Annotated in this window: 25 protein-coding genes (1 of these 25 running past the window's edge); 14 read left to right on the top strand and 11 right to left on the bottom strand. The window is 40.2% G+C overall.

Annotated features, from left to right (window positions below):
- The first annotated feature begins 94 nt into the window (after positions 1 to 94).
- From QX565_RS13495 to QX565_RS13480, 4 genes are all read left to right on the top strand, one after another.
- Positions 95 to 1615, top strand: coding sequence for a RagB/SusD family nutrient uptake outer membrane protein (locus QX565_RS13495; protein WP_289293023.1), 1521 nt, complete (start codon positions 95 to 97; stop codon positions 1613 to 1615).
- 36 nt (positions 1616 to 1651) lie between these two features.
- Positions 1652 to 2575: a zinc-binding metallopeptidase gene (locus QX565_RS13490; protein ID WP_289293022.1), complete on the top strand. Its 924-nt coding sequence runs from the start codon at positions 1652 to 1654 to the stop codon at positions 2573 to 2575.
- 14 nt (positions 2576 to 2589) lie between these two features.
- Entirely contained in the window at positions 2590 to 3879 is a 1290-nt protein-coding gene (locus QX565_RS13485) for a DUF4302 domain-containing protein (protein ID WP_289293021.1), read from the top strand.
- 209 nt (positions 3880 to 4088) lie between these two features.
- Complete coding sequence (locus QX565_RS13480) at positions 4089 to 4931, top strand: helix-turn-helix transcriptional regulator (protein WP_221649711.1); 843 nt, start codon at positions 4089 to 4091, stop codon at positions 4929 to 4931.
- A gap of 954 nt (positions 4932 to 5885) precedes the next feature.
- Here the strand turns inward: QX565_RS13480 and QX565_RS13475 are convergent.
- From QX565_RS13475 to QX565_RS13460, 4 genes are all read right to left on the bottom strand, one after another.
- The gene (locus QX565_RS13475) at positions 5886 to 6641 is read right to left on the bottom strand and encodes a succinate dehydrogenase/fumarate reductase iron-sulfur subunit (RefSeq protein WP_025866861.1); all 756 of its coding nucleotides are present in this window, start codon (positions 6639 to 6641) and stop codon (positions 5886 to 5888) included.
- A 30-nt stretch (positions 6642 to 6671) separates the two neighbouring features.
- Positions 6672 to 8615, bottom strand: coding sequence for a fumarate reductase/succinate dehydrogenase flavoprotein subunit (locus QX565_RS13470; protein ID WP_007482946.1), 1944 nt, complete (start codon positions 8613 to 8615; stop codon positions 6672 to 6674).
- A 38-nt stretch (positions 8616 to 8653) separates the two neighbouring features.
- Entirely contained in the window at positions 8654 to 9346 is a 693-nt protein-coding gene (locus tag QX565_RS13465; protein WP_002558382.1) for a succinate dehydrogenase/fumarate reductase cytochrome b subunit, read from the bottom strand.
- 193 nt (positions 9347 to 9539) lie between these two features.
- Complete coding sequence (locus QX565_RS13460; RefSeq protein ID WP_221649712.1) at positions 9540 to 10406, bottom strand: helix-turn-helix transcriptional regulator; 867 nt, start codon at positions 10404 to 10406, stop codon at positions 9540 to 9542.
- 108 nt (positions 10407 to 10514) lie between these two features.
- On the opposite strand from QX565_RS13460, the gene QX565_RS13455 reads away from it, so the two are divergent.
- Positions 10515 to 11141, top strand: a complete 627-nt coding sequence (locus QX565_RS13455) for a phosphatase PAP2 family protein (RefSeq protein ID WP_289293020.1) — start codon at positions 10515 to 10517, stop codon at positions 11139 to 11141.
- Between the two features lie 149 nt (positions 11142 to 11290).
- Here QX565_RS13455 and QX565_RS13450 read toward each other — a convergent pair whose 3' ends face one another.
- The 4 genes from QX565_RS13450 to QX565_RS13435 form a co-directional block, all read right to left on the bottom strand.
- A complete protein-coding gene (locus QX565_RS13450) occupies positions 11291 to 12913 on the bottom strand; it encodes a S41 family peptidase (protein WP_289293025.1) in 1623 nt (540 codons plus the stop codon).
- A gap of 27 nt (positions 12914 to 12940) precedes the next feature.
- Positions 12941 to 13396, bottom strand: a complete 456-nt coding sequence (gene coaD / locus QX565_RS13445) for a pantetheine-phosphate adenylyltransferase (protein WP_289293019.1) — start codon at positions 13394 to 13396, stop codon at positions 12941 to 12943.
- 8 nt (positions 13397 to 13404) lie between these two features.
- The gene (locus QX565_RS13440; protein WP_002558376.1) at positions 13405 to 15276 is read right to left on the bottom strand and encodes a DNA topoisomerase IV subunit B; all 1872 of its coding nucleotides are present in this window, start codon (positions 15274 to 15276) and stop codon (positions 13405 to 13407) included.
- A 64-nt stretch (positions 15277 to 15340) separates the two neighbouring features.
- Positions 15341 to 16477 (bottom strand): hypothetical protein, encoded by a 1137-nt coding sequence (locus QX565_RS13435; protein WP_002558375.1) that lies wholly within the window; start codon positions 16475 to 16477, stop codon positions 15341 to 15343.
- A gap of 448 nt (positions 16478 to 16925) precedes the next feature.
- Between QX565_RS13435 and QX565_RS13430 the strand changes: the two genes are divergently transcribed.
- From QX565_RS13430 to QX565_RS13390, 9 genes are all read left to right on the top strand, one after another.
- On the top strand, positions 16926 to 19994 hold the full coding sequence (locus QX565_RS13430) for a SusC/RagA family TonB-linked outer membrane protein (protein ID WP_223381604.1): 3069 nt from the start codon (positions 16926 to 16928) through the stop codon (positions 19992 to 19994).
- 20 nt (positions 19995 to 20014) lie between these two features.
- Positions 20015 to 21826 carry a RagB/SusD family nutrient uptake outer membrane protein gene (locus QX565_RS13425; RefSeq protein WP_229105787.1) on the top strand — a complete coding sequence of 604 codons (1812 nt, stop codon included), beginning with the start codon at positions 20015 to 20017 and terminating at the stop codon, positions 21824 to 21826.
- A gap of 21 nt (positions 21827 to 21847) precedes the next feature.
- On the top strand, positions 21848 to 22999 hold the full coding sequence (locus QX565_RS13420; RefSeq protein WP_289293017.1) for a SusE domain-containing protein: 1152 nt from the start codon (positions 21848 to 21850) through the stop codon (positions 22997 to 22999).
- A 72-nt stretch (positions 23000 to 23071) separates the two neighbouring features.
- Entirely contained in the window at positions 23072 to 24814 is a 1743-nt protein-coding gene (locus tag QX565_RS13415; protein ID WP_122201427.1) for a carbohydrate-binding protein, read from the top strand.
- 208 nt (positions 24815 to 25022) lie between these two features.
- Positions 25023 to 27320: a glycoside hydrolase family 76 protein gene (locus QX565_RS13410; protein WP_122201514.1), complete on the top strand. Its 2298-nt coding sequence runs from the start codon at positions 25023 to 25025 to the stop codon at positions 27318 to 27320.
- Positions 27321 to 28131: 811 nt separating this feature from the next.
- On the top strand, positions 28132 to 32193 hold the full coding sequence (locus tag QX565_RS13405) for a hybrid sensor histidine kinase/response regulator transcription factor (RefSeq protein ID WP_044094795.1): 4062 nt from the start codon (positions 28132 to 28134) through the stop codon (positions 32191 to 32193).
- Between the two features lie 180 nt (positions 32194 to 32373).
- Positions 32374 to 35277, top strand: a complete 2904-nt coding sequence (locus QX565_RS13400) for an alpha-galactosidase (protein ID WP_288506116.1) — start codon at positions 32374 to 32376, stop codon at positions 35275 to 35277.
- A 2-nt stretch (positions 35278 to 35279) separates the two neighbouring features.
- Positions 35280 to 37106, top strand: coding sequence for a T9SS type A sorting domain-containing protein (locus tag QX565_RS13395; RefSeq protein WP_289293015.1), 1827 nt, complete (start codon positions 35280 to 35282; stop codon positions 37104 to 37106).
- Positions 37107 to 37793: 687 nt separating this feature from the next.
- Positions 37794 to 38900, top strand: a complete 1107-nt coding sequence (locus tag QX565_RS13390) for a DUF4934 domain-containing protein (protein WP_289293014.1) — start codon at positions 37794 to 37796, stop codon at positions 38898 to 38900.
- A 1044-nt stretch (positions 38901 to 39944) separates the two neighbouring features.
- On the opposite strand, the gene QX565_RS13385 is transcribed toward QX565_RS13390, so the two are convergent.
- The 3 genes in view from QX565_RS13385 to QX565_RS13375 are tightly spaced (at most 17 nt apart) and all read right to left on the bottom strand, a layout consistent with a single transcriptional unit that may run on beyond the window.
- The gene (locus QX565_RS13385) at positions 39945 to 41822 is read right to left on the bottom strand and encodes an FAD-dependent oxidoreductase (RefSeq protein ID WP_289293013.1); all 1878 of its coding nucleotides are present in this window, start codon (positions 41820 to 41822) and stop codon (positions 39945 to 39947) included.
- Positions 41823 to 41839: 17 nt separating this feature from the next.
- Entirely contained in the window at positions 41840 to 43654 is a 1815-nt protein-coding gene (locus tag QX565_RS13380) for a glycoside hydrolase family 2 protein (RefSeq protein ID WP_289293012.1), read from the bottom strand.
- Positions 43655 to 43666: 12 nt separating this feature from the next.
- On the bottom strand, positions 43667 to 43969 hold the 3' portion of the coding sequence (locus tag QX565_RS13375) for a hypothetical protein (protein ID WP_289293011.1). Its footprint extends 1623 nt past the window's final position; the window shows 303 of its 1926 coding nt (coding positions 1624–1926); the start codon falls outside the window, past its right edge; its stop codon occupies positions 43667 to 43669.

Raw genomic sequence — 43969 nt, 5'->3', positions numbered from 1 at the left:
TTGAAAAATGAGAGAAAAGAGATAACTAATTGATTTATAAAGTTAATAACAAATAAAAAAGTATTCAATTATTAGGAATACAACATAGAAGAATATGAAACTAAGACATATCATCAATGTATTTATCGGATTAACCTTTGTATGGATAAGCACTTCATGCGAAAGCTATCTTGATAAATTACCCGACAACAGGGCTAATCTGGATTCGGAAGATAATATTACCGATTTATTGGTATCGGCTTATCCTGCTGTTGCTATCTGTATGTTAGGAGAAGCCTCGTCGGATAATATTAAAGACAATGGAATAAACTACGGTACTTTAAACCAAGTGGTGGAAGAGTATTACAGGTGGCAACCTTCTACACAGAAAATTGCGGATTCTCCGACACATTTATGGGAAGGATGTTACGGAGCGATTGCTGTTGCCAACCAGGCGTTGGAGGCAATTGACCTGTCGGATAATCCCGATGAACTGAATGCGCAGCGTGGAGAAGCTCTTCTTTGCCGGGCATACAGTCATTTCATGCTGGTTAACGTTTTCTGTCAGGCTTATAATGAACAAACAAGTGATAAAGATTTAGGAATACCTTACGTAAAAGAAAGAGAAACAATTGTCAGCAAGAATTATGACCGCGGGACGGTGAAATTAGTTTATGAGGATATTGCACAAGATATTGAAGAAGGTATAGGACTCATTAACGATGAACTTTATTCTATTCCAAAATATCATTTCAACACCAAAGCTGCCAATGCCTTTGCCGCCCGCTTTTATCTTTATTACAGAAAGTATGACAAAGTAATAGAATATGCAAGTAAGGTATTGGGGAATTCTCCGGCAAATATGCTACGGGATTACTCTCCATATCCTTCGCTTTCATCTTACTTTGAAATAGGAAATCAATATATTAAGGCAGAAGAGAACAGCAACCTGCTTTTGCAAACGGCTGTATCGGCTTATGCCCGTATGACAGGGGTTTATAAGACGTATCGACGTTACGGGCATCCTATTGCAAAAATGCTGGAAACCTTACTTAGTGCAGGTATCTGGGGAAATGAGCGTTCGCTTAAATATTTCGACAAACTGTTCGGTACGCAAGAATATGGATTGGTATTTCCCAAACAGATTGAATTCTTTGAATATACTGATAAGGTGGCGGGTATCGGACAAGCGCATATCGTAACTACGGCTTTTACGACGGATGAGTTATTGCTCTGCCGTGCCGAAGCTTACATCTATCAAAAAGAATATACCCAGGCTGTAACTGATATACAGGCTTGGTTTGATACACATGCCTCCGGAGTTACGGTTTCACGTTCGGCTGTCAATCAATATTATGGTAGTCAAGCTACAGAAAGAACAAAGAAGGAACTACATCCGAAGTTTACTATCGAAAATGGCGAACAACTCAACTTTGTGAACTGTATCCTCCATTTGCGGCGGATAGAAACCATTCATGAAGGTCTACGCTGGTTTGACATCAAACGCTATGGTATTGAAGTTACTCACAATATAAGTGGCAGTAGTGATGATATATTGACTGTAGATGATCCGAGAAGAGCGATTCAGATACCAACAGATGTGATTAGTGCGGGACTAACTCCAAATCCCAGATAAAAACAGCTATAATACATGATAAAAAGAAATAAAAATATGATGCGAAGTTTTAAATATATAATTCTATATTCATTCTTGTTTTTCATCAGTATATCTACTTTTACTTCTTGTGGAGAAGATGATTTGGATGAAAGCACATTCGGTAAGATAAAGGTCGAACGGAATGAATTTGATAGCTGGTTGTTGGATAACTATATAAAGCCATACAATATTGACTTGAAGTACCGGTTTGAAGACATTGAAAGCGATATGAGTTACAATCTGGTTCCTGCAGAGCTGGAGAAATCCAAAGAAATGGCTAAACTCATCAAGCATCTTTGGTTGGGGGCTTATGACGAGGTATGCGGAGAAATATTTATGAAACAATATGGTCCGCGTATCATCAATTTGATTGGATCGTCGGCCGTTAATCCGGATTCTAAAACAGAAGTGCTGGGTACTGCCGATAAAGGAATAAAAGTTACTCTCTATAAAATTAATTCTCTCGATAAAACCAATATCGAGCTATTAAATCTATACTATTTTCGAACTATGCACCATGAGTTTGCACACATTCTGCATCAGACAAAAAATTATCCGACCGAGTTTAATGAGATATCTGTCAGTAATTATTCTCCTACGGGCTGGATGAACCGTACAAACGAACAGGCTCACCGTATGGGCTTTGTGAGCAATTATGCCAGTAGCGAAGCCCGGGAGGACTTTGTAGAAGTTATTGCTAATTTCTTAACCCGTACGGATGCAGCTTGGAACGAAATTCTTCGACAAGCCACATTCACAGATGAAGAGGCTAAAGAAGAATTGCCGGGCAAACAAGCAACCGGTACCGGCAATGGAAAAACAATTATTCTCTCTAAACTGAAAATTGCTCGTGAATGGTTGAAAAGTGCCTGGAATATCGATATAGACAAATTGAGAACAGTGATTGCAAAACGTTCTACAGAAATTGATTCACTTTGAAAATCATACCGAATATGAAAAAGATATTGTTTATTTTAATTAGTATACCTTTTCTCTTTTTAGTCGCATGTACAGGAGAGGAAAAGGAGATCTATAGTGGAAATTCAAATGAACGCCTTACGGAGGAGGAAGAAGCATGCCGTAAAGATCTCCGGGGAGCAGAAAATGGATGGATAATGGAATATTTCCCAGATACCTCCCTGTATGGAGGATATCAGTTGATTGTGTCGTTTGACGAGGACGGCATGGCCACGTTTTCAGCAGAGAAAGCAGTAAGTGGAGATAATACCCGGAAAGAATCCGGCATGTATACGTTAAAACACGAAAACGGGATATTATTGGCATTTGACACATATAATAAGATATTCCATAAATTCTCCGATCCGCAATCGGATGGAGTAGGATTCGGAGGTGATTATGAATTTTATATCATGGAGCATAATTCCAACCAGATCATACTTAAGGGTAAGAAAACAAATCAAAGGATAGAGATGCGCAAACTATCGTCGGACATTTCCTGGAGCGAATATTTGTCGGGCATAGATAAAATGGCATCATTGGTGGATACCAAATATCTGGACATGTTACTCAATGGTGAGTCGATAAGTATGTTAGCCAAAAGTTCATCTGCGCGCTGTTTTAATCTGTCTTATACGGTAAATGACAAGGTTGAAACAAAGTTGATGTCATTTATTCTCACAGCGGAAGGAGCGAAATGTGCCAATCCCGTAACTATTGGAGGTGCAACAATAGAAAGTCTCAAATGGGATGATGCAGAAAAAAAACTTGTTTTCAAGGATGATAAAAATACAATTGAGATAGGAACCTTGCCTATCAATCGCATTTTTAATCAGACAACGGATACGTGGTATTTTGCAAATAAGCGTAGTAGTACCCGCTTCCGTCAGTTGTGGAATAGTATGGTTTATATCATGAACAATGATTTCGGAACTACCTTTAATGACTTTTATCTCGGTTTATATACCAATCCATTTGAGCCGGAAACAAGCCTTCAGGCGATTTTGGCTATTTGTAAGGAGAACATAGGAAGCGTATATACTACTCAATATGAAGTAGTAGAAGGGACTGATGATCAAATTCGTATTCTTTGGAAAGGTTATGGTATGAGTGCACAGTATTATTATAAATCATATGAACCGATAATTAGTTTCTTAACGAAAGAGGGTGAAAATGAGTTCATTATTGAGGCTGATAATAATATATATCCTCAGGAAATAAAATTTACGAAGGTGTCTAATCCCAACCATTGGTTTATTATTTCAACAAAACGAGAAGCACATTAGCAATTATTCCGGTCATAAGCATGTGAAAGGATAGCAGAAAGGTGTTCAAAACAGATAAACCAGCCTACACCGATGGCATATAAATGATTAATTGATTCCTCAAGGAGAGTTATTATAGCTTTTCTTGAGGATTTTTTTAGTAGGATGCTTTGTCTATTAAAATATTCTTGTACATTTGCTGGAAACATAAACAAATAATATATACTACTATGCCCGGTACCCCCACTTGCGGAGTAACGATGAACTGTCCGGAATGTCCTAAGGCAGTGAACAATGCCATCATCCACGCTTCTCATCCGAGAGGGTTCCATAAACCTGCTCAGAAGTGTGAGGAAAATCTTATCATTTTTCTACTCAAAGGTGAAATACTTATCAATAGCCAGGAGTATGCCGGTACGATGATGCATGCTGGTGAATTTATTCTTCAGGCCATTGGTTCAAAACTGGAAATACTTGTCATGGCAGATGCTGAATGTGTGTGTTATAGCTTTAACAAACCTGAACTTTTTTGTGAAGAGCGTTACAATTACATCATGCACGATGTAACTCCGCCTCTGATTTTTTCTCCACTAAAAATAGTACCTGAGTTATTGCATTTTCTCGAAGGATCTGCAATTTATTTGTCTAAGGAAAAAATTTGTCGTGAATTGCTGTCATTGAAGCGAAAAGAACTGGCTTTTATTCTTAGTTCTTATTATTCCGATTACGAGTTATCTACGTTGATACATCCACTTTCTAAATATACTACCAGCTTTCAATATTTCGTTCTCGAAAATCATGCTAAAGTGAAAACAGTAGAAGACTTTGCTCAGTTAGGAGGATATACTGTAACCACTTTTCGTCGTATTTTTAACTCTGTATTTCATGAACCCGTCTATGAATGGATGATGAAGCGACGTAAAGAGGGAATCATCTATGATCTTCGCTATACGCAGGCTACTATATCTGAAATTTGTTATCAATATGGCTTCGAATCTTTGCCTCATTTCTCTAATTTTTGCAAGAAGAATTTTGGTGCATCTCCCCGTAACATACGTTCCGGGAAAGCATAGCAGTATTTCCTTCATAATGTGTTGAAAAAAGGGCATCGCTTCACAGCGACGCCCTGCCTAAATAGATGCCTGACAGTTCGCACACACGCTCGTGTGCTTTTCATAAAGATTTATCAGCTGCCGGCATCCTCTCTTACATAAGGGATGATAAAATTCTATTAACTATTAAATCAGAGTTATTTTTCGTGGCAATGGACTAATATATTAATAACCTCCATGCCTGTATTTTGTTTTCTTGTAACTGTTCACTGTTTTTTCTCTTTTCTTGTGTACATAAATTCTTTTTAATACTCTTTATAATAAAAATAGATGCAAATGTTTCGGAGGCGCTTGTTTTGTAAAACGAGAGCGTGTGACCGAAACATTATTCTAGACTGTGGTCCGACCAAGAACCTCCCTTCGAATAATGAGTCAGCCCACGCTCCCTTTATTTGTATATATACGAAATAATCTATTTGTGCATAAAAAGCACAAATATAACATATATATGCAATAAAGGTTGCGGGACTTTCTCTGTGCCGAAGTTTGAGATGAAAATTGGTCGGTTTCAGTCTGGCACAAATATTTGTTCACGCAACTAAAAAGATGCACTGTAAGTTATGCTATTTATACATTGAATACGTGATACATCTTCTTTTCTTTTTGCAAATATAATGTATTAATAATTATTAAGCTTGTGATAATCTATTTATTTTCTTAATTCCTAAGAAAATTGGTTAAGCTTTTGTCTGAAATCGCCTTTAATACGCAGGATGAGACGTTTCTTTGTTTTCTATTTCTTTGTAGAAAAAGCTCTAATTTATGGTTGTATATTGCAGAAAATCTTCTATTATGTGATAAATGAAAGTACATTACTTCTATCCTCTGTTCACCCAGTTCGGATTAAGAGAAAAAAATCCCCCACCTATATTGGGTGAGGGATTCTTCTGCTATTAATCAAATACTAAATTATATTTAGTCTTTCAGTTTTGCAAGGATGAAGTCACGGTTCAGACGAGCGATATTGCTGATAGAAATATTTTTCGGACATTCAGCTTCACAAGCACGAGTGTTTGTACAGTTACCGAATCCGAGTTCGTCCATCTTAGACAACATAGCCTTCGCGCGGCGTGCAGCTTCTACTTTTCCTTGTGGAAGCAGATTTAACTGACTAACCTTTGCTGAAACGAACAACATAGCCGAACCATTTTTACAAGCAGCTACACAAGCACCGCAACCGATACATGCAGCAGCGTCCATAGCTTCGTCAGCGATGTCCTTAGAGATAAGGATAGCGTTGGCATCCTGAGGAGCGCCTGTATTTATGCTTACGTAACCACCAGCCTGCATGATCTTGTCATAAGCAGAACGGTCTACCATTAAGTCGCGGATTACCGGGAAACCGGCAGAACGCCATGGTTCAACAGTGATTGTGTCACCGTCTTTGAAACGACGCATGTACATCTGGCAGGTAGTAGCACCTGTTGCAGGTCCGTGTGGGTGTCCGTTGATGTACAGAGAGCACATTCCACAGATACCTTCGCGGCAGTCATGGTCGAATACGATTGGTTCGCCACCGTCATTAATAATTTGTTCGTTCAGAATATCCAGCATTTCGAGGAACGATGTGTCACCCGGGATATCTTTCATTTGGTATGTTTCAAAAGCACCTTTAGCTTTAGGGCTTTTCTGACGCCATACTTTCAGCGTGAATGATATATTTTTATCCATTTTTTGTTTTCCTTTAATTGATTAACCGAATTATGACTTGTAATTACGAGTCTGAACTTTCACAAACTGATAGTTCAAATCTTCTTTGATCAATTCCGGTTCTGAATCTTCACCGGTGTATTTCCAGCAGGATACGTAAGAGAAGTTCTTGTCGTCACGCAGCGCTTCACCTTCCGGAGTCTGGTATTCTGTACGGAAGTGGCCACCACAAGATTCTTCACGGTTCAAAGCGTCACGGGCCATTAGCATACCTACTTCGATAAAGTCAATCAGACGGAGTGCTTTTTCAAGTTCTACGTTCAGTTCGTTTACATCACCCGGGATACGTACATTTGTCCAAAAGTCTTTCTTCACTTCCTGAATACCATTCAATGCTTTTTGCAGTGACTCTTTGGTACGAGCCATACCTACAAAATCCCACATAATGTGACCCAGCTTTTTATGGATAGAATCAACGGAGTGTTTACCGTTAACGGCTTTGATCTTCTGGATCTTCTCCTTGATAGCTTTCTCTGCTGCTGCAAACTCAGGCAGATCTGTAGAGAAACGTGGAACCTGAATCTGATCGGCCAGGTAATTCTGGATTGTGTAAGGCAGTACGAAGTATCCGTCGGCCAGACCCTGCATCAAAGCGGATGCTCCCAGACGGTTGGCTCCGTGATCAGAGAAGTTAGCTTCGCCGATAGCGAACAGACCCGGGATGGAGGTCATCAATTCATAGTCAACCCAGATACCACCCATTGTGTAGTGAATAGCGGGGAATATCATCATCGGAGTTTTGTATGGATTCTCGTCGGTGATTTCTTCGTACATGTCGAAGAGGTTACCATAACGGGCGCGAACCACATCTTCACCCAAACGGTCGATTGCATATTTGAAATCAAGGAATACAGCCAGACCGGTATTGTTTACACCGAAGCCGGCATCGCAACGTTCTTTGGCAGCACGTGATGCTACGTCACGAGGTACGAGGTTACCAAATGCAGGGTAACGGCGTTCCAGGTAGAAGTCACGGTCTTCGTCAGGAATATCAGTTGGTTTCTTTGTTCCGGCTTGCAGTGCTTTGGCATCTTCGATTTTCTTCGGAACCCAGATACGTCCGTCGTTACGGAGAGACTCAGACATCAGCGTCAGTTTAGACTGCTTGTCACCGTGTACAGGGATACAAGTCGGGTGAATCTGTGCGAAACATGGGTTAGCAAAATAAGCACCTTTCTTGTAACACTGGATAGCTACAGAGCCGTTGGAACCCATAGCGTTGGTAGAAAGGAAGAAAGCGTTTCCATAACCACCAGTACCGATTACTACAGCATGAGCTGCGAAACGTTCGATTTCACCGGTTACGAGGTTGCGGGCAATGATACCACGTGCACGTCCATCGATGATAACGAGGTCAAGCATTTCATAGCGAGTAAACAACTTGACAGTACCTTTCTGTACCTGGCGGCTCAATGCTGAATAAGCACCCAGCAACAGCTGCTGTCCGGTCTGACCGCGGGCATAGAATGTACGTGATACCTGTGCACCACCGAATGAGCGGTTGTCAAGTGTGCCACCGTAATCGCGGGCGAAAGGAACACCCTGGGCTACACACTGGTCGATGATGGCGTTGGATACTTCTGCCAGACGATAAACGTTGGCTTCACGTGCACGGTAGTCACCACCTTTGATTGTATCGTAGAAAAGACGGTATACGGAGTCACCGTCATTTTGATAGTTCTTAGCTGCATTGATACCACCCTGTGCTGCAATAGAGTGAGCACGACGGGGAGAATCCTGGATACAGAAGTTGAATACTCTGAATCCCATTTCACCCAGAGAAGCGGCAGCAGATGCGCCGGCAAGTCCGGTACCTACAACGATAATGTCGAGACGACGTTTATTGGCAGGATTTACAAGTTTTTGGTGAGCTTTATAGTTACTCCATTTTTCGGCTAACTGGCCTTCAGGAATTTTAGAATCTATTTGAGTCATAATGCTATTTACGATTTAATCAGTTACAATTATAAAATTTAGCAAGCGCCGCATGCCAACGATTTAACGAAGAATACGACTACTACCAGGGCGAAGCAGATGACAACGATAGTTGAATAGATATTGGAGATACATTTCCAACGGTTGATCCATACTTTGTTGTTCCAGCCCAGTGACTGCATAGAGCTCCAGAATCCGTGAGTAAGGTGGAACCAGAGAGCGGCAAGCCAAATGAGGTAAAGCACTACGTATACAGGATTAGAGAAGGTGTTGATAATGTGATAAACACCGTCGGCAGCGTAAGTAGTGTCTACTACTGACCCCATGTTGTGCATCAATTCGGGGAGCTGCATCTTAGCCCAGAAGTTAAACAAATGAAGACCCAATCCAAGGATTACGATAAGGCCCAGCACAAGCATGTTTTGTGAAGCCCATTCTACAGTTTTGGGTTTGTCTACTACGGCATAACGTTCGTTACCGCGTGCTGCACGATTCTGCATTGTCAGCCAGAAAGCATAGATAATGTGAATCACGAAGAGGGCAGCCAGTCCTAAAGTCGCCACTAACGCGTACCAGTTTGCTCCCAGGAACTCACAAACCATGTTGTAACCCTCAGCCGAGATGATCGCAACAAGGTTCATCGCCATGTGAAACGTTAGAAACAGGACAAGGGCGATACCTGTAACGCTCATCACCACTTTCCTTCCTACAGATGAATTACTTAACCACATAAATGATTGATTTTAAATTATTTAATTGTTAGAACTATGAATTTTATTTTACGTGCATACGTCTCTTCGTGCAAAAGTACAGGAAATACATTGATTAACCAAAGAATTAAAGAAATAATTCTTTAATGTATCCGTGTGTCAATGTACTGGTTAGCTTGTGTTGTTATGGTGGAATTGACAGATATGTCAACTATTATTTCTTACTTATCTTTTCGCCTTGGGCAGCACGTGATCGCAGGGCACGGGGAGAATCACCAAAAGAGGCTTTACAGAAGTGGGCAAAATGTGATAAAGAATCGAAGCCATAGCGGGCGCTGATATCAGTAATTCGTTCTTTGGTGTGTTGCAGATCGTCAAGAATTCCTTCGCGTTTTTTATCGAGTATCCATTCATATACCGGTACACCATACAGGTTTCTGAAAAGGCGGCGAAATGTTGTGACAGTATATCCACCCAAGTGGGCAAATTCTTCTACATTTTTGACTTTTCCATAATTTTGCATAACGAAATATTGGAAACTTTCAGTATAGGTACTGATAGGATAGAAGAAACTGGCGAGTTGTGGCTGAGGATAATAACAAATGAGGAGGAATACGAGTTCCTGACATTTTAATTCAATAAAAGGGCCGCAGGAAATACCTTCCGCCAGATATTCGCTGAGGCCAACTATGAGATTGTTAAGGCGGGAATTCATCATCAAGGGGGTATAAGTCAATGGAGCTTCGGCACCGTTCAGAATTTCGCGATAGCGATCTTCGCATATTTGTGGAAGTTGGTTGAACCAATATACAATATATTCCACCTCTGTCAATGCCAGTATTTCAATTTTAGAACCAATGGCCTGAAGAATAAATTGTCCGGAATGCAAACTGGTACCAGGATATTCCTGGCTATTTACAAGTAGTTCGCCTTTTATTATGAATATCATACAGTTCTGTGTGCATTTATCAGCAGGGAAGTGTTGTCCTCTGGGAAAACTCCTGTAGATCAGTGTACTTTCAGCTGTTTTGGAGCACTGTGCACAGTTAGTGAATCTTTTACAAGAACTGTTTTTTATCATGGATTAAATAAGGACATGTTAATGGTTAAGGGAACAAAGATATTATTTTTTTTATGAATACTCAATGTTTTTGCTATATCTTTGTCCAATCTAATAAGTAAGAATACGATGAGAAAATTTGTGGTTATCTGTGTTTCGATGTTCTGTATAATAGGCGCTCAGGCACAAAATTGGGATATAAACACGTTGCATAAAATAAACAGTATGGATGGGAAGTTTGTGCGGAATTATAGCAAAGTATTTTCTCGTTCGGCACCTTATATTTCGGTAGGTGTACCTGTGGCCATGGCTATTTATGCGGGTATAGGAAAGGATAAAGAACTATTGAAAGATGCTGTATATATTGGGACAAGTGTTGCTGAAGCAGTAGTATTAACCTATGGTATAAAACATCTGGTGGGACGTGAACGCCCTTATGACCGCTATCCGGGGCGGGTGCATTCGTACAGTACGGAGAGTAGCCCTTCTTTTCCGTCCAGTCACACGTCGGCTGCTTTTTCATTGGCTACATCGTTGAGTATTAAGTATCCTAAATGGTATGTGATTGCTCCATCGGCCCTTTGGGCTTGTTCGGTGGGATTTTCACGAATGAATGAGGGTGTGCATTATCCTTCGGATGTAATAGCAGGTGCGGTGATCGGTACTGGTTGTGCGGTGGTCAATGTATATGTAAATCGTTGGCTGAACACCTGGTTGTTTGGTGAGAAGAAGAAAACTCCCGGATTGGTATATTAAAAAAAAAAGTATTGCTAATTTGTTGATAATCAGTGTTTATAAAGGTGTGCACTTTTGATGTGCAAGAGTGTACGCCTTTGTATAATAAGAATGTACATTTTTGTCCTATAAAAGTGTACATTCTTGCAAACGTCTCTTCACGTTCTTATTTATTTCAGCATTTGCTCGTATTCCTTCGATTTCAATATTTCCAGTGCCCGTTCTACACTTTTGTTTGTTTTATTCATCACTTGGAAATATTCATTCATATCCCATAGATCACGGGCTATCAATGCTTTTAATTGTGTTTTGATCAATGGCAGAGCTTTGTTATATTGTTCTTCATTGAACTCAATCTTCTCCTGATCTGCCATGTCACGCATCATTTTCAATAATTCATCATCTACCTCAAACTTTTCATTGAAGGTTTCAAATTTCTTGTATTGGTTTGCGAGCTCTTTGCGATACTTCTCGATATACTTCATGGTTAATTTAATGATAACTCCTTTGGCTACAAGGTTACGATGGTAATCTGTATAAAGAGTGGTATCAATCGGAACAAAGTAATCGGGCATAATGCCACCACCGCCGTAAACGGTACGTCCCAGTTTCTTGGTCTGGCATTTTAGTGAATCGGGGAAGTGGATGCTGTCTGCATTCATCAATTCACCGCGGTTGAAGCGATCTATCAAATCCTGATTATATCTCTTCTGATTACTTTCATCGCTGTTATTTCTACCTGCGAGTTTAGTATCTGCTGTACTCTCATAGGGCTTTTGAATACAACGACCTGCGGGAGTATAATATCGGGCGATGGTCAGACGAATCATAGAACCGTCCGGCAGATCGATCGGGCGTTGCACCAGTCCTTTACCGAAAGAACGACGGCCTACAACTACTCCTCTGTCCCAGTCCTGAATAGCCCCGGTTACAATTTCACTGGCTGATGCAGAATATTCATCTACTAATACCACCAGACGCCCTTTGCGGAAATTTCCTGTACCTTTAGCAAAGAATTCACTACGTTGTGCAGTACGTCCCTCTGTATATACGATTAATTCTTTCTCTCCCAGGAATTCATTTGCCAGGTCAATGGCTGCATTCAGATAACCACCTCCGTTGCCTTGCAGGTCGAGGATAAGGTCTTTCATTCCTTTCTTTTGCAGTTCCTTCATTGCCGTAAGGAACTCCTCAGCTGTGGTAGCTCCAAAACGGTTGATGCGGATGTAACCTGTTTTGGGTTCAATCATATAAGCAGCATCCAGGCTGAGAATGGGGATCTTATCCCGCTTTACGGTAAAAAGTAATGGGTCTTTCACACCCCGGCGGATGATGGTCAGGTTTACTTCTGAGTCTTTCGGTCCACGGAGACGGGCCATGATATCTTCTGTACTCATTTTTACACCTGCGATGGCTGTGTCGTTCACAGCTACAATGCGGTCACCGGCAAGAATGCCTACTTTCTCAGAAGGGCCATTACTGACAGGTTGTACTACCAGCAATGTGTCTTCAATCATCTGGAATTGAACACCGATACCTTCAAAATTGCCTTGTAGAGGTTCGTTCATCTTCTTCACTTCTTCGGCATCCGAGTAAGTGGAGTGAGGGTCGAGTTGTGCCAGCATCTTAACGATGGCTTCTTCTACGAGTTTATTTTCGTCTACTTTGTCTACATAAAGGTTGGCGATAGCAAATTCGGCCATTTGAAGCTTGCGCATGGCAGGCGTACCGAAGTTCTGTGCCTGTGCTGTAATAGCCCACAGGCAGACCAAAAGGGTATATATCTTCTTCATCATCTTAATTTACTTAATCACGCATCATTAATCAATTTCCATTCCTTCGGGAATGAACATGCTGATGTCCTTATTATAGCTAAGAAGTTCACGTACAATCGTAGAGCTGATACAGGTAAGTTCCGGCTCAGTAAAAAGCAGAATTGTTTCTATGCCTGCTAACTTTCGGTTGATGTCCGCGATGGTCTCTTCGTATTCAAAGTCTTTTACCGTACGTATACCACGAATTATAAACTGAGCGCCTACTTGTTTTGCAAAATCAATGGTCAGGCAATCATAAGACATCACTTTAATTCGCGGCTCGTTCTTATAAAGCTTCTGAATCATCTCTACACGTTTCTCTATCGGGAAATAAGTGTTTTTATTTTCATTGATACCTATTCCTATAGTTACTTCGTCCATAAAAGTCAATGCACGTGTAACTATCGAATAATGTCCGATAGTAAACGGGTCGAACGTGCCCGGAAAAATAGCTCTTCTCATGTGTTGTTTTATGCTATATCTTCTTCTATAACCAGATTGTCTATAATAAAGTTTTGTCGTTCCATTGTATTTTTACCCATGTAGAACTCAAGCAGTTCTTTTACCAAGTCGGTCTTACGCAGTGAAACCTGCTCCAGGCGCATGTCTTTGCCAATGAAGTGTTTGAATTCATCCGGAGAGATTTCTCCTAAACCTTTGAATCGGGTGATTTCCGGATTAGGATTCAACTCTTTGATGGCTCTTTGGCGTTCCTCATCACTGTAGCAATACAACGTTTTTTTCTTGTTGCGTACACGGAACAGAGGTGTTTGCAAGATGTAAACATGTCCTTTCTTTATCAGATCCGGGAAGAACTGAAGGAAAAAAGTGATAAGCAACAAGCGGATGTGCATACCGTCCACATCGGCATCTGTAGCTACAATTACTTTGTTGTAGCGTAATCCCTCTATGCCATCCTCAATGTTGAGGGCAGCTTGCAATAGGTTGAACTCTTCGTTTTCGTATACCACTTTCTTGGTTAACCCGAATGAATTAAGAGGTTTACCACGAAGACTAAATACGGCTTGTGTATTCACGTCACGGCTTTTAGTGATAGAGCCACTTGCCGAATCTCCCTCGGTAATGAAGATACAAGAGTCTTCTTCCAGGCCTTTGCCTTTCGGATCATTTAGGTGGATGCGGCAGTCACGTAATTTACGATTGTGCAAGTTTGCTTTTTTAGCACGTTCGCGAGCCAGTTTGGTTACACCGGCTATGGCTTTACGCTCTTTTTCAGAGTCCTGTATTTTTTGAAGCATGATTTCTGCCACATCTCCGTGTTTATGCAGAAAGTTGTCTACTTCTTGTTTAACGAAGTCACCAACAAACTTATTTACTGTTACGCCACCAGGTGACATATTGGTAGAACCCAGTTTGATTTTAGTCTGACTCTCGAACATCGGTTCTTCAACGTTGACCGCGATAGCAGCTACCAGCCCATTGCGTATATCCGTATAGTCCTGATTCTTATTGTAAAATTCTTTAATGGTTCGTGCTATATGTTCCTTAAAAGCACTTTGGTGCGTACCACCTTGTGTGGTATGCTGGCCGTTGACGAATGAATAATACTCTTCACCGTACTGGCCTGTATGTGTAAAGGCTATTTCAATGTCTTCTCCTTTGAGGTGTATAATCGGGTAAAGTCCGTTGGCAGTCATATTATCGTTCAGAAGATCTACAAGACCATTTCGTGACACGATGCGCTGTCCGTTATAGATAATTGCAAGTCCGGTGTTGAGGTAGGTATAGTTGCGCAACATCGTTTCGATGAATTCGGGGCGGAAACTATAGCCTAAGAATAGGGTAGCATCCGGTTCGAAGAAAATATAAGTTCCATTTTCCTCTTCCGTATCCTGTGTTTCGTCTGTCAGCAGATCACCTTTGGAGAAAGTGGCAATACGCACTTTTCCTTCTCGATAACTGCGTACTTCAAAACGTGAGCTTAGTGCATTGACTGCTTTTACACCGACACCGTTCAGTCCGACACTCTTTTTGAAAGCCTTACTGTCATATTTTCCACCGGTATTCAGCATACTGACTGCTTCAATCAGCTTTCCTTGTGGAATACCTCGTCCATAGTCACGTACGCTAACACGGAGATTCTCTTCGACAATAATTTCTATCTTTTTGCCGGCTTGCATCTTGAACTCGTCGATACTGTTGTCTAACACTTCTTTCAAAAGGACATAGATTCCGTCCTCGGCATGTGCGCCGTCGCCCAACTTCCCGATGTACATACCGGGACGTGTGCGGACATGCTCCATGTCGCTCAGATGACGGATGTTGTCGTCTGTGTATTCTACTGGATTGTTGTCTACAGGTATCAGCTCGTTCTCTTCCATAAATAATAATTTTTTAATATGCTATTATATCAATGTACCATTGACATAGTAGTACATTGACACATTATTCTATCTTTTTTGTAAACGCGCGACGACGTTTATGTTGTTCCGTTTTGAAGTATTCCCACTGAGCTTGTACTTTCCCGTTCATCTCCAACTCAGGGTTGCTTTCTGCAAAGATAAAACCTAATTTTTGATAAACCGGAATTAAATCGGAAAATAACAATGCGTTAACACCTTTATTTTGATACTCCGGTTTCACGGCTACAAGCAACAAATCAAGCATTTTTGCCCGGCGTTTCATAAACAAGGCCTTTAATAAATAATACCAGCCAAAGGGTAACAAACGGCCATGAGATTTTTGCAAAGCCTCTGAAAGTGAGGGCATTGAAATACCTACCGCAATTAACTGATCATCGGCATCTGTGATAAGCGTTACCATACGCAAGTCAACAATCGGGAGATACATCTTCACATATTGGTCTATCTGACGTTGTGACAAAGGTGAGTAACCGTACAACGGACTATAAGCTTCGTTCATTAATTCAAAAATGGCTTGTCCGTACTCGGCAGCGATTTTTTTGGATGAACTGTATTTTTTTATTTTGAGATTATATTTTCTTTGGATAAGTTCAGAGATACGTTTGTGTTTGTCCGGTATGGCATCCGGAATGTAGATTTTATATTCCACCCAATCGGCATCTTTCTCATATCCCAGTTTTTCCATGTGTTGCGGATAGTAGGGATAGTTGTAAATAGTTGCCATCGTACTGAGCTGGTCATATCCTTCTATGAGCATCCCTTCTGCATCGAAGTCAGTAAATCCTAAAGGTCCCTGGATATGCGTCATGCCTTTGGCTTTTCCCCACTCTTCTACCGTTTTCAGTAGAGCAGAAGAAACCTCAGGATCGTCAATAAAGTCAATCCAACCAAAGCGCACGTCTTTCTTATTCCATTTCTCGTTGGCTTTGTGGTTGATGATAGCGGCAACACGTCCTACCAGTTTATTATCTTTGTAGGCCAGAAAATATTCAGCTTCACAAAATTCAAATGCCGCGTTTTTCTTTTTATTGAATGTGTTGAGCATATCGTCGAAAAGATCGGGAACAGAATAAGGATTGCCCTTGTACATTTCATAATTGAAACGAATAAACTTTTTTAGCTCTTTCTTTCCGGATACTCTTTTAATTGTAATAGCCATAATTTGTATTTATTTGAGTTGCAAAGATACGTGATAATCTTTAAATTACAACGTGTGAGCTGCAAACTCTTTCTCTGTCAGTATTACTTTTTTGAGTGCTTTCCACCCGGGGAGGTACGTCAGGTGATGGTTCTATCGAACTGATGTTGTATTTAGCGGTATTGTGTTGATTTGTAGACATGGTGTCCTGGTTTGTGACTTGTCTCCAATAGTGCAAAAAGTGTCTCCAATAATGCGTCTGTTATCAGAGGACATTTTTGGCATAGGATGGAGCTTGGGTGTCTGCAACTTGCTTTATATTTGTGACGGTTAAAACTAAAAAATGTGCTATGAAAGACAATTCCAGTTAGCTTCCGGATGCTATCATATTATTATTTTTTTGAGTTCTTATTTTATATAAATAACTCGTGTGAATAATATTAACACCTTACAATATAACTTTAAATTTATGGATATCAAATTAAAATTGAAGCATCTGCTTCTTATGTTGTTTCTATTGAACATGGGAATATTGAATGCACAACAGAAAATCAAGGTGACAGGTCAGATTGTCGACAATAATCAAGAGGCGATTATTGGTGCAAATGTTCTTATTAAAGGGACTACCATTGGTACTATTACTGACTTTAATGGTAATTTCACACTGGATGCCAATATCGGTTCCGTATTAAATGTAACTTATTTGGGATATGTTCCGCAAGAGGTCACTGTCACTGCACAGCAGCCTATGGTTATTACTCTGAAAGAAAATGCCCAGGAGTTGAATGAAGTTGTTGTGGTAGGTTATGGTACGCAGAAAAAGATCTCTACGATTGGGGCACAGTCGGGTATTAAAGTTGTGTCCGAATTGAAACAGCCCGTAGCCAATCTTTCTACTGTTTTGGCTGGCCGTGTTTCAGGTATTGTAGGATTACAACAGACCGGTGAACCGGGAAATGATGCTGCGAATATTTGGGTACGTGGTATTGCTACTTTAGGAGGTACGTCTCCTTTGATTCTGGTAGACGGTGTAGAGCGTTCCATGGATGACTTGAATCCGGAAGATATCGAATCCTTCTCTATTTTGAAAGATGCTTCTGCTACGGCTGTATATGGTGTACGTGGTGCAAACGGTGTTATCATTATTACAACGAAAAATGGTGAAATCGGTAAACCTCGTATTCGTGCGGAATATACTTATGGTTTCACCCGTTTTACTAAGTTACCGGAGTTGGCCGATGGTATTACTTATATGCAATGCGCCAATGAAGCTGCTACAACCCGTGGTAAAGATCCTCTGTTTTCTGCAGAAAAGATCGGAATGACTGCTTCTGGTTTGGATCCTTATTTATATCCGAATGTAGATTGGTATGATCAGATTTTTAATGATTGGGGGCATAACCAACGTGTTTCTGTCAATGTAAATGGCGGTTCTGAAAATGTTCAGTACTATGTATCTCTGTCTTATTATGACGAAGCAGGTTTGTTTAAGGTAGACAATATGCAGGATTATAAGTCGGAGATAAAATACTCCCGTTATAACTTTAACTCCAGTTTGAATATGAAGGTGACCCCTACTACAAACCTCAAACTTAACATTAAAGGAAATATGGCGGATAAGAACTCACCTTATGTGAAGTCTGACGATATCTTTTCTGCTGTATTCCGGATTCCGGCTATTCAGATGCCTGTAATTTATCCGGGTGATAGAGTTCCGTTTCTTTCTACCGGTGGTGGTTTGATGAATCCACTTGCTGAATTGACTAAGAAAGGATATAGAAGTACGACTCACAGTAAGGTAATGGCTGATTTGAGTCTGGAACAAAAATTGGATTTCATCACAAAAGGATTATCTTTCAAGGGTATGTTTGCTTATGATATTGAGAACAAAACATACCTGAACAGAACGCGTAGTTATAATACATACTGGGCTGATTCTCGTGATGAGAATGGGGAATTAATTATTGTACAGCAAGGTAACTCTGTTGATGAGTATTTAAAGCTGGAACGGGGTACGGATAAAAACCAGCGTAAATATTATATGGAAGCGGCTCTGAATTATAATAGAACCTTTGCTGATGCCCACACTGTTACCGGTATGCTTCTTTTCAATAGAAGTGACCGTTCGGATTTGAACTCGAATTCTTTGACTTACTCACTGCCTTATCGTTCACAGGGTTTGGCCGGGCGTGCTACTTATTCGTTCAAAGATCGCTATATGGCAGAAGTGAACTTTGGTTATAATGGTTCTGAGAACTTTACTCCGGGTAAACGTTATGGTTTCTTTCCTTCATTTGGTGCCGGTTGGGTTGCTTCCAATGAGCCTTGGTTTGAACCGGTTTCAGATGTTATCAGTTTGTTGAAAATACGTGCTTCTTATGGTCAGGTAGGTAGTGACCAGATTAAAATAGGTGATACCACTTATCGTTTTGGTTTTTTGTCCGAAATGAGTTCTTCCAGTAATGTATATCAGTTTGGACTTCCTAATAATACGTATGGTGTGACGGGAGGAAAAGATGTTTCCAAGTATGCCGTAAATGTGGGATGGGAAGTTTCTACAAAAGCCAACCTCGGATTGGACTTGGAGTTGTTCCGGGGGGATCTTACTTTAAACTTTGATGTGTTTAAAGAAAGACGTGAAGATATCTTTATACAGCGTCAGTCTATACCTGCAACAGCCGGAATTAATGTAGTTGTTACCGGTAACCTGGGTATTGTAGAGAATAAAGGTTTTGAGGTGAATGCCGATTTTAATAAGAGATTCGGTGACTTTATCTGGGGAGTAAAAGGAAATCTGAGTTATAACAAGAATAAGATCATTGAAGACGATACTCCTTCCAAACCTTATCCATGGATGGAGAGTCGTGGAACTTCTGTTGGTCAGCGTTTAGGATATATCTGTGATGGCTTCTATACAGACGATGATATCAATAATCCGGATGTAGCGAAAACGGTAGAACCTGTAATGGCTGGTGATCTGAAATATCGTGATTTGAATGGCGATAATGTTATTGATGATTATGACAAAACTTATATTGGCAAAGGTACCGTTCCGAATATCGTATATGGTTTTGGTACTACTGCCGAATGGAAAGGATTCTCTTTAGGTGCGTTCTTCCAGGGTGTAGGTAGCTGTGATATTTTTATGAATGGTACAGACTTTGTTCCTTTTGAGAATGCTACCGCCAGAGGTAATCTTTTCTCTAACATCACTGACCGTTGGACGGAAAATAATCCAAGACAAGATGCCCTTTATCCCCGTTTGGCGATAAGCGGAACAAATCAGAACTATGCAACAAGCGATCACTGGATTAAAAATGGTGCATTCCTTCGTTTGAAAACATTAGACTTCGGCTATACGATTCCTAAAACAATAACCAGTAAGTGGCATATTTCTAATTTACGTTTTTATGTACTCGCTACCAATGTTTTCACTATCTCTGGCTTTGATATGTGGGATCCGGAACTTGGTAACGGTACCGGTACTAAATATCCTAATATCAGTACCTATAGTTTAGGTTTGTCATTCCAATTTTAAATAAAACAAAAGATATGAAGATGAAAAGATATATTATAGCTTGTTTATTAGCAGGTTCAGGGGCATTGATGACTTCTTGTGGCGATTACCTGGATATTGTGCCCGATAATGTGATATCTCTGGAAGAAATATTCAAAACACGTAAAGGAGCAGAAGAGTTTCTAAATACAGCCTATGCCACTCTTCCACGGGAGTGGGACCCAACCGACGGTTGTGCTGCTATTTGTGATGAGATGGATTTTCCCTGGGCTGAATATGAGGAGAACTCTATCAATGAGGGAGGTATGAGTCCTTCAAAAGGATGGAGACAGAAATGGGGTGGTTATTATAAGGCCATTCGTACGGCTGCCACTTTTATCTCTCATATAGATATGTGTCAGGATGTTAACATTACCGACAAACTGAAAGCACAATATAAGGCAGAAGCCCGTTTCTTGCGTGCTTACTATTACTTTTGCATTTTCCGTTGGTATGGCCCGTTTGTAATTATGCCTGAAGTAGAGGTAGACGTAGATGGTTCTATTGATGAAATGAGTATTCCGCGTAGTAGTGTGGATGAGTGTGTACAGTATATTTATAATGAACTGGAGAAAGCATGTAATGAAGGTTTGCCTGATTGGTATGAAGAATCTACAGACTATGGTCGTGCTACTATAACTGCGGCACGGGCTATTCAGTCTCGTCTGTTGCTTTATGCTGCCAGCCCTCTGTATAATGGTAACACTGATTATGCTAATTTCAAAGATCAGGATGGCAACCAGTTGGTAAATCAGACGTATAGTGATAAAAAATGGCAAGATGCAGCTAAAGCGGCGAAAGCCTTTATTGACCGTTATACAGATCGTTTTGCTCTGTATACGGAAAATAAAGAAGACGGTAGTATTGACCCATATGCCTCGTATCAACAGCTTTTCCTGACAGGATGGAATAATGAGATAATCTGGGCACGTAACAACTGTTCTTTCTGGTCTTTTGAGGCAAATGCTCCCCGGTTCTGTAACGGATGGTCTGGCTGGGACCCTACCCAGAATATTGTGGATGACTATTTTACGTCTAAAGGCTTGCCTATCGCAGATGAACCTTATGCAGACAAGGATCCTGACTACACTACTGAAGGAACTTGTGCCACAACAATAGGTTATGCTCCTAAAGGAACTTCCAATATGTATGTGAATCGTGAATCGCGTTTTTATGTATCTATCTGTTTTGACAACAGTAAATGGGTAGCTACAAAGAATGCAGCAACCTGCGAACTTTATTTTGGAGGAAATACAGGACATACAGGTAAAACTCGTAACTATTCTACAACCGGATATATTCTTCGAAAATACAGTAATCCTTCGGTAGACTGGAAAAATAGTCAGAATGTGTCCAATCGGCAACAGGCTCTTTTCCGTTTGGCAGAGATTTATCTGAATTATGCCGAAGCTCTCAATGAATGTGAAGCGAGAGATGTGGATGAGGTTTTGAAGTATGTGAATAAAGTTCGTGAACGTGCGGGCCTTCCGGGGTATGGTGATGGTCCTGAATTTATCATGCTGAAATCAAAAGAGAAAGAAGCCATCAGAGAGTTGATTCGTCGGGAACGTCGCATCGAATTGGCTTTTGAAAATCATCGCTTCTATGATGTACGTCGCTGGAAGATAATGGAAGAAACGGACAAATGTATTTATGGGCTGAATATTTCCGCCACCCGTCCTTTGTTCTATCAGGTGATAAAGACAGAAGATCGTCCTCATGATTTCAAATACTATTTATGGCCTATCCCACAGAGCGAAATTTATAAGAATAAGCGTCTGGTACAGAATCCGGGATGGCAGGCTATTGACTAATAAATACCAAAGAGTACAGTTATGAAAAATATATTCAGTTTTAAAAATTTAGGATTATTATTGTGCAGCTGTTTGGCTGTGAGTTGTTCGGAGGATGAAACAACACCTGTTACTATTGGCGATTTTCAGGTATTAACTCCTGATTTGGAAGTTACTATTTCTTACACGGATACTGATCCGGGAGAATATGTAGATTTGTCTTGGGATCGCGCAAAAGCTTCGGATGGTACAACGGTCTTTTATGAAGTACAATTTGCCGGTAAGGATAAGAACTTTGATACTCCTTCAATGACTATAACACCGGACAAACTGGGTTATGCCAATGTTGTTCAGCTGTCGCAACAACAAATGAATATAGTTGCAGAGCGGACAGGGATACGTCCTTTACAAACTGGTGAGATCTATTGGCGTGTACGTGCCATCACCGGATTGGTGGAACATGTCAATTCTACAGTACGTACAATAAAAGTAACCCGTCAGGGAGGATTTGCCGAAACTCCCAAAGCGATATTTGTATATGGTGAAGCTACAGGGCAGAGCGATATTGCCGGTGCAATTCCTCTGAAACAGACTACAGATAGTGAGTACGAAGGTTTTATGAAACTGGGCAATGGTACATATTCTTTTGTAAATGCCAAAGAGGGAGATATACGTAGCTTCAGAGCTGATGGCACTGACCTGGTAGAAGATGATAATGGAACGATTGAAGGTAACAATAAGATTTACCATGTTGTACTGAACTTTACCAAAGCAACCTGTACTATAAATGAGGTTAAGTCTTTCAATCTTTGGTGGGTAGACAATACTTTGGAACCGCTTACATTTGTTGGTAACTCTACCTGGGAATTGACAAACTACGAATTGCAATGGGTAAAATTCGGTAGAGGAAAAAGTCAGATGTACAAATTCCAGATGATAGAAACGGATAAAGATGGAAACGAAATAGTTGTGCCATTCGGTAGTTATAATAAAACTCCGCCGGCAGAAAACCCTACAGAAACTACAGCGCTGGATTACTGGACGATGGACATGGTAGATCCGACAGCTACTATCGGAGAATATACCTTTAAGTTCAATCTCTCTTATGAGGCTCAGTTGGTTGATATCCGGGTAATGCTTCAACCCGAATCGGAGTCTTATTTCCACTCTGTAAAACTGAGTGTAACTGAATAAATAAAGAAGTAACGGAGCCTCTTTCCTGTAAGGAGGAGACTCTTTATATATTGACTTATAAAATTTGCTATTATGAAGAAAAACTATCTTGATTTTTGGAGGAAAGGATTAACATTAGGCGGTATGCTGATGTTTACAGCTTTCAGTACATTTGCTTACGAAGTGAAAGTAGAAGCAGAAGATGCATTTGATTTTTATCATTCGGGAACGGCTGTTAAAGTTGATACTCCGGCGGAAGAGACAACGGCTTCAGGTGGTTCTATTGTGGCTAATATGGCAAGTAATAACGCCATTGCTTTTGAGTTGACTGATGTACCGGCTGATGGTACTTATGACCTGTCAATTGTTTATTTTGGTACGGATACGAATAGAAAATGCTATATTAAAGTAAACAAACAGAAAAAGAGTATTGTCCAGTTCTCTGAAAAATCTGAAGATACAAGTTGGAACGGAACAAAAGGGAATCCGGCAACTATTGTTACCCAGGTTTATCTGAAGGCAGGTACCAACCGTATCGAAGTCGGAGCTTATGGTGGTTATGCTGCTAATTTGGATTATTTTACAGCCACTGAGTCAGAGTTATCTATTCCCGAACCTAAAGATGAAACGTTCTGTTTGGAGTGGGACTATACCGATGAGGCTGCAGTAACAATTGATGGTGTTTCTAAAGAAGAAGTTTATAAAGCAATTGACAATAATGAAAATACTTCATTAAAGGTAAATGCTGATGATTTGGAGATGATTATAAAGATTGTTGATACCGCTTCTCCCAATATTGCTGTTACGGGTGCTTTAGTGACTCCCGGTGATGAAAATACAGGTGATGTGACAAGCTGGAGTGTACAGGCTTCTTATGACGACGGAGCTACCTGGGAGTCTACAGGCATTGGTTTTGTCGCTGCAGAGAATGGAAGTGTTTATCGTGCAACTTTGAATGCCTTAGCTGCTACCGGAACTAATCTCTTTAAATTAGTAGCCAGTGGAGAAGGGGTTATTGACATTAAGGAGTTTCAACTTTTTGGTGTACCTACCGGTAAAGATACTGATACGGCAAAAAGCTCGGGATATCCGAAGGATTATACCGAAGCTGTTCCGGAAGAGGGTGCATTGATTTGGACAAGCTCAGTAAACGGTATTAAAAATGAGGAAGTTAAGAATCTGTTTGATGATAACTGGGCAACAAAATTCTGTCAGACAGGTACCAAGACAATGTCTTTGGAATTTACTACAGCAGAATCATATTCAGAACCTTTGGATATTAAGTCATTTACAATGACTACCGGTTATGGAAACTTTGAACGTATCCCGACAGAATTTACCTTGTATGGTCGTCAATATGATGACAATGGTAACCCGTTGGCTTGGGAACAAATTAATAAATATTCATTTGCTCCGCTTCCAAGTGCCCGCTATACTTGTTATCGTTTTTATGTTGATATTGCTGAAGGTAAACAATATTGGGATTTCAAGTTAGATATTACTGCCATTAACGGTGGAGGTGATATTCAGTTTGTGCAGTTACAGTTTTTGAACTCAGAGCAGACACCTGAAAGATTCCCGAATTCCGGTCCTGGTGTTGGAATCACAACTCCTGTTGCCAACGAGAATAATACAGTAGTGTCTGCTCAGGATGGAGCTATTGCTATCTCTGCTCAGGAAACTACGGTATATAAAGTCTATACAACTACCGGTACAATGGTAGCTCAGGGCACTGTTGCCACTTCTGGCAATGTTCCTGTACAAGCTGGTTTATATGTTGTTGTAACTACTAATGACAGTGGGAGTCAGACAAACAAAGTCTTGATCAGAAAATAATGCGGAAAGCTTAGAGCCTGTTTAAATTTTCCTCAGCATTCTTTTGAGAGGAAAATTTAAACAAACTCTTATTTTCTCAGACTCTAAAAAGTAAAGTACCGTTCCACAGCCATTAAGTGAGGACTTTTCTGTGATTATAACCGCAGAAACCATTCTTTGGTTGTGGAACGATATTTTTATTTTTAAATCTATTTATAACAACATCTATATGTATATAAAATCGATTATTACACGAACGGTATGCGGTCTTGCCTGCTGTGTGTTTCCTTGCTTGAACTTACAGGCACAGGAAGTGGTTGCCTATAATGACCTGACAGATTTGAATCTGAATATAACGGTCAATTATGGAGATCAGAACCTGATAAGCCATCTGATTGATAATTCACTGACTACGGTTTATACACTTGATAAGTTTGACGGAGCCTGGTCTATTGATTTTTATTCTCCGGTTCCTTTGGTTGTTACGGGAGTTAATCTTGTGAATGCTAATACAGGGAGAGAAAATGACCCGAAGTCCTGGAACTTAAAATGTTCGGAGGACGGACAAAATTGGGGGAGGGCGGTACAAGGAGTGAATGCTGAGACTTTTGCAGATGCTTATACCGCTAAATACTTTTCTGTTGGAAGAGAACTTGCCCGCCAGTGGTGGCGTATCAGTATAACTGAAGTGAATGGCGGAGAGTCTTTAGCACTATCGGAACTACAGCTTTTGGGTTTTCAGGTTAGTAATGATCAGCTGGTAGATCTCAGCGAAGCTACTATTAGTTCTTCATATTCGCCGTCAGAAGGAAAACTGGAAAATCTGGTTTCGGATGATATGAATCAGGGAGTTGTTTTTCGTTCTGTCAATGGTGGGTATATTCAGTATGAATTACCGTCTGCTATCCAGTTAAAGAGTTATCGTATCTGTACGGGAACCAATGGGAATGCTCCGCGTAGCTGGGTCTTGAAAGCTTCTAACGATGGTGAGCAGTGGGATGTTTTAGACAGGCAGACTAACCGGAACTTCTTTAATGTTCCACATTCCTCAATGGAGTTTTCATTGACCGATCTTAATCGAAAAGTACTTGACTGGTATGACCTTGCTAAATTGTCTCATGAGGCTTTGAATACCCGTTACTGGGATAACACCAAACAATATTATTTGCAAAAGAATAGTATTCCGCCTCATACCGGGTTTAATTACTGGTGGATGGCCCATGCTCTGGATGCCTTGGTAGATGGTTATCAACGTAGGGTGGAAGTTGGCGGTTCACGTGGTGAATTACAAGCTTATCAGTTGAAGATGAATCAACTCTATATTGGTGTTCCTCGAAATAATACTTCAAAAAAAGATGCCTGGTGGAATAGTTTCTACGATGATATGGAATGGATGGCCATTGCTGCATTAAGAGCTTATCAGACTACGAAGGAACAGAAGTGGATGGATGTAACGACCGAACTTTATGACTACATAAAAGGGGGATGGACCGATGTGCATGGTGGAGGTGTGATGTGGGAGAAAAATAGCCCGAATTCTAAGAATGCCTGCTCCAATGGCCCTGCTATGATTCTGGCTGCTCGTCTTTACAGAGAAACCGGTAAACAGGAATATCTGGACTTCGCTACAAAAATTTATGATTGGATGTCAGTATCGCTGGTCAACGAATATGGGGGTGTTTGGGATGGTTATGGTAACTATAACGAGGGAATGCTCCTGACTTATAATCAAGGTACTTGGTTAGGAGGCTGTTTGGAATTGTATAACATTACTCAGGATAAAAAGTACTATTATTCTGCACTGACTACCGCTAAATATGTAGTAAATGATCGGAAACGCTTCTCTGCTTTTGGTGTTTTGAAAGGAGAAAACTCTGGTGACGGTGGGTTATTCAAAGGTATCTTTATGCGTTATCTGGCTCAGATGATTACAGACAATGTACTGGATGAAGAGACAGAAGAAGAGTTTACCAGCTTCTTTCTTGAAAATGGTCTGTCTTGTTATCACGCTGCCATGTTGAAAGGAGATAATTTAACTTTCGGACATAATTGGGCCGAACTTCCGGAGAATACTATCACCGACTCATCCATCCATCTTAGTGGTATTATGCTTTATGAAATGATAAGCAATCTGGAACGTAGCGGGAAGCTGGCAAAGCTTTTTGATAAGTATGCCGCAAACCGGATGAAATCCTACAAATACTTCCGCCTGGAAGAATTGGGACGCCGGGATAATTATAATCTGGAGCTATCTAAATTCCAGTTACTTTCGGATACTTCGGTTGGCTTGGAAAATGTGCTTTCCGATCTGAAGCCATATTCTGTAACCATAGAAGATAAAAGATTAAAAGTTGTAGTGAAAAATGGGAGTGGCGGGAGTATTTGTATCTATGATTCCGTAGGAAGATCAGTATGGAAAGATCAATATTTTAGTGGAGTTTATGAGAAGCAACTTTCTTTGTCGGGATTGCATGTGATACATATACAGACAGATAATGATTTTTATTCAGCGAAATTACTTTTTTGATCGGAAATGAGCAAAACTCACCACAGAGTAGCACAGGTTCCACAGAGTACTATTTATCTGATAAAACGCGAATTAACACAAATGAACGCAGATTAAAAGACTGTAGTTCTATATCATACATTTGTTTCCCTTTGCGAAAATCTGCGATCATCTGCGTTTCAATAAAGATTTAAACTCTGTGGAACTCCGTGTTACTCTGTGGTGAAATACATTCAAAACCGATCAGTGACGAAGCTTATGGCCCAATCTTTTCGGTAGCGGAAGTATCCATAGACGGTATCGATCCCCTTGTTCGGTGTTGTACTTTGTTTTTCTTAGAAAGGAACGTCCCTTTTCCCCGGTGAGTAGTCTTGTTTTAGATGTACATGTAAAGCAGCATGAGATGCACATGTCGTGCTGTCCCACATGCACATGTCGTACTGCTTTACATGTACATCTAAAACAATGTTACCCACCGAGGCTTCCTACGTTACTCTACGGGATAGAGCTTTATCAATACCGGAGAAAGAGACTGATGGCAATGACAAACGCCATTAAGCTCAAAACCGTACAGATATGAACTCACCACAGAGTAACACAAAGTTTCACAGAGTACTATTTATCTGATCAGCTACTGATTCTTATGAGTAATAGCTCTCTAAAGATATCATTTCATACTCTTTTCTTTTTGTCAATCCCTGCTTTTTTGTTTTCTTTGTAATGTAAAAGAGCCTTTTGTACAGGTGATAAAGTATTAATGTATATTAGATGATTACTGCTTGAAGAAAATTGTGTTTTACTATGAATTGAATTTAACCTTATGTAGGATAATATGGAAACAAGAATCAGGAGTTTTTTGATAGGAATATTCTCTTTAGTTGCACTCTTTTCCTATTCTCATAATCTTAAACAGATAACCAATCGGGATGGTCTTTCCAATAGTTCTGTTATCTGTCTGTTTCAAGATAGCGAGCGTTTTCTGTGGGTGGGTACTTATGATGGGTTGAATATGTATGATGGCCGGGATATTTATGTCTATAAACCACATGTCAATAGCCAAAAGAGTCTTTCGAGCAATGTAATAAGAGAAATAATTGAAACAAAAGACCAGTGTTTATGGGTAAATACAAAGTGGGGACTGAATAAACTCTCCCGTAAGAAAAACAGCATAGAAGAATCTTATGATGAGTTTCGTGATAGTTATTTTATAGCAAAGGACAGCAAAGATCATCTTTTTGTATTAGGTAAACAGGGATTCATCTCGTTTTATGATGAGGTGAATAAAAGGTTCATAGATATCTCTGTTGGCGAGGACATAACGAACTTATATGCTCACAATTTTACCATTGATGACAATGATACTATCTGGATTACACTACAAGGCAAAGTCAGGAAGTTTACTGTCGACTTCAAAAATGAAAAGACGCCGCGGATTGTGAGACATCCCGGTCTCACTCATTCGGCAGAGATAATAAACTTCTGTTATAATGGGGGGCGTTTCGCTTTTGTTGATCTCAAGCGTGATTTATATACAGTGAATAGGGGGAAGGCAGAGTATATCGCGAATATCTCTGAACTTGTCAACCAGAACGGCATAATCTCTACCATCATTTTTGATGATGATGATATTCTGATTGGTTTTAAGACCAACGGTTTGTTCCGGCTTATTGCAAAGGAAGGTTATAGAAGTGAAAAGATTGATATAAATTGTGGCGTTTTTTCGTTGTGGAAAGACGAATTACAGAATATAATCTGGATTGGTACTGATGGGCAAGGTGTGTTTGCTTATACAAAAGATGCTTATACTTTCTGTAACATAACTTTGAATCAGCTTCCTATCAAGAAAAAACGCCCGGTTCGTGCTATTCAGACAGATAAAGACGAAAACCTCTGGCTTGGAACAAAAGATAATGGAGTAATCTGCATCAAGAACTATCGCATGGCAAAAGAATATTCTTCTTCCAATGTCATTCAGTATACGATGCAGGATGGACTGGCTAATAATTCTGTTTTCGCTTTTTCACTGAGCCGGAAAAATATTCTTTGGATTTGTTCCGATGGACCTGGAATCAGTTATTATTCTTATGATGATCAGAAGATACATCGTATTTCCGATGCCCGGTATGTACATACCATTTATGAAGCCAGTGATTCTGTTTTATGGGTAGGAGCAGACAAAGGATTGTTAAAACTGTCGGTGGAGTGGAAGGGCAATAAACCTATTGTCAAGGATAGCAAGGCTTTTCTCTCAGAGGTAAGAGGTAAGCGTTTTGATATACAGATTTATTCGATGTATGCCGAGAATGATTCTATTCTTTGGCTCGGTACACGTGGTTCCGGAGCGTTTCGTTTCAATATGTATACAGGTAGTTATCAGAATATCCGGTTTAACAAAGTGGGTATTCCGCCTATTGATGATATTCTTTGTATTCTGAAGGATAGTAAACAACGTTTGTGGTTCGGCTCCAGCTATGGTTTGACCCGTTTGGACAGTTATCAGAAAGATAGTGTATCTTTTACCAGTTACAGTGAAAATAAAGGTTTGCCTAATAATACGATACATGGGATGAAAGAAGATAGCCGTGGCAATTTGTGGCTCAGTAGCAATACCGGTATTATTCAGTTCAATCCCGATAGCGAAGTCTTTCGTCAATATAACTACAAAACAGGTTTGGATGTTTTTGAGTTTAGTGATAATGCCTATTATCAGAGTCCGTTCACCGGTTCTATCTTTTTTGGTGGGATCAATGGAGTGGTATGGCTTCAAGAGGATTCCATAACAGAAAATAAAATGGTGCCCGAGATCTATTTTACCCGTTTACGTATTTTCAATGAAGACTATAATATCAACGATTTGATGAAAGGAGAGGGCGAGAATCGATATCTGGAATTGAAACACAACCAAAATTTCTTCTCTATATCTTTTGTTGCTATGGACTTTATCAATGGGGCAAATAGCAGTTACTCATACCTGTTGGAAAACTTCAGTAATGTCTGGATGAATACCGAACAGACAAACGAGGCACATTTCACAAGTATTCCTCCTGGGAAATATGTGTTGAAAGTACGCTATAATAGTGGTACCGATGGTTCTAAAGATCAATATGAAAGTATTACCATTGTTATTCTTCCTCCCTGGTATTTTAGTATTTATGCCAAGATCGGTTATTTTTTATTGATTATTGGTATTGGTTTCTATGTTTTCCGCTGGATAGGGCAACGAAATGAGCGAAAAAGAAAAATCATTGCCGAGAAGCTTGAGGAGCGCCATAAAGAAGAGGTATATGAAGAAAAATTACGATTCTTTACTAACATCACCCATGAGTTCTGTACACCATTGACTTTGATTTACGGACCCTGTGAACGAATTCTGACACATCCGAATACAGATTCATTTACCCGGAAGTATGTCCGGCTTATCAAATCGAATACAGAACGTTTGAATGCGCTGATACAGGAAGTTATCGAATTTCGAAGGATGGAGACAGGACATAAAACATGTAATATCCAGCAGGTGAATATCAACGAAGTGCTGAATGATCTTTCAGTTTCCTTCTCCGAATTGGCGGAACAAAACAAAGTCACGTTTGAGATGGAGGTCGATAAATCCATTTACTGGAATACGGATTTCAGATGTTTGTCTAAGATACTGAATAACTTGATTTCCAATGCTTTTAAATATACCCCGGAGGGAGGTATTATTCGTATCAGAGTATTGACTGAAAATAGTCACCTCTTGTTGCGGGTGTACAATACCGGAAAAGGTATTCGCGAAGAAAACAGGGAGCTGATCTTCAATCGGTATAGCATATTGGATAATATAGAAGAGAATGCAGTGAAAGGGCTTTCTTCCCGTAACGGTTTGGGAATGGCTATTTGCCACAGTATGGTTGAGTTATTAAAGGGGGAAATTCATATTGAAAGTGAGGTTGATAAATATGCAGAGTTCATTGTGAGTCTGCCCGAACTGGAGTTAACTCCGTTGACAGATGGAAAACAGATTTCCTCTGTTTCTTCCCATCAGCCGGATAAGGCAGAAATGTCTGAAACAACTGAGAATGAAACGATACCTGTACCGCTTGTTTCGTTAGAGCAACTTCCAAATGACATGAAAGCGAAGATATTGGTTATTGATGACAATAAAGAGATATTGGGATTAGTTCAGGAGATTCTTTCTGACAAATATCGGATAGTAACAGCTGATGACGGCGAGAAGGGAATGGCTATCCTGAAAGCCGAGATGCCCGATCTTGTTATTACTGATATCATGATGCCGGGAACGGACGGCTTTGAACTCACCCGTCAGATCAAACAGAATAAGCATACGATGTACATTCCATTGATCATTCTTTCGGCAAAGAATACGAATGAAGAAAAAATAGAGGGTATCGAAGCGGGAGCGGATGCCTATATACCGAAACCGTTTAATGCGACTTATCTGTGTGCTGTGGTAGACCGTTTGCTTGATAATCGCAATAAATTAAAAGAGTACTATAATTCTTCTGCCAGTGCGTATGAGTTTACAAACGGGCAACTTATGCAGAAAGAAGATAAGGACTTCATGCAGAATGTGATTGCCTTTATTAATGAGAATATGGATAATGCCGAACTTTCTCCGGAAGATATGGCGAGTTATCTGCAGCTCAGTATTCGTAATTTGTATCGCAAGTTTAAAGAGCTTGATCAGCTACCTCCAAAAGACTTTATCAAAGATTACAGGGTTCATCATGCGGCTAAGTTACTGAAAACTACAAAGCTCACGATTCAGGAGATTATCTATAAGTCGGGATTCAATAATCGTTCTCATTTTTATAAAGAGTTTGATAAGAGATTCAATACCACTCCGAGAGAGTTCCGCGAGGCTCATAATCATAAGGATGAGACTTTATCATAAAAATCGCATCTATAAGTGTCCTTTTTCGTGACAAAAGTGACTTCAATAGTGTAAAGACATTATTGGAGACATTTTTGTCACAAAAAAGAAGTTTGATTTGTATTTCGGCACATATTTTTGTAGAGTCAAGCACTTTGGTGTAGCTGATTCTTAATAGTATGAAAACAAATCCGCTGATTTATGAAGAAAATTCTTTTACCTTTGTTATTATTGTGGCCCTTTATTTCTATTGCTGCCGAAGACAAAGCCAGCATTACTCCTTCAACCCGGGAAGGAACTTCGGTGTGGCTTATTGAAAATGAAACCTTGTCAGCTCAAATAGAACTGAATTCTTCAGGGCAATTACTTTTTACTCATTTGTATAATAAAACTTCTCAGTCAGAATGCCTGACCGGACACGGAAGTTCCTCTTTATTCCATTATAAAGGAAGGGCGGTGGCTCATAAAAAAACAGAAGAAGGAGAACTTGTATCCTATCCGTTTGAATATTCTGCCGGAATGAAAGGATGGAGCCTGGCCGGTTCTTCTGTAGAAGACATTCTGATGACAACTTTTTCCGGGAAAGAGTCTTTGGGAAAACGACTTTCTGTTGTTGTTCAAAACGAAGATTTGGAAGTAACTATATGTGCCGAAATCTATGATGGCAAGTCAGGGCTACGTATACAGAACTATTTAAAGAACCTCACCGGTAATTATCGTTTTGTTATTGAAGAATCAACCGTTTTGCGTTTAAATCTTCCTAACAATCCTCATCATTTGCATTTTTCCTGCAATACGAAGTGGGAAAGTACTACTGGAGGTGTGGAAGAAGCTCCTTTGTATAATAAAGGAAAAAGAGTGGCTAAAGTTCTTTTAAACAGATACGAAGATGGGACAGGATGGTATCTGGCACCGGAAGTGAATTGGCGGACTCAGTATGGCCCGGAAGTTCCTTCATCCGCTTATGAATATATGCACCGCTCTTTTGCCGGTGCAACAGCCTGGTCTTCATCCGCTTCCGATTATGTACAGGTGATTACCCATCCGGAATCGTTCCAGTTGGTACTCTTTCCACAAGAGAAATTTGAATATATAGCGGTTAACCTCACTTTATTTACCGGAGATATGGTAGACGGTAAAATGGCAGTAGAAGAGCATTTGCGTAAACGCTATAAATATCACGATACGCAAACTTTATTTAATACAAATGACTGGGACTGGTTTACTACCGGAAAGCGTACTGACCGTTTTTACCGTGAAGTTGTCATACCTAAAGCAAAGGAGGCAGGAATGGATATGGTGATGTGGGATGATGGATGGAATAACCCTAACAGTACGAATACCGGTCTTGATAATAGTGGCACACACCGGGATGAAATAGTTCCCTCTCCTATGGTAACGACCGATTTTAAAGGATTAACCGATTTTATCCATGACAACGGGCTTATGTTTGGTCTGTGGTACAGTATGAGTGGAGGCAATCATAACATGGGGTTTGACTTGTCTGATCCGGCTTTTATTTCAGCAAAAAGAGAGAAAGTAAGAACATTGTTGGAGGATCATCATATGTCTCATCAGATGGTTGATCTTACAGAGATGTGGCAAGTGCTTGATGAAACTTCGCATAGTTATCCCAGTGACAATGTCTACAGGAAGGTAGTCAGAACAAAGAACCTGATGAATGAGCTGGCTGATAAGTATCCGCAATACATCGTAAAAGTAACCAGTGAACTGGACATCCATCCTACTCAGGGAGACAGGGCGGTGGAACTGCTTCATATTCCCTATAACGGATTTATGACTTCTGTAGGAGATGCCGGAGGAGGTGTTATTGGGATGGTAAGTTATTGTTTTGGGCATTACCCTCTCAATTCTGTTTACTTTGGAGGTACACATAGTGCCCTGATGGAGGATTATTATAAATTTATGGTAGCCCGTGATATCAAATTCGGTGTTTGTCCCGATCAGTGGAGTCAGAAAGGGATAGAGCTGATGGCTAAGTTCAATAAATGGCGTAGAAGTAAACGTATTGCTGATATGTCTACACAAATTATTCGCCCGGTTTATCTGGGGAAGGGTTGGGATAGCAATGAAGTGGCAAACTGGGATTTTGGTTCGGGGCCCCTATCCTGGATGTATACTACTGAACAGAAAGATAAGGCTTTACTAATCAGTAGTAATTGTGGCGAAGTAGGACATATTGGTAAGATGCCTCTTCCGATTCGTTGGTTGGATGATCGGAAGTACTATCTGATTGAAGATATAACACTTGATGATACCCGGCAGTTTACCTATCATTTTGAGGGTGTTTTTACGGGAGCTGATTTAAAGAAAGGGGCATTTGCTATCAATATGTACCAGAACAGTTCTCGTGGAAAAGCATTCTGGATACAGGAAATGAAAGCCGGCCAGCCGGTGCAGGTGCTTTATATGGACGAGAATGTAGATGACTACCAGGAAAACTATATGGACGATGTACTGACTGTTACTCTTAAAGGAAAGGCGAACGAAGAGGCTTTGGCTATTTTATATTATCAGGCAGAAAATAAAGTAAATCACTATCGGATCCTGTTAGACGAAAATGGGCAGGGAGAATTACGTTGCACTTCTGTTCCCGAGGGTGAAGAAGAGGTGGATGGTTATCCTGGCTTTAGTGGTGGTTTGCGCTATGATCTGGAAAACCTGCACGACAATCTTATTCTTTCTGATGATAAGATAAAAATGTCTTCTGTTTTTAATGGTAATCCCGATTCGGAAGGGGGGTACAGTTCATTTGCCGGTATGAATGCGGTAGGAGACTATGTTGTCTATAAATTAGAGATTCCTTCAGCGGGGACTTATAACATATCATTAAATTATAAATTGTCTAAAAGTAGCCGTGGGGAGTGTGGATGGGCAGTATCCGAGGATAATATAAATTATACGGATATCGGAAAACCATTCTCTCAGGCAACAACGGGTGCTGAGAAAATGGAAACACTGAATATGGGAGATTATACATTTCATACCTCCGGCACCAAATATTTTAAGATGTCTTTAACGGCTGTTTCCTCGAATGGAGGGAAAAATTTGTCTACTAACTATCTAAAACTAACTCTTCAATGATCATGATAAAGAAACGAAACCTGTTAGTAATTTTATTCTCTCTTATTGCTGTATCTTTTTTGTCGGCAAAGAATTATTATGTGAAGCCGGTAAGTTCCGGTCAGGGGTCTGGTATCTCTTGGGCTCATGCTTCAAACAATTTGCAGGATATGATAAATAATGCATCTGCCGGTGATACAATTTGTGTTGCCGCAGGTACTTATTATGGCGGATTTACTCTGAAAGACGGCGTTTGTATGGGGGGAGGTTTTGATGGAACGGAAAGATCCTTTATAGATCGTCAGTTCCCCGGAAGCGGACAGAATCTGACTATTTTGGATGGAGGGAATAAGCAGAGAGTACTTACTCAGGAGAAAGACTTCTCATCCCGTACTGTTATATCGGGATTTGTTATTCAGAATGGATATGCCCTGTTCGGAGCAGGGGCTTGTCTTTTCAACAATACTGTGTTGGAGGCTTGTATTATACGCCATAATATAGGTGGTAATGCTAATATAGGTGATTATATAGAATCATTGGGTGGAGTTGTTTTTTATGCAAGTGAAGGTAAAGCTCATATTTTGGCAGTTGAAGAATACGGGAAAAATTTCCAGTCTTCTGTTGTTGGGTTGAAAAGCTACTATAAACTGGAGAATGCTTTGCAAGATTGGGACGGTAAAAAGAATACGGAGGCACTGGTGCAATCCCGGGCTGCAAAAGCTCTTTCGGAGTATAAACCGGTTACTTCAGCCGGAACAATCTCTGATTGGTACATACCTTCTATCGGCGAATGGAGCACTCTCCTGTCACCGGACACTTTATCCGGAACTCTGTCTGAAACCGGAGTCCTGGTTAATGAAACTCTGAAAAAAAATAATAAAACTCCCATTGAAGGCAATCGGTACTGGTCGTCAACAGCAGCGTCGACTACTGGGCTGGGAGAGTTGTGGTATGTGAATTTTGCAAGTAACTCTATTAATAAGATACACTCTTTGCAGTACAATAAGCTGCGTGGAGTAAGGAGAGTGGATGCGAATACTATCAAAGGAATGGGAGGAGGTTTGTATCTGAACGAGGGGGCATATGTTATCTCTTGCCTTGTATATGATAATCAAGCTCCCGAAGCATCGGCTATATATATGAGCGAAAGAGCTTACATTTATAATTCTACAATTGTGAATAATGTTGCGATGAAAAAAGGAGAGTATGCAGTAGAAATGGCTTTAGGTGCTGCTTTGTCAGCTATCAAAAATTCTTTGTTTTGGAATAACTATGACGTAGATAATTCCCCTTTGGATTTTGTGGATATACCCGCCTATAATTGTGCTGTCCGACAAGCGACTACCACAGTAGATCAGCCAGTCATTGTATTGCACGAAAAGAATGAGAATATATCCGGTCCTAATTTTGTAAATCCTCTGAATGGTGATTTTCATCTGCTTGCCAGTTCACCGTGTGCTAAAGCGGGGACAAAATCAAATATTCCCGGACGATATGTCTTTAGAGATATGGATGGTAATAATTATAGAGATATGATAGATATTCCTGTCGGAGCGTATGCAGTCGCTACAACAACCGGAGTTGTTAATCCGTCTGTAAATGGAAATCAGTTTGTGGTTCATCCGTCATCTCCGGTGAAAGGAGAGGCGATGGAAATTCATTTTCATACGGCTGAAACAGGTATATATCAGATTGAGATACTCTCTATTGATGGTTTAAGTATATCTCGTTCAGACTTTTATTCGAATAGCCCGTTGCTGTTGTCGGCACCTTCCACTCCGGGAGTATATCTTCTGAATATAAATCAGGATGGAGTAAAGATACAGTCTACGAAGATTATTGTTCGTTGATGTTGAGAATGATTATTTATATAAATGATAACCTATGTTGTTTTATTTACGTAGAGGATGATTGATATGGAGGCATTGATTGTTTTCTTCTAAACATATACTTTCTTATACTTAATCATAACGTACTTTCTCTCTATAGATCGTTTGCTTTCTTCATCTATTATCTACAAAGATGAGAATTAAAAACATCCCCATGTTTCGGAGCACAACATGGGGATGTTCTTTTGCTGAACATCCGGATGTTATCACTAAAAACATCCGGGTGTTTTATAATCAGAAATCAAATAATAATCATGCAATATAGTATGTTTCAATTGTTTAATTCTAATATGCTTTGTTGTTGCTAATATATACATTTCAACAGTGTTTTTTTCAATTAGACAACTATAAAATCAGATTAAGAGGTTGGAATTATCATTTTATTGTGAGAAAAATATTGGATAATTTAATAGAAGGTGTGAACTGTTTGAATTAATTCGGATAAAACTGTTGTAGTTTATGCTTTCTTACAGAATCAGACAGTTTTGGCACTGTTGTATACATCTTTTGAATATACTTTATGTTTCTTTGTAGCATCAACTCTTTTGGGAGAGAGTAGACTTATTAAATATTGGTTGTGCGAATTATTTTGCTCTATATTGTGATTAAGAGGGTGTATTCTCTTAATCATTAAAAAATAAATAAAATATGAGAATTCTGATCAAGGTTGTTATAGTAATACTGGGTGTGCTGGTATCTGTATCCTGTAAGGATAGAAATAATGAGAAAGATATTTTTCCTGTTGTTGAGGTGGATTTATTTAATCCAATTGAAGAAGTGCCGGTATCGTCATTTATTGACACTTTAATTTCGGTTAGATTAGAGTTGCCAAAACCTTTGTTTTTTGGTGTTACTGCAGATGTTTTGTTTGCCGATACAAATATCTATGTTCATGATAGTAAACAAGAAATAATATTCCGTTTTAATAGTCAAGGAAATTTTCTAAATATGATAGGAAAACTTGGAAATGGGCCGGGAGAATTTTCTTCGTGTAGTTCTTGTTTCTTGAATGGAGATACTGTGTTTGTAAGTGATCTTGATACTCGGAGGATATTTAGTTATACTCAGGAGGGAAATTTTATAAATGTGATTTCATTTCCGTTTAGCTTTGTATATGAGGATATTGTATATATGCCGGATGGGGAGTTTTTATGTCATCGGTTAGCGCCTGCAAAAAATAACCGTGGAATTTGGATTATGAATAAAAAAGGTGAAAAGTCAGAGGTAGTGTATGCAAATGAAGATGTTTATCCTTATATTCATAGTAGTTGGAACACCTTATCTATACTTGGAGGCGGACTAATTGGTATCTACGAACCTCCTACCGGAAAATATTACTCTTTTAATACGAAAGATCATTTATTAAAAAAAGTGATACAGTTGAGAGCAAATGCGAAAATGCTGGGTGATTTTAAAGGTATTGATAGTACGATTGGTCTCAAAGAAGAGTATTCAAACTGTTCTATAATACTTAATACTGACAATTATATTTTCTCGTTGTGGGTTTTGCCCGGTTACACTTCCGGAGTATTTTCTCTATATTCTAAAGAGGCAAAAAAGATGACAATTTTTAAGAAGCCTTTAGTGGATTTTCCCGGTTATTTTTCTTTAGGAACGATGAAGTCTTCTAATCTACCTAATACATTAGTAACCATATTAACAGATGAATATCAATTTGATGATTGTCCGAAGCAATACAAGAATCTGGAATTTAATGAGCGGGTTATGATTGTCAACAAATGGGTGTTTAAGTAATTCTATTCTATTTTTATCACTTATTGTGAAAATTCGCGATATTATGTTACCCAGTTTTGCTTAAAAAATAAGATATATAAACTTTTTTATCAATATCCTGTCATTTGTAACCGATTTAAAGAAGTTGATATTGCAGCTCCCAAAATATTAGATGAGTCGTTTGCATATTCTATTGTTTCTTCGGAGGCTTTAGATCGATTTATAAATCCGGATTTATTAGATGAAGACAACAAGAAAAGATATGATTCTGTAAATCAGGATAGTAATCCGATTATCATTCGATATACATTCAAAAAGTAGAGCCTGCTTTAGGCTTTATTCAATTATCCATTACTGATGATCTAAACTATATTTATTGAAAGATTATTTTAAGGGTGTTTATATCTCTATCCGGTTTCCTTTTTCGTTACAAAAAGGCGAGGCTGTTTTCTTCACCCTTTATGCCTGTTGTTAAATATGCAAACTTTCATTTCGTTTCTCTACGAAGATCGCCTCGATGCTCTACGAGAAACGCCCCGATCTCCGTAGAGAAACGACTCGATCTTCGTAGAGAAAAAATAGATTTTGTAATACATTGATTATTAGCGTGCTGGTTAAGGGCGCGTGTGTAGCATATTTTCAATCTATAGGACTCTCCTTTACCTCTCCTTTCACCCTATTTGTATTTCTGAAATAACTACAATTTCAGGATTCTGCTAAATGTAATCCCTATCATATCGTTATTGCTGAGCTACCGAACTGTAAATAGCATACAATGGTTTGTTAGCGATATTATTTAGTAAGTAATTGTTCTAAATTATATGATATTATTATTGAAACGCAAATGATTGTAGATTAAATAGCTGCGCTATACTTGAGTGATGATATGCTTTGCGTGAATCTGCGAGTTTCTGCGTTTTAATAATAGTATCCTATTAATTTTGAACAGTTACTTATGCATTTGTTTATCGATACATTGAATTATATTTGTGATATGATTTTGCCTCCAGAACTGATTACTGGAGGCATATCTTATTTTGCGTATTTTATTTATCTCCGGAGGAGTCAGAATAATCCGGTTCTTTCCGATTGTAACTTGTATATGTCTGTCAGTACTTTCAGTCGGGTTGTTTGTCCGGGAGTCGCTTTTAGCTGTGTACCGCACAAATTACTCCAGTTGCGTAAGGTACTCTCATCTATCGGCTGTTGTAATGAAGCATTCCAGTCCGGAAGATATCCGCGCAGGCCCAGATATTGTACCAGTGGGAAAGCATCATCCGTTGGTTTTACATCTCGAAAATAGATAAGGGTGGCTTTTTGTTTTATCAGAATATCCTGTAGTGAAGGTATATCCACATTTCGTACTTTCACTCCTTTGTCTATGGCAAGTGCTGCTGTGATACCGGCAGCTTGTCCCAGAGCCATCCAACAAGGTTCCATGCGTAAGGTGGAGAAACCGATGTGAGAACCGGATACAGGTACCGGCAATAGCAGGTTGTCTACGTCTTTAGGTAGAATTACTCCTAAAGGTACGGTGTAAACGGCTGTGGGATAACTGATGAATCCATCCAGATGTACTCTTCCTGTCTCTCTTTTGCGGGCAGCATGAGAGTCGAGGGCATAATGACTTGCGGTCACACTACTTGAATGTAAAGGAGGGCGTTTACCCGGACTGACCGGAAGTGCATCGGCTGCTGTGAAGAAGTAAACTCCCTCAAAACGACGGCCTTCGCGTACGTATACTTGCCGGGGAAAGGATTCATTATCGGGATATTCGTCTTTTGCCAGTCCCCATTTCAGCATTTCCTTGCGGAAGTGGGACGGGAGTTCTTTATCATGCTGGGCAAACCAGAAAAGCCCTAAAGTATAGTCTTTTAAGCGTTTGGCAAATTTATCCCGCCATTCCCACGAGGAGGTGGGCCATGGCCAGTTTTCTTCGGGCAGATCGGTAGAAAGAAAAGCAGCGTGCTGATTGTTACCGTCAGTCTTTTGGTTCGGCAGGTTGACGAGACTACTTAGTTTCCAGATCCCCCAGCTGTCTCCGGGAAGTTTGGTTCTGTTGCCTTTTGCGATATGCCGGCGATTTTCTTCCAACATCTCATTTGTCACTTTCAGCATGGCCCGTTGTGTGTTACGTCCGGTCCATACATCCTCTATGAGAGAGACGTATTCGTCTCGGTTGTAGTTATCCGGTCGGGTGAAAGGAACCATGTTCTTTGGATCGTTTGTGAGACACAAACGATAGTTATAAGCTTGCACAGCGTTATCTGCCTGCCCGGTACTTCCATCGGCAGGGAGGCTTTTCCAGTATTCATAGGTCCTTCCGGCTCCCGGTTCATTAAATTCTTCCCGGCTTTCACGACCGACACGGAACGGCACACCTGCTGCGGTTCCTAAATCGCCCTCATAAGTGGCATCTATAAAGATTTTCCCCTGATAGGTTTCTTTTTGTCCGTTTTCCCTGTTCAGGATACAGATACTCTCGATACGGTCGTTTCTGATGCAGATGTTTTTGTTCTCTGCATCAAACTGACGCATCAGGCGCACGGTGATCTTCTCTTTCTGCTCATTCAGCATCTCTTCAAAAATACGGGCGGCTACGGATGGTTCGAAGTGAAAACCGTTACTGCAAGTTTTCACTTGGGGTGAATCGGCTCCGTAATGACTGATGTAATACTGTCTGATACGAGAGGTGAATTCAGAGAATAGTCCCGTAGTAGCTTCGCGGGTTGCAATGTCGGTAGCTCCAAGTCCATTGGCCGGAAGTCCGCCAATGTGGTTGGTTCGTTCCAGTATGACGGAAGTTTTGCCTTGCCGTGCTGCAGCGATGGCTGCCATGATACCTCCCGGATTTCCTCCGACAATGACGAGGTCGAAGGAATTCTGTGCGGGTAGGTTACTGCTTAGAAACAACAATAGAATGAGTAGGCCGTTTCGTTTCATGATATATGTTTTTGTTCTTATTTCTTCTCCGGTAGTCTGTTGAATATGGATTTGATAATCTCCATATCAAACTTCGGGGTACGGTCGTAATTATAAATACCGTTCTGTTCCTGTTCTACATCTGTTAGCTGGGTGTAGCAATATCCGGCCACAAAATCAAATTCGAGAACAGTAAATGTAATGTCCTTCAGTCGGGCATAAAACTCGTCAAGTGTTTCCGGACCTTTTCCGTAGCCCCAGGTGTTTTTGGCAAACTGCTTTCCATGCACCCATTTGATACCACCATATTCGTCGAGGAAGTAAGGCTGTCCTTCATAGGGAACTTCTTTCTTCACATCTTTCTGGGGGAGCTTACCGTCCTTTATTTCCAACCGTTTTTTCATCTCTTCACCGCTCTGTGCATAATGATGTACACTCCAGATGTCTGTCATCACATGGTAATTTCCACTGGCATCATTTACCGGACGATAATCCAGATTGTGTGAGAGTTTATAAACGTCTGAAATGAAACGGTCGTGTTGGCGTGCCTGTTCGTTGTCATTCGGGCGGTCCCAGGTTTCATTGAATGGGGTCCATACAATGATTGAAGGGTGATTGCGGTCGCGAACTACTACTTCCTCCCATTCGGTGAGGAAGTTCCGGGCGGCTTCCGGGCTACTGGTATTAAGACCCCAGCTTGCCGACTCTCCCCAGGTAAGGTATCCCAACTTGTCCGCCCAGTAATGAAAACGTTCTTCAAACACTTTCTGATGGAGGCGTGCTCCGTTGAAACCTGCGGCTAAACTAAGTTCGATATCACGTTTCAGATCTGCATCTGTGGGAGCAGTCCATACACCTGTGGGATAGAATCCCTGATCGAGTACAAAGCGCAGATAACAGGGCTCATTATTGAGAAAGAATTTATTTCCTTCGATATGTACCTTGCGCATACCGGCATAAGAATTGACGTGATCAATCACTTTTCCTTTGCCATCCAATACTTCCAGTTCGATGTCGTATAAGAAGGGCGAACCCGGTGACCAGGTTTTTACGGTTTTCAATGGTAACATCAGTGTCAGAGGAGTGGCAGCAGTTTGTGTCTGTTTGCTGACTACGCGATCACCATCCTTTACACTGACACGCAGCTTTTGTCCGGCTTGTAATCCGTAGAATTCCGGTTGAACGGTGAAACATTTCTGATCCAGTTCCGGTGTGATACGAACAGACTTTAATCCACAGGCATCTACTGCTTCCATCCATACGGTCTGCCAGATGCCGGTAGTACGGGTATAATCGCATCCTTGTGAATAGAAGTTACCCGATTGTTTTCCTCTTCCCTGGGTTCCACTGCGCTGGTCGTCTTCTACGTATACCACAAGTTGCTGTTCTTCTCCGTATTTAACAAACCGTGTAATGTCTATTCCGAATGAGGAACTACCTCCCCAATGTCTGCCTGCTACTTGCCCGTTGATATAGATTACTGAGTAATAATCTACTCCGCCAAAGTGAAGGATAACCTTTTTATCTTGCCAGTCTGCCGGAACTTGTAACTTGCGGTGATACCACATGGCTGGGATGAAATCTTTGTATTCTACTCCCGATAATTTACTTTCCGGGCAGAATGGGACGGTGATAAACTCGTTAAATCCTGTACTGTTGTATAACTTACGGTCTCTGCCCGATTTGCCAAAGTCGAATGTATAGCTCCATTGACCGTTCAGGTTTCTCCATTCTGCACGTTCAAACTGTGGACGTGGATATTCCGGACGTGGTATCGAATTATTTTGTGCGTTGGCAGTCCAACCGGTCAATAATAAGAAGGAAAATAAAATGTAAATAATAAGGTGTTTCATATTGTGTCAGAATTAGAGTTTGGTTGAATCGAGAATCAGTTTCTCCGATCCTTTTTTGATTTCAATTTTACGTGAATTGAACAAGGCTTTGCAGTAAGGATTGTCGTAACGGTATTTCCATCTGAGTTCCTGTTTTTTTCCTTTTATAGTAAACGGAGATTGCCAGCCAAATGTTACATTTCCGATAGACGGAGAAGTATAATTAACATTTAGTTTCTGGCAAGACACCTTGGCCGATGAGATCGCATTTACAAATTTAGTAAAGTCGCCCCATTCTGTTTTTGTTCCGGTCTCGCAGATCCAGATGTTTTGTCG

The organism is Bacteroides sp. 41_26, assembly GCF_949740115.1.
Classification (GTDB): domain Bacteria; phylum Bacteroidota; class Bacteroidia; order Bacteroidales; family Bacteroidaceae; genus Bacteroides; species Bacteroides nordii.
The sequence above is the reverse complement of the archived record's forward strand: the minus strand, read 5'-3'. Positions and strand labels throughout refer to the sequence as shown.

Excerpts from the sequence above, each read along its gene's own strand:
- QX565_RS13495 (WP_289293023.1), top strand. The coding sequence starts at position 95 with ATGAAACTAAGACATATCATCAATGTATTTATCGGATTAACCTTTGTA.
- QX565_RS13490 (WP_289293022.1), top strand. The coding sequence starts at position 1,652 with ATGATGCGAAGTTTTAAATATATAATTCTATATTCATTCTTGTTTTTC.
- QX565_RS13485 (WP_289293021.1), top strand. The coding sequence starts at position 2,590 with ATGAAAAAGATATTGTTTATTTTAATTAGTATACCTTTTCTCTTTTTA.
- QX565_RS13480 (WP_221649711.1), top strand. The coding sequence starts at position 4,089 with ATGCCCGGTACCCCCACTTGCGGAGTAACGATGAACTGTCCGGAATGT.
- QX565_RS13475 (WP_025866861.1), bottom strand. The coding sequence starts at position 6,641 with ATGGATAAAAATATATCATTCACGCTGAAAGTATGGCGTCAGAAAAGC.
- QX565_RS13470 (WP_007482946.1), bottom strand. The coding sequence starts at position 8,615 with ATGACTCAAATAGATTCTAAAATTCCTGAAGGCCAGTTAGCCGAAAAA.
- QX565_RS13465 (WP_002558382.1), bottom strand. The coding sequence starts at position 9,346 with ATGTGGTTAAGTAATTCATCTGTAGGAAGGAAAGTGGTGATGAGCGTT.
- QX565_RS13460 (WP_221649712.1), bottom strand. The coding sequence starts at position 10,406 with ATGATAAAAAACAGTTCTTGTAAAAGATTCACTAACTGTGCACAGTGC.
- QX565_RS13455 (WP_289293020.1), top strand. The coding sequence starts at position 10,515 with ATGAGAAAATTTGTGGTTATCTGTGTTTCGATGTTCTGTATAATAGGC.
- QX565_RS13450 (WP_289293025.1), bottom strand. The coding sequence starts at position 12,913 with ATGAAGAAGATATATACCCTTTTGGTCTGCCTGTGGGCTATTACAGCA.
- coaD (WP_289293019.1), bottom strand. The coding sequence starts at position 13,396 with ATGAGAAGAGCTATTTTTCCGGGCACGTTCGACCCGTTTACTATCGGA.
- QX565_RS13440 (WP_002558376.1), bottom strand. The coding sequence starts at position 15,276 with ATGGAAGAGAACGAGCTGATACCTGTAGACAACAATCCAGTAGAATAC.
- QX565_RS13435 (WP_002558375.1), bottom strand. The coding sequence starts at position 16,477 with ATGGCTATTACAATTAAAAGAGTATCCGGAAAGAAAGAGCTAAAAAAG.
- QX565_RS13430 (WP_223381604.1), top strand. The coding sequence starts at position 16,926 with ATGGATATCAAATTAAAATTGAAGCATCTGCTTCTTATGTTGTTTCTA.
- QX565_RS13425 (WP_229105787.1), top strand. The coding sequence starts at position 20,015 with ATGAAAAGATATATTATAGCTTGTTTATTAGCAGGTTCAGGGGCATTG.
- QX565_RS13420 (WP_289293017.1), top strand. The coding sequence starts at position 21,848 with ATGAAAAATATATTCAGTTTTAAAAATTTAGGATTATTATTGTGCAGC.
- QX565_RS13415 (WP_122201427.1), top strand. The coding sequence starts at position 23,072 with ATGAAGAAAAACTATCTTGATTTTTGGAGGAAAGGATTAACATTAGGC.
- QX565_RS13410 (WP_122201514.1), top strand. The coding sequence starts at position 25,023 with ATGTATATAAAATCGATTATTACACGAACGGTATGCGGTCTTGCCTGC.
- QX565_RS13405 (WP_044094795.1), top strand. The coding sequence starts at position 28,132 with ATGGAAACAAGAATCAGGAGTTTTTTGATAGGAATATTCTCTTTAGTT.
- QX565_RS13400 (WP_288506116.1), top strand. The coding sequence starts at position 32,374 with ATGAAGAAAATTCTTTTACCTTTGTTATTATTGTGGCCCTTTATTTCT.
- QX565_RS13395 (WP_289293015.1), top strand. The coding sequence starts at position 35,280 with ATGATAAAGAAACGAAACCTGTTAGTAATTTTATTCTCTCTTATTGCT.
- QX565_RS13390 (WP_289293014.1), top strand. The coding sequence starts at position 37,794 with ATGAGAATTCTGATCAAGGTTGTTATAGTAATACTGGGTGTGCTGGTA.
- QX565_RS13385 (WP_289293013.1), bottom strand. The coding sequence starts at position 41,822 with ATGAAACGAAACGGCCTACTCATTCTATTGTTGTTTCTAAGCAGTAAC.
- QX565_RS13380 (WP_289293012.1), bottom strand. The coding sequence starts at position 43,654 with ATGAAACACCTTATTATTTACATTTTATTTTCCTTCTTATTATTGACC.